Origin of the sequence: Kitasatospora aureofaciens (assembly GCF_001188955.3) — a bacterium.
GTDB lineage: Bacteria > Actinomycetota > Actinomycetes > Streptomycetales > Streptomycetaceae > Kitasatospora > Kitasatospora aureofaciens.
In genome coordinates, this window is record NZ_JPRF03000021.1 from 517286 (window position 1) to 572875 (window position 55590).

The 55590-nt window shown below is 71.2% G+C and carries 56 protein-coding genes and 4 pseudogenes; 39 read left to right on the forward strand and 21 right to left on the reverse strand.

Features of this window, described 5'->3' with window-relative positions; genetic code table 11:
* The first annotated feature begins 722 nt into the window (after positions 1–722).
* From HS99_RS14990 to HS99_RS15000, 3 genes are all read left to right on the forward strand, one after another.
* Positions 723–1325, forward strand: a complete 603-nt coding sequence (locus HS99_RS14990; protein WP_050366214.1) for a ribonuclease FAU-1 family protein — start codon at positions 723–725, stop codon at positions 1323–1325.
* A 479-nt stretch (positions 1326–1804) separates the two neighbouring features.
* Entirely contained in the window at positions 1805–2875 is a 1071-nt protein-coding gene (locus HS99_RS14995) for a serine hydrolase domain-containing protein (RefSeq protein ID WP_078938561.1), read from the forward strand.
* 114 nt (positions 2876–2989) lie between these two features.
* A complete protein-coding gene (locus HS99_RS15000) occupies positions 2990–4171 on the forward strand; it encodes a serine hydrolase domain-containing protein (RefSeq protein WP_370863253.1) in 1182 nt (393 codons plus the stop codon).
* A 125-nt stretch (positions 4172–4296) separates the two neighbouring features.
* Here the strand turns inward: HS99_RS15000 and HS99_RS47800 are convergent.
* Positions 4297–4704: pseudogene (locus HS99_RS47800) on the reverse strand (NUDIX hydrolase); the annotation flags it as partial.
* Between HS99_RS47800 and HS99_RS43325 the strand changes: the two are divergent.
* Entirely contained in the window at positions 4624–4833 is a 210-nt protein-coding gene (locus tag HS99_RS43325) for a hypothetical protein (protein ID WP_046385670.1), read from the forward strand. The pseudogene HS99_RS47800 and the gene HS99_RS43325 sit on opposite strands and share 81 nt — an antisense overlap.
* A 12-nt stretch (positions 4834–4845) precedes the next feature.
* On the opposite strand, the gene HS99_RS41220 is transcribed toward HS99_RS43325, so the two are convergent.
* Positions 4846–5058 (reverse strand): DUF1330 domain-containing protein, encoded by a 213-nt coding sequence (locus HS99_RS41220; RefSeq protein WP_078938562.1) that lies wholly within the window; start codon positions 5056–5058, stop codon positions 4846–4848.
* Here HS99_RS41220 and HS99_RS44075 point away from each other — a divergent pair.
* The 4 genes from HS99_RS44075 to lspA all read left to right on the forward strand — a co-directional run bounded on the left by HS99_RS44075 (position 5009) and on the right by lspA (position 6861).
* Entirely contained in the window at positions 5009–5227 is a 219-nt protein-coding gene (locus HS99_RS44075; RefSeq protein ID WP_141763729.1) for a hypothetical protein, read from the forward strand. The genes HS99_RS41220 and HS99_RS44075 overlap by 50 nt on opposite strands.
* 152 nt (positions 5228–5379) lie before the next feature.
* Positions 5380–5850: an HIT family protein gene (locus HS99_RS15015; RefSeq protein ID WP_030556493.1), complete on the forward strand. Its 471-nt coding sequence runs from the start codon at positions 5380–5382 to the stop codon at positions 5848–5850.
* Between the two features lie 46 nt (positions 5851–5896).
* The gene (locus HS99_RS46660) at positions 5897–6028 is read left to right on the forward strand and encodes a helicase associated domain-containing protein (RefSeq protein WP_232543270.1); all 132 of its coding nucleotides are present in this window, start codon (positions 5897–5899) and stop codon (positions 6026–6028) included.
* Between the two features lie 245 nt (positions 6029–6273).
* Positions 6274–6861: a signal peptidase II gene (gene lspA, locus HS99_RS15020; RefSeq protein ID WP_030556492.1), complete on the forward strand. Its 588-nt coding sequence runs from the start codon at positions 6274–6276 to the stop codon at positions 6859–6861.
* Between the two features lie 615 nt (positions 6862–7476).
* Here lspA and HS99_RS15025 read toward each other — a convergent pair.
* The gene (locus HS99_RS15025) at positions 7477–8262 is read right to left on the reverse strand and encodes a helix-turn-helix domain-containing protein (RefSeq protein WP_030556490.1); all 786 of its coding nucleotides are present in this window, start codon (positions 8260–8262) and stop codon (positions 7477–7479) included.
* Between the two features lie 63 nt (positions 8263–8325).
* Here HS99_RS15025 and HS99_RS15030 point away from each other — a divergent pair, with 63 nt between their 5' ends.
* Positions 8326–9132 (forward strand): SDR family oxidoreductase, encoded by an 807-nt coding sequence (locus HS99_RS15030; protein WP_030556488.1) that lies wholly within the window; start codon positions 8326–8328, stop codon positions 9130–9132.
* Positions 9133–9611: 479 nt separating this feature from the next.
* On the opposite strand, the gene HS99_RS15035 is transcribed toward HS99_RS15030, so the two are convergent.
* Complete coding sequence (locus HS99_RS15035; protein ID WP_030556485.1) at positions 9612–10724, reverse strand: FAD-dependent oxidoreductase; 1113 nt, start codon at positions 10722–10724, stop codon at positions 9612–9614.
* Between the two features lie 193 nt (positions 10725–10917).
* Between HS99_RS15035 and HS99_RS15040 the strand changes: the two genes are divergently transcribed.
* The 4 genes from HS99_RS15040 to HS99_RS15055 all read left to right on the forward strand — a co-directional run bounded on the left by HS99_RS15040 (position 10918) and on the right by HS99_RS15055 (position 13742).
* Positions 10918–11871 carry a GlxA family transcriptional regulator gene (locus tag HS99_RS15040; RefSeq protein WP_030556483.1) on the forward strand — a complete coding sequence of 318 codons (954 nt, stop codon included), beginning with the start codon at positions 10918–10920 and terminating at the stop codon, positions 11869–11871.
* A 206-nt stretch (positions 11872–12077) separates the two neighbouring features.
* A complete protein-coding gene (locus HS99_RS15045) occupies positions 12078–12758 on the forward strand; it encodes a DJ-1/PfpI family protein (protein WP_030556481.1) in 681 nt (226 codons plus the stop codon).
* 46 nt (positions 12759–12804) lie between these two features.
* Positions 12805–13131 carry a hypothetical protein gene (locus tag HS99_RS15050; protein WP_030556478.1) on the forward strand — a complete coding sequence of 109 codons (327 nt, stop codon included), beginning with the start codon at positions 12805–12807 and terminating at the stop codon, positions 13129–13131.
* A gap of 41 nt (positions 13132–13172) precedes the next feature.
* A complete protein-coding gene (locus HS99_RS15055) occupies positions 13173–13742 on the forward strand; it encodes a DUF3159 domain-containing protein (RefSeq protein ID WP_232543269.1) in 570 nt (189 codons plus the stop codon).
* Between the two features lie 277 nt (positions 13743–14019).
* On the opposite strand, the gene HS99_RS15060 is transcribed toward HS99_RS15055, so the two are convergent.
* Positions 14020–14418: a hypothetical protein gene (locus tag HS99_RS15060; protein WP_046385672.1), complete on the reverse strand. Its 399-nt coding sequence runs from the start codon at positions 14416–14418 to the stop codon at positions 14020–14022.
* 546 nt (positions 14419–14964) lie between these two features.
* On the opposite strand from HS99_RS15060, the gene HS99_RS44890 reads away from it, so the two are divergent.
* A complete protein-coding gene (locus HS99_RS44890) occupies positions 14965–15129 on the forward strand; it encodes a hypothetical protein (RefSeq protein WP_157881776.1) in 165 nt (54 codons plus the stop codon).
* A 317-nt stretch (positions 15130–15446) separates the two neighbouring features.
* On the opposite strand, the gene HS99_RS15065 is transcribed toward HS99_RS44890, so the two are convergent.
* From HS99_RS15065 to HS99_RS15080, 3 genes are all read right to left on the reverse strand, one after another.
* On the reverse strand, positions 15447–16685 hold the full coding sequence (locus HS99_RS15065) for a glycosyltransferase (RefSeq protein WP_030556472.1): 1239 nt from the start codon (positions 16683–16685) through the stop codon (positions 15447–15449).
* A complete protein-coding gene (locus HS99_RS15070) occupies positions 16682–17476 on the reverse strand; it encodes a MerR family transcriptional regulator (RefSeq protein ID WP_030556469.1) in 795 nt (264 codons plus the stop codon). The genes HS99_RS15065 and HS99_RS15070 overlap by 4 nt, the downstream gene beginning before the upstream one ends.
* A 535-nt stretch (positions 17477–18011) precedes the next feature.
* Entirely contained in the window at positions 18012–18626 is a 615-nt protein-coding gene (locus tag HS99_RS15080) for a TetR/AcrR family transcriptional regulator (RefSeq protein ID WP_030556461.1), read from the reverse strand.
* 96 nt (positions 18627–18722) lie between these two features.
* Here HS99_RS15080 and HS99_RS15085 point away from each other — a divergent pair, with 96 nt between their 5' ends.
* The 6 genes and pseudogenes from HS99_RS15085 (at position 18723) to HS99_RS15110 (ending at position 25012) form a co-directional block, all read left to right on the forward strand.
* Entirely contained in the window at positions 18723–20213 is a 1491-nt protein-coding gene (locus tag HS99_RS15085) for a carboxylesterase/lipase family protein (RefSeq protein ID WP_030556459.1), read from the forward strand.
* Between the two features lie 83 nt (positions 20214–20296).
* A pseudogene (locus HS99_RS15090) lies at positions 20297–20884 on the forward strand (transposase); the annotation flags it as partial.
* Between the two features lie 259 nt (positions 20885–21143).
* Positions 21144–21584, forward strand: a complete 441-nt coding sequence (locus HS99_RS15095) for a hypothetical protein (protein ID WP_050366186.1) — start codon at positions 21144–21146, stop codon at positions 21582–21584.
* A gap of 13 nt (positions 21585–21597) precedes the next feature.
* Positions 21598–23880, forward strand: a complete 2283-nt coding sequence (locus tag HS99_RS15100; RefSeq protein ID WP_050366185.1) for a hypothetical protein — start codon at positions 21598–21600, stop codon at positions 23878–23880.
* A complete protein-coding gene (locus HS99_RS15105) occupies positions 23877–24488 on the forward strand; it encodes a hypothetical protein (RefSeq protein ID WP_030556453.1) in 612 nt (203 codons plus the stop codon). Before HS99_RS15100 ends, HS99_RS15105 begins: the two co-directional genes overlap by 4 nt.
* Complete coding sequence (locus HS99_RS15110; protein ID WP_030556452.1) at positions 24485–25012, forward strand: hypothetical protein; 528 nt, start codon at positions 24485–24487, stop codon at positions 25010–25012. Before HS99_RS15105 ends, HS99_RS15110 begins: the two co-directional genes overlap by 4 nt.
* Before the next feature lie 71 nt (positions 25013–25083).
* On the opposite strand, the gene HS99_RS15115 is transcribed toward HS99_RS15110, so the two are convergent.
* On the reverse strand, positions 25084–25266 hold the full coding sequence (locus tag HS99_RS15115; RefSeq protein ID WP_030556450.1) for a hypothetical protein: 183 nt from the start codon (positions 25264–25266) through the stop codon (positions 25084–25086).
* A gap of 279 nt (positions 25267–25545) precedes the next feature.
* On the opposite strand from HS99_RS15115, the pseudogene HS99_RS46665 reads away from it, so the two are divergent.
* Positions 25546–25924: pseudogene (locus tag HS99_RS46665) on the forward strand (transposase); the annotation flags it as partial.
* 87 nt (positions 25925–26011) lie between these two features.
* Here HS99_RS46665 and HS99_RS15125 read toward each other — a convergent pair.
* The gene (locus tag HS99_RS15125) at positions 26012–26758 is read right to left on the reverse strand and encodes a phosphotransferase family protein (RefSeq protein WP_030556448.1); all 747 of its coding nucleotides are present in this window, start codon (positions 26756–26758) and stop codon (positions 26012–26014) included.
* A 67-nt stretch (positions 26759–26825) separates the two neighbouring features.
* Here HS99_RS15125 and HS99_RS44900 point away from each other — a divergent pair, with 67 nt between their 5' ends.
* From HS99_RS44900 to HS99_RS15140, 3 genes are all read left to right on the forward strand, one after another.
* Positions 26826–26999, forward strand: a complete 174-nt coding sequence (locus tag HS99_RS44900) for a helicase associated domain-containing protein (RefSeq protein ID WP_157881778.1) — start codon at positions 26826–26828, stop codon at positions 26997–26999.
* A gap of 118 nt (positions 27000–27117) precedes the next feature.
* Positions 27118–27549, forward strand: a complete 432-nt coding sequence (locus HS99_RS15135) for a hypothetical protein (protein WP_141763730.1) — start codon at positions 27118–27120, stop codon at positions 27547–27549.
* A 400-nt stretch (positions 27550–27949) separates the two neighbouring features.
* Positions 27950–28195 carry a hypothetical protein gene (locus HS99_RS15140; RefSeq protein ID WP_305953113.1) on the forward strand — a complete coding sequence of 82 codons (246 nt, stop codon included), beginning with the start codon at positions 27950–27952 and terminating at the stop codon, positions 28193–28195.
* A gap of 535 nt (positions 28196–28730) precedes the next feature.
* Here HS99_RS15140 and HS99_RS15145 read toward each other — a convergent pair.
* On the reverse strand, positions 28731–29525 hold the full coding sequence (locus tag HS99_RS15145; protein ID WP_030556440.1) for an alpha/beta fold hydrolase: 795 nt from the start codon (positions 29523–29525) through the stop codon (positions 28731–28733).
* 62 nt (positions 29526–29587) lie between these two features.
* Here HS99_RS15145 and HS99_RS15150 point away from each other — a divergent pair, with 62 nt between their 5' ends.
* The 4 genes from HS99_RS15150 to HS99_RS15165 all read left to right on the forward strand — a co-directional run bounded on the left by HS99_RS15150 (position 29588) and on the right by HS99_RS15165 (position 33233).
* Complete coding sequence (locus tag HS99_RS15150; RefSeq protein ID WP_030556438.1) at positions 29588–30007, forward strand: MarR family winged helix-turn-helix transcriptional regulator; 420 nt, start codon at positions 29588–29590, stop codon at positions 30005–30007.
* 748 nt (positions 30008–30755) lie between these two features.
* Positions 30756–30953 (forward strand): hypothetical protein, encoded by a 198-nt coding sequence (locus HS99_RS15155; RefSeq protein WP_030556436.1) that lies wholly within the window; start codon positions 30756–30758, stop codon positions 30951–30953.
* A 142-nt stretch (positions 30954–31095) separates the two neighbouring features.
* Entirely contained in the window at positions 31096–31401 is a 306-nt protein-coding gene (locus HS99_RS15160; RefSeq protein WP_030556434.1) for a hypothetical protein, read from the forward strand.
* Between the two features lie 239 nt (positions 31402–31640).
* A complete protein-coding gene (locus HS99_RS15165; protein ID WP_046385673.1) occupies positions 31641–33233 on the forward strand; it encodes an IPT/TIG domain-containing protein in 1593 nt (530 codons plus the stop codon).
* A gap of 665 nt (positions 33234–33898) precedes the next feature.
* Here HS99_RS15165 and HS99_RS15170 read toward each other — a convergent pair.
* A pseudogene (locus HS99_RS15170) lies at positions 33899–34483 on the reverse strand (transposase); the annotation flags it as partial.
* A gap of 461 nt (positions 34484–34944) precedes the next feature.
* On the opposite strand from HS99_RS15170, the gene HS99_RS15175 reads away from it, so the two are divergent.
* The 3 genes from HS99_RS15175 to HS99_RS41225 all read left to right on the forward strand — a co-directional run bounded on the left by HS99_RS15175 (position 34945) and on the right by HS99_RS41225 (position 38239).
* A complete protein-coding gene (locus tag HS99_RS15175) occupies positions 34945–35625 on the forward strand; it encodes a right-handed parallel beta-helix repeat-containing protein (RefSeq protein WP_232543268.1) in 681 nt (226 codons plus the stop codon).
* 128 nt (positions 35626–35753) lie between these two features.
* Positions 35754–36497 (forward strand): IPT/TIG domain-containing protein, encoded by a 744-nt coding sequence (locus tag HS99_RS15180; RefSeq protein ID WP_030556430.1) that lies wholly within the window; start codon positions 35754–35756, stop codon positions 36495–36497.
* Between the two features lie 224 nt (positions 36498–36721).
* Positions 36722–38239, forward strand: a complete 1518-nt coding sequence (locus HS99_RS41225; RefSeq protein ID WP_267885579.1) for an IPT/TIG domain-containing protein — start codon at positions 36722–36724, stop codon at positions 38237–38239.
* 922 nt (positions 38240–39161) lie between these two features.
* Here HS99_RS41225 and HS99_RS41230 read toward each other — a convergent pair.
* Positions 39162–40730: an IPT/TIG domain-containing protein gene (locus HS99_RS41230; RefSeq protein WP_170066666.1), complete on the reverse strand. Its 1569-nt coding sequence runs from the start codon at positions 40728–40730 to the stop codon at positions 39162–39164.
* 1247 nt (positions 40731–41977) lie between these two features.
* Between HS99_RS41230 and HS99_RS15195 the strand changes: the two genes are divergently transcribed.
* Entirely contained in the window at positions 41978–42286 is a 309-nt protein-coding gene (locus HS99_RS15195; protein WP_030556427.1) for a peptidase inhibitor family I36 protein, read from the forward strand.
* Positions 42287–42462: 176 nt separating this feature from the next.
* On the opposite strand, the gene HS99_RS46670 is transcribed toward HS99_RS15195, so the two are convergent.
* On the reverse strand, positions 42463–42723 hold the full coding sequence (locus HS99_RS46670) for a hypothetical protein (RefSeq protein ID WP_232543266.1): 261 nt from the start codon (positions 42721–42723) through the stop codon (positions 42463–42465).
* A gap of 155 nt (positions 42724–42878) precedes the next feature.
* The gene (locus tag HS99_RS15205) at positions 42879–43826 is read right to left on the reverse strand and encodes an ATP-dependent DNA ligase (RefSeq protein ID WP_050366184.1); all 948 of its coding nucleotides are present in this window, start codon (positions 43824–43826) and stop codon (positions 42879–42881) included.
* A 468-nt stretch (positions 43827–44294) separates the two neighbouring features.
* On the opposite strand from HS99_RS15205, the gene HS99_RS45865 reads away from it, so the two are divergent.
* Positions 44295–44711, forward strand: coding sequence for a hypothetical protein (locus tag HS99_RS45865; protein WP_198549607.1), 417 nt, complete (start codon positions 44295–44297; stop codon positions 44709–44711).
* A gap of 479 nt (positions 44712–45190) precedes the next feature.
* Here HS99_RS45865 and HS99_RS45870 read toward each other — a convergent pair whose 3' ends face one another.
* The 3 genes from HS99_RS45870 to HS99_RS15230 all read right to left on the reverse strand — a co-directional run bounded on the left by HS99_RS45870 (position 45191) and on the right by HS99_RS15230 (position 48913).
* On the reverse strand, positions 45191–46204 hold the full coding sequence (locus tag HS99_RS45870) for a hypothetical protein (protein WP_158876575.1): 1014 nt from the start codon (positions 46202–46204) through the stop codon (positions 45191–45193).
* A gap of 1492 nt (positions 46205–47696) precedes the next feature.
* Entirely contained in the window at positions 47697–48635 is a 939-nt protein-coding gene (locus tag HS99_RS15225; protein ID WP_234344554.1) for an ATP-grasp domain-containing protein, read from the reverse strand.
* Between the two features lie 8 nt (positions 48636–48643).
* Positions 48644–48913 (reverse strand): hypothetical protein, encoded by a 270-nt coding sequence (locus HS99_RS15230; RefSeq protein WP_030556414.1) that lies wholly within the window; start codon positions 48911–48913, stop codon positions 48644–48646.
* A gap of 188 nt (positions 48914–49101) precedes the next feature.
* Here HS99_RS15230 and HS99_RS15235 point away from each other — a divergent pair, with 188 nt between their 5' ends.
* Positions 49102–49512: a hypothetical protein gene (locus HS99_RS15235; RefSeq protein ID WP_030556406.1), complete on the forward strand. Its 411-nt coding sequence runs from the start codon at positions 49102–49104 to the stop codon at positions 49510–49512.
* Between the two features lie 353 nt (positions 49513–49865).
* Here HS99_RS15235 and HS99_RS15240 read toward each other — a convergent pair whose 3' ends face one another.
* The 3 genes from HS99_RS15240 to HS99_RS15250 form a co-directional block, all read right to left on the reverse strand.
* Positions 49866–50249 (reverse strand): MarR family transcriptional regulator, encoded by a 384-nt coding sequence (locus tag HS99_RS15240; protein WP_030556403.1) that lies wholly within the window; start codon positions 50247–50249, stop codon positions 49866–49868.
* A 61-nt stretch (positions 50250–50310) separates the two neighbouring features.
* Positions 50311–50730, reverse strand: a complete 420-nt coding sequence (locus HS99_RS15245) for a hypothetical protein (protein WP_030556402.1) — start codon at positions 50728–50730, stop codon at positions 50311–50313.
* A 233-nt stretch (positions 50731–50963) separates the two neighbouring features.
* Positions 50964–51248, reverse strand: coding sequence for a hypothetical protein (locus tag HS99_RS15250; RefSeq protein ID WP_046385941.1), 285 nt, complete (start codon positions 51246–51248; stop codon positions 50964–50966).
* 546 nt (positions 51249–51794) lie between these two features.
* Here HS99_RS15250 and HS99_RS41235 point away from each other — a divergent pair.
* The 5 genes from HS99_RS41235 (at position 51795) to HS99_RS44910 (ending at position 55487) form a co-directional block, all read left to right on the forward strand.
* A complete protein-coding gene (locus HS99_RS41235; protein WP_232543265.1) occupies positions 51795–51956 on the forward strand; it encodes a hypothetical protein in 162 nt (53 codons plus the stop codon).
* Between the two features lie 250 nt (positions 51957–52206).
* Positions 52207–52434, forward strand: coding sequence for a ferredoxin (locus HS99_RS15255; protein WP_030556398.1), 228 nt, complete (start codon positions 52207–52209; stop codon positions 52432–52434).
* Entirely contained in the window at positions 52424–53818 is a 1395-nt protein-coding gene (locus HS99_RS15260) for an NAD(P)/FAD-dependent oxidoreductase (protein WP_030556396.1), read from the forward strand. Before HS99_RS15255 ends, HS99_RS15260 begins: the two co-directional genes overlap by 11 nt.
* Before the next feature lie 39 nt (positions 53819–53857).
* Entirely contained in the window at positions 53858–55066 is a 1209-nt protein-coding gene (locus HS99_RS15265) for a cytochrome P450 (protein WP_030556394.1), read from the forward strand.
* A gap of 115 nt (positions 55067–55181) precedes the next feature.
* Positions 55182–55487 carry an RNA-dependent RNA polymerase family protein gene (locus HS99_RS44910; RefSeq protein WP_030556391.1) on the forward strand — a complete coding sequence of 102 codons (306 nt, stop codon included), beginning with the start codon at positions 55182–55184 and terminating at the stop codon, positions 55485–55487.
* Positions 55488–55590: the final 103 nt, after the last annotated feature.

A 55590-nucleotide genomic window follows, 5' to 3' on the forward strand; every position in this document is an offset into this window, starting at 1 on the left:
CACCACGCCAACTCCGGGTCTTCCATCGGCTCGTGATGCGTTCGCTCGAGGAGCGCCGCGTCCAGGCGCTCGACCTGCACCCGGAGTTCGCTGGCGGCCCTTGGCGGAAGCATGAACAGAGCATCTTGCAGCTTGTCCCGGGCCCAACCCTCCCCGCAGCAGAGGCAGGTGAACTCCGCCTCCCATTGCCTCCACCGGCGCCTCGTGCCGTGGACGCGCACGGACCACACGCTCAGCGCCACCGCAATGATGCCCGGAGACAATCGCTCCCGTTCGAGCACACGGACAGCGGCATTCGCCGCTCCCGACAGACCTGGGACATCGCGATGCCGCAGCCAGGGCCTATCCCCGCCGCGTTCCCGCGGCCGAAGTGAAGCTGGTGTTCTACGAGGCACGGCCCCTTCGGATGCAAGTCATGGACGGCATCCTCCCACAACCCAAGATCGGCCGGACAGACTCTAGCGGCTGGGGGGTCGGTTCGTGGTTCGGCATGGGGGTCGGGGGGGTCGGCTCGTGGTTCGGTTCGGCAGCCCGCCGTCCGTCCCGCTTGTTGCCTGTTTGTGCTGTTCATCGGGGGTGCCGGGCCGAACTCACCACCTCGACTTACCTCCCTGGGCCCCTGGCTGGTGGTGGTGGTTGTGGTGGGTGGGTTGGGGCGTTGGTCGGTGTGTCCGGTCGCTGCGCTGTGCCCCTTTTCTCTGCGTCCGGCTGGTGCCGGCCGCGTGTGGACCGCGATGCCCCAGCGGGTGATCGCCGACACCGGCCACGTGGTGACCCTGGCCTACTGGCCGGGGATCGAGAGCCTCGCCCCGACGACCTGGATCACCGCGACCCGCACCGGCGACGACACCACCCGCAAGCAGGGCCTTCAAGACCTGGCGGCCGGCACCTGGACCCTCGGCCGCTACCGGTGGACCGGCACCGAGCTGCTGAGCCACTTCCTGGCCGGCGAGTGGTTCTCCGTGCACTGCTTCCAGGACGCCACCACCCACGAGCCGCTGCGCTGGTACGTCAACTTCGAGAAGCCCTACCAGCGCCGTCCTGGCGGCATCGACACCCTCGACCTGTGCCTGGACCTCGTCGTCACCCCCGACCAGTCGGGGCACCACTGGAAGGACCGCGACGAGTACAGCCAACTGCGCCGCCTCGGCCTGATCGACGACTACCTCCACCACCAGGTCGAGCAAGCCCAAGGGCGGCCGATCGCCATGCTCGACAACCACACCGGACCGTTCGCCGCCGGCTGGCCCACCTGGGCACCGGATCCGTCCTGGCCGCTGCCGACCCTGCCCGACGACGCCGACGACCCGGCCGCCGGGCGGTGACCGCGCCGATCCCCGTGCGGGTGTGCGCGGTGCTGGTTCACGCCTGTGCGGCCCCGACTTGGAGGATCAGTGAACCGGTATCGGATGATCGAGATCGTCGAGCGCGTCATCGAGTCCTATGTCGAGGAGGTCGACTACGAGGACGTCGACACCAACGTTCTTGCGGAGAACGTCGTCCAGGCGCTGGAGCGGGCGGGGGTGGGCGCCACTGACGAGGGGCTGAGGGGACCCGGCGTAGGAGTACGGCCCTGGCCGGGGCTCGCTCCCGGAGTCTGCTCCCGGGCGCGGTCTCGTCCCGGGTGCGGACGAACTCCCCTGCCCCGGAATGGTCCTCTTGATCGAGGCCGGGAAGCACCGGCTCCATTCATTGAAAGGGTCCTCTCGTGTACGACCATGCACCGCACAGCTGCTTCCCGCTCTCCCGCCGGGGCGGCCTACATCGGGCGGTGGCGGTCGTGACCGCCGTGGCTGCCGTGGTCATGACGGTCGGGGCACTGGCACCGACCGCAGCGTTCGCGGGCGGCAGGCCGGACAGCGTCCAGGCCAGCCTGAACGCGCTGGTGGAGGACGACGGCCTGCCCGCCGCGCTGGCCACCGTCAAGGGCCGTGACGGCCACACCCGCAGCTACACCGCCGGCGTCGGCGACCTCGCCACCGGGGCCAAGGTCCCCGTGGACGGGCAGATCCGGATCGGCAGCAACACCAAGACCTTCACCGCCGTCGTCGTCCTCCAGCTCGTCGCCGAAGGAAAGATCGGCCTCGACGCGTCCGTCGACACCTACCTCCCCGGCCTGCTGCGCGGCGACGGCATCGACGGACGGAACATCACGGTCCGTCAACTGCTTCAGCACACCAGCGGCCTGCCCGAGTATGTTGACACGAGCTCGATACTCGCCAGTCCGAAGCGGTACTACGAGCCGCGTGAACTTCTCGACGCGGCCCTCTCTCAGAAGGCTCACTTCGCCCCGACCGCGCGCTGGGAGTACAGCAACACCAACTACCTGGTGGCGGGTCTGATCATCCAGAAGGTCACCGGGCGGCCGCTCGGTGAGGAGGTCAACCAGCGCATCGTCGACCGCATCGGCCTGCGCCACACCTACTTCCCCACCCCCGGGGACATGAGCATCCACGAGGCCCACCCCGAGGGTTACAACCGGGACGCCGACGGCTCGCTCCGCGACTACACCGAGCTGGATCCGTCCTGGGGCTGGGCGGCGGGCGGCGTCGTCTCCACCAACAGCGACCTCATCCGCTTTTACACGGCACTGCTCGGCGGTCGCCTCCTCCCGGCGGCGCAGCTCGCCGAGATGCGCACCACCGTCCCCGCCGAGCTCTTGGGCCCGGGGGTCCGCTACGGGCTGGGCCTGGTGAGCCGGCCACTGCCGTGCGGTGGCCTGTACTGGGGCCACGGCGGGGCCATTCCGGGCTATGAAACCGCCGGGGGCGCCACCGACGACGGCCGCGCCACCAGCATCGCGGTGACCATGCTCCCGAGCGGTACGGCCGGGCAGCACCTGGAGGCCGCGGTGGGCTCCGCCCTGTGCCGCTGACTCTCCCCGATCCGGCCTGAGCGCCCGCACCGGTACGACCAGCAGGTTCTGCGCACATCTGTGCGCAGAACCCGCGCGCCCTACTGATCCCCCCTGCAGCAGAGGAGTTCCTCCGTGAACGAGCACGTACAGCACAACCGGGCCCACCGACACCGCCGTGGCCGGCGCGGGTTGGCGGTCGCGGTGGCCTCCGTGGCCGCCGTGGCCGCCGGCGTCGTGGCGGCCACGGCGCTGGCACCGACCGCGGCGTTCGCGGGTGGTAGGCCGGACAGCGTCCAGTCGAGCTTGAACGCGCTGGTGAAGGACGACGGCCTGCCCGCCGCGCTGGCCACCGTCAAGGGCCGCGACGGCCACACCCGCAGCTACACCGCCGGCGTCGGCGACCTCGCCACCGGGGCCAAGGTCCCCGTGGACGGGCAGGTACGGATCGGCAGCAACACCAAGACCTTCACCGCCGTCGTCGTCCTCCAGCTCGTCGCCGAAGGAAAGATCGGCCTCGACGCGTCCGTCGACACCTACCTCCCCGGCCTGCTGCGCGGCGACGGCATCGACGGACGCAACATCACCGTCCGTCAACTGCTCCAGCACACCAGTGGCCTGCCCGACTACACGGACGCCCCCGCGCTCTCGGACTTCAGAACGATCCAGCACCGCTACTTCGAGCCCCGCGAGCTCCTCGACGGCGCCCTCGCCCAGAAGGCCCGCTTCGCCCCGGGCGCGCGCTGGGAGTACAGCAACACCAACTACATCGTCGCCGGACTCCTGATTCAGAAGGTCACCGGACGGCCCGTCGGTGAGGAGATCACCAAGCGCGTCATCGACCGCATCGGCCTGCGCCACACCTACTTCCCCACCCCGGGGGACATGACCATCCACGAGGCCCACCCCGAGGGTTACAACCAGGGCGCCGACGGCTCACTCCACGACTTCAGCGAGATGGACCCCTCGATGGCCTGGGCGGCGGGGGCGATCGTCTCCACCAACAGCGACCTCAACTCGTTCTTCACCGCGCTCCTCGGCGGCCGGCTCCTGCCCGCGGCGCAGCTCGCCGAGATGCGCACCACCGTCCCCGCCGAGCTCCTGGGCCCGGGGATCCGCTACGGGCTGGGCCTGCAGAGCAAGCCGCTCTCCTGCGGCGGCCTCCTCTGGGGCCACGGCGGGACCATTCCGGGCTACCGCTCCCGCGGCGGGGTCACCGACGACGGCCGCGCCGCCAGCATCACGGTCACCACCATCCCCGGCGACGCCGGGGCGCAGCACATGGCGGAGGCCCTGGACGCGGCCCTCTGCCACTGAACCACCTCCGGCGCGTTCGGGTTGCCGGACACCGGGCGGACGGCCCCGCAGCTTCCGTTATCGGGAGCCGCGGAGCCGTCCGCGAAGTACTCATGCTCGGTGAGCGTGACCAGTGTGTCGGCGGGCACCGTGACGGTGAAGACGAACTGCCGGGTCCTGCGCTCCCGCGTGTTGGTGAAGTCCAGGTGTCTGGCGTACTCGAGTTGCGCCGGATCGAGGACGATCCCGGTCTCCTCGGCCAGCTCCCGCACCGCGCCGAGCAGGGGGTCCTCGTCGGGGTCCAGTCCGCCGGCCGGGTAGTCCCGGATGCCCGGCAGGACGTCGTCCGGGAGCCGGTGCGTCACCAGCACCACGGCTTTGTCGTTGGCGACGGCAGGTGAGCAGGAGCGCGGCGGAGCGGGGTTCGATGCGCCAGGTGAGGGCGTAGGCGCGGGCGACGACCTGGGGCAGAGGTGACCGTCACCCCGGTGCCCGGCCTCGGCGACGAGGCCATCGACCTGGTGAACGCCCCGAAGGGCCCGTACGCGACCCAGGAGGTGCTGGCCGTCCGGATCGGCGACAAGGTCCTCTTCCTGGATGGCGACAACATCGTGGACCGGCTGCCGCACATCAAGGACCTCGCGGCCCCGATCGCCAAGCACATCAAGGAGGTTGCGCCCTGAGGCTCGTGGGGCTCAGTGCTCCTTGAGGCTGTCCGCGCCCTGGTAGCCGGCCGGCACGCCCTCGGCGGTGATCACGTCGGCGACCATGTGCCGGGTGCGCAGCGGCAGGATCTCCCGGTAGGCGGGCGAGTCGTACCAGGCGCGGGCCCGCTCGTAGTCGGGGAACTCGATCAGGATGAGACCGAGTGGACCCCAACTGGAGCTGCTGGCCGAACACGGACGTATGGGGCCGGTGTGGTGGCGCTACGGCCGCCCCGGTCGGCACTGCCTGCTCAACGCGCTGGAGAACCCGAACAACCTCGCCGCCTACAACCAGCGCCAGAAGGGCCGCCAGGACCACCGAGATTGGATGTGCGTCCTGGCCTGTATCGACTGCGGCAATGCAGCCACGTGATCATTCTGACGGCCCGGCACCGCCCGACATAGCAACTGGGCGACACGGCATGACGGGGCGAACGCGGCACCGGATTCGGTAGTACGACCAATGCTGGCCGAACGAAGTCCGGCACCCGTTCCCTGCTGCCGCAGTGCCATAACCTCTTGTCCGTGGCCAGGACATGGGCGGATTCGTGGGAAGCGGAATGGGCGGGCGAGGGGTGCGCCAAGTGTGCACAGGGTCGCCCGGACGAGGACGAGTGGGGCGTCCGCTGGTACGCCGATTCGTTCGCTGACGCCTACCTGCTGAAGCGGCCCGCGAGCCCGGGGTACAGCGTGGTGGTGTTCCGGGGGCGGCACGTGCCCGATCCCGCACTGTTCACCGATGCGGAGTTCACGGGCTACTGGTCCGCGGTTCGGACTGTCGGCGCTGCGATTCATCGCGTCTACGCGCCCGCGCAGATCAACTACCAGTGCATGAACAACTCCGTGGCCCACGTGCACACCCACGTCCTGCCGCGCTACCTGGACGACTCAGGACCGCGCACCATGCTCCCGGACCAGGCATTCGCTGGCGCCCACTCGCTCGCCCCGGCCGAGCTGCTGGCGCAGCTGGCCCGCCTGAAGGCAGCGCTGCGGTAGGTTCCCGCGAGCCTAGGACGGCCCCGCCACCCGCACCGGCGGCGAAGTGGATCCCGCCTTCCGGCCCGGCGCCTGGCTGCGCAAGCAGGACAAGGCCCGCACCGACGGCAAGCTGACCGACCAGCAAACCGCACTCCTGAACGCGCTCCCCCGGCACGCCGAGACCGTCACCGGCTGACCCGCCCCGCAAGATCCCGCCGTCCCGGCTCCGACATCTCGGAAAGCACGCGATGACCGACACCTGGGTGGCCCTGGTGGAAGGCCGGATCGTCCATCGCGCCAGCTCGGGCGGCCTGCCGGAGCCCGTCTTGCACGCCGAAGCGTGGCAGGCCGGCGCGACTGAAAACTGGAGCCAACCGCCTGCCCGATGTTTTCCCTCGCAGGCTCTTGTAACGTGGCCTCGTCTAGGGCGGCTCGGCATCCATGGAGCGGATCATTACTACCCACAATGCCTCGCAATCCCAGCCCGAGACCGTGACGCGGGCTGTTGGCAAGCGCACACTGGCTCTGACCGCTCTCGTGACGGCGGCCGTTCTCACCTATGCCTTGGATCTCGGCAGCAAGCTTGTGGCTGTCTCGCGGTTGGAAGGCCAAGAGCCCGTTGCCATAACGGGCCACGTGCTGACGCTGCAAGTGTTCCGGAACTCGGGTGCGGCTTTCAGCAGCGGGCAGGCCTTCACTGTTGTGTTCACGGCGATTGCGGTCGCGGTTGTCGTGGTCGTCGCGCGTGCCGCGCGTAGGCTTCAGAGCCTTCCCTGGGCTGTCGCTCTGGGCCTGCTACTTGGGGGCGCGCTCGGCAATCTGACTGACCGGACCTTCCGAGAGCCCGCGGTATTTCGCGGGCACGTCGTCGACTTCATCTCCGTCGAGCACTTCGCGGTGTTCAATCTCGCAGATTCGGGCATTGTCTGCGGCGGTGCCCTGATGGTCCTCATGACGATCCGGGGCACTTCTCTGGACGGCTCAGCCCCCCAGGATCGGCAGAGCCGGAGCATTCTTTTCCCGCGGTGAGATCCGCAGTCCTGTCCCGATGCAGCCGCCAACGGCTCTGTCCCCCATCCGCAGCGTGACCGGGCAAGCAGGCGAGGTGAGAGATACGGGTGGACGAAGGCCAGGCGCTCGGGTGCATCCGGGCCGGACCGAGGAGACCCAGACCAAGCGACCCTTGTTGTCGGTGAGCGCGGCAGGCCGTGGCGTTTGTGCTTACCGGAGTGTGCGCTGTGAGGCGCTTGTTGTTCGAGTGGAGGTGGGTCCAGCGGGCCGTCCTTTCGGCCTGGCGCCCGGTCAGCAGCGGGGCGGCCGCCGCGGGGGGATCCTGCCCCCGGCATCACACCCGCGAACGCGGCGGCACCCCGGCTCCCCTTCAGGGCCGGGGTGCCGCCCGGCGCCCTCAGTGGCCTCCTGGGCCGCTGGTGTGCTCGGGAGTGCGCCACGACCGGCGCTGTCCGTACGGGCCAGAGCCACCGTGCGCGGACTCACCAGTGGTCCCGCTTCCTCGACATGTCCCGCGTCTTCGGGGCAGCCGACGTTCATCCTTGAGGGCCTGCTCGGCGGGCATTGCGGCACCATGCCTGGGTCGGCAGGGCCGGACGAAGGGTCCCTGGCCGGTGGCAGGCGTCTGGTGCGTCACAGGAGACGTGCCAGGGCCGCCTCGGAGGGGCTACCGGCCGTCGCCTGGTACACGATGACCACCTGGTGCTCGGCGCCGCCGACGGTGAGGGCCTGCCTCCGCAGAGCGAGGCTGCCGACGACCGGGTGCGTGAAGCGCTTGAGCTCGTCCCGGGCGGGCCGCGTCTCGTGCCGCGTCCACAGACGACGGAACTCCTCGTCCGTCTCCAGTTCGCCGACCAGGCGGACCGTCCTGGGGTCGCGCGGGTCGGCTTCGGCGCGCAGGGCCGCTGCGGTCTGCGCCGCCACCTGCGCCCAGTCGTGGAAGAGCCGCCGGGACGCCGGGTCGAGGAACACCGCTCGGACCAGGTTGCTGCCGGCCTCGTACATCGGGGCGAGCGCGCGGGCCTGCTTGTTCGCCGCCAGCACGTCGAAGTACCGGTTCCGCACGTACGCGGGGAGGCCGGTCCACGCGTCGAGGAGCCGGTGCACGTCCGGCGAGACCTCGGTCCGTGACGGCGGCTCAGGGGCCGGACCGACGAGGGCGTACAGGTGGGCGGAGGCGTCGGCGTCCAGCTGCAGCGCCCGCGCGAGGGAGCGCAGCACCTGGGGAGACGGATGCCGGTCGACGCCCTGTTCGAGCCGGACCAGGTACGGCTCGCTGATTCCGGCGAGCCGGGCCAGTTCCTCCCGGCGCAGTCCCGCCACCCGGCGGCGTCCGCCGGCGGGCACCGCCACATCCGCCGGAGCGACCCGTGCGCGCCGGGCCTTGAGGAAGTCTCCCAGAAGATTGTCGGCCACCATGCCGTGAGGGTAACCCTGCGGGGGTGCTGGCTGCCGAGGTGCGAACGGCGCAGGCTCGACGTCATGAAGACCTGGTTCATCACCGGCGCGTCCCGCGGCTTCGGCCGCATCTGGGCCGAAGCCGCTCTCGACCGCGGCGACCGCGTCGCCGCTACCGCACGTGACCCCGAAACGCTGCGGCCCCTCCTGGACGCCCACGGGGACGCCGTCCTCCCCCTGAGACTCGACGTGACCGACCGCACCGGCGTCACTGCCGCGGTGCGGTCGGCCGCCGAGACCTTCGGCCGCCTGGACGTGGTCGTCAACAACGCGGGCTACGGCCTGTTCGGCATGGTCGAGGAGACCACCGAGGAACAGGCCCGCGCCCAGCTCGACACCAACCTGTTCGGCCCGTTGTGGGTGACGCAGGCGGCCCTGCCGTACCTGCGGGCCCAGGGCAGCGGTCACATCCTGCAGGTCTCCAGCCTCGGTGGCCTCGCCGCGTTCCCCACGCTCGGGCTGTACAACGCCTCGAAGTGGGCCCTGGAGGGGATGAGCGAGGCCCTGGCCCAGGAGGTCGCCCCCTTCGGGATCCACGTGACCCTGGTCGAACCCGGCCCCTACGGCACCGACTGGTCCGGGGCCTCCGCCGTGCACACCGAGCCGCTCCCCGCCTACGAACCCGTCCGCGCCGCGCGCCGGGCCGGTGCCTCCGCCCGTACGCCCCAGGACGCTCGGGACACGGCCGCCGTCGTCCTCGAACTCGTCGACACCGACGCACCTCCCCTGCGGCTCTTCCTCGGCACCTACCCCTATCCGGTGGTCGAGGCGGCCTATCGGAAGCGGCTCGACACGTGGAACGACTGGCGGCACCTCGCGTCCCGTGCATGACCGGTCCGGGCACGCCAACCGCGGTCGTGCCGTGCCGTCGTGGGCGCGGAGGAAGCCGGCATGGGACGGCGTCTGAGGCGACTGGCGAGTCGCCATCGCCTACCGCCACGCTCGACGGTGCCGCCCTGGAGGCGTTGACCGCAGAGGGGGCGGCGTTGCGTCGCCAGGTCGTCGACTTGGCCGAGCGGCTCGCCGTGGTTCGGTCGGAGCAGCCCCCGGGCGGGTTCGAGGAAGGCCACTGAGCCCTGCCCGCGTGGAGGCCCCGGCAGACTCCCGAACGGCGGTCAGTTGGTCTGCCCGCTGGCGGGCAGGGAACCTCCCCAGTAGCGGACAGTCGATCCCCCCGCCGACCCACCAGCGCAGCCGGGGCCGTCGCCGGGCCGCCGCGGAGAGGGGGAGCGGCCGTCACGCCGGGCGGCGGGAGGACCCCCGGCGGTGGAGTGGCCTTCGTGGTGGCCGCTCAGCTTGGCGCTGCCCGATCAGGCGTCTTGCGGCGGGAGGATGTCCTCCAGTGCCTTCGCGCAGTCCAGGGCGGCCCGGGCGGAGCGGGGATGCACGGTGTGCTCGTAGGCGAGGACGGCTTCCTCGATGCTCGTCTCGGCGACGAGGGCATGGGCCAGGTCGCTGCCGTCGAGCATGGCGAGGTTGGCGCCGAGGCCCACGGGCGGCATCAGGTGCGCGGCGTCGCCCAGCAGGGTGATGCCGGGCACGTGCTCCCAGGTGTGCGGGACGGGCAGGACGAACACGGGCCGGGCGGTGAAGCCGGACTCGCTGTGACGGACGAAGTCGAGCAGGCTCCCGTCCCAGCCGTCGAGCAGGTTCACCACGTGCGCGCGTACGGTCTCGACGTCGTCGAACGACACACCCGCCGCCGCCTGCCAGTCCTGCGGAGCACGGAAGGCGATGTAGACGCGGATGTGGCCTTCGCCGTTGCGCTGGGCCAGCAGGGCCCTGCCGTCGGCGGTCGCCAGCATGGTGCCCTTGCCGACGAGGGCGGCCAGCGCCGGGTGGCGGGTGTCGCAGTCGCTGAATCCGGTCTCGATGAAGGTGACGCCGCTGTAAGCGGGCGTGGCGTCGGACACGGACGGGCGGACGCGCGACCAGGCACCGTCGGCGCCGATCACCAGGTCGGCCTCCTCCGTGCTCCCGTCCTCGAACACCAGCCGCCAGGTGCCGTCTCCGATCGGACGGACGGCGGTCACCGCGCGGCCCCACCGGACGGTGCCCTCGGGAAGGGAGTCCAGGAGGAGGGAGCGCAGCCGGCCCCGGTCGATCTCGGGGCTGTCGTCATCGTGGCTCGGCGGCCCCGGGACGGGCAGGACGGCGGCGGTGGCCGGGTCGAGTATGCGCCACTCCTGGCTCTCCGGGCGGGCCAGAGCACGGAACCCGTCGAGCAGACCCGCCGCCCGCAACGCCACCTGCCCGGTGCCGGAATGGATGTCGAGGCTACCGCCCTGGGGGCGGGCGTCGGCGGAGTTCTCACGTTCGAAGACGGTGACCGACCGGCCGTGACGGTGCAGGACGCGGGCACAGGCGAGGCCGCCGAGGCCGGCGCCGACGACGGCGATGCGGGCGTTGGTGGTGGAGCGCATGGGACTGTCTCTCGGTAGGTCCAGGGGTGCCGGGGATCCGGCGCTCCGCCACGGAAACACAGATCGTCCGCGCGGGGCCAACGATTATCAGTCGCCCCACGGCGCTTGCCCCGCTGATCCTTTGACTCATGCCGTGGTGGACCCGTAGGACAGGAGGAGCCGTCGTGGCCCCGTCCGGAGTTGAGGAGTCGTCGTGCACACCGTCGCGGTCCTGGCGCTCGACCAGGTCATCCCGTTCGACCTCGCCACGCCCCTGGAGGTGTTCACCCGGGTCCGGCTGCCGGACGGGCGCCATCCCTACCGGGTGCGTGTGTGCGGACCCGGGGCCCGGATCCCCGCCGCGGGATTCGTGATCACCGCCCCCTGGGGTCTGGAAGGGCTGGCCGACGCCGACACCGTGATCGTTCCCGGGCGTGCGGAGGCCGCGCCCCCACCGGGTGAGGAGGTGCTGGAGGCGTTGCGCGCGGCGGCGGCCCGGGGCACCAGGATCGCCTCGATCTGCGCCGGTGCCTTCGACCTCGCCCTGACCGGACTGCTCGACGGACTGGCGGCGACCACCCACTGGGCTGCCGCCGCCGAGCTGGCCCGGCGCTTCCCCGCGGTCGAGGTGTGCCCCGACGTCCTCTACGTCGACAACGGGCAACTGCTCACTTCCGCGGGCGCCTCGGCAGGGCTCGACCTGTGCCTGCACATGGTCCGTCGCGACTTCGGCTCCGCGGTGGCCGCCGATGCGGCCCGGCTGGCCGTCACCCCGCTGGAACGCGAAGGGGGCCAGGCGCAGTTCATCGTCCATCCCCAGCCACCGGTTCCGCGGGGCTCCGCACTCGAACCGGTGCTCGCCTGGCTGGAGGAGCACCTCGACGAGGAGCTGACGCTCGACGTGATGGCCCGGCGCAGCGGCATGAGCGGGCGCACCTTCAGCCGACGGTTCCGGGAGCAGACCGGCACCACTCCGCTGCAGTGGCTGCTGCGGGCCCGGATCCGGCGGGCGCAGTTCCTCCTGGAGAACACCGACCACACCATCGAGCGCATAGCCGACCAGGCCGGGTTCGGTTCCCCGACCGCCTTCCGAGAGCGCTTCAAACGGGTCGCCGGCACGACCCCGTACGGCTACCGCGCCGCCTTCCGCAGCCGCGAGCGCAGCTGAGCGGGTTTCGCCGGCCGGAGGACGCCGGATCCGCGTCGACGCGGTGCCCGGACGCGGCCGGCGAGCCGTTCCGGGCAGCGGGGCGCGCTCCTGGCGAGATCCCGTTGGAATGTGTCATTCGAGCCCGTCTCCACTGCGCGCACGCGCTCATAGCATCGAGGCGAAGCCGGTGACCACCGGCTTCCCGCCCGATGAAAGGCGCTCACGTGCACGTCCAGATCGTGCTGTTCGACGGGTTCGACCCGCTCGACGCCATCGCACCGTTCGAAGTCCTCCACGCCGGCGCAACCGCCTCCGGCGGCGCGGTCAGCGTGGAACTGGTCAGTGCCGAGGGTCCGAGGGAGGTGGTCAGCGGCACCGGCGGACTGTCGCTGCGCGCCACCGGCCTGCTCGACCCCCGTCGTCCCGGTGTCGTCCTCGTGCCCGGCGCTTCCGGACGCCTCGGCGATCCCGACGACGGCGCGGACCTCGAGGACGACGGTGGGCAGGAGGACACCGTTGCGGTCCGGCTGGCTCGTGCGCTGGACACCGAGCTGCGGTCGCTGCTCGGGGCCGCCATGGAGGACACGCGGATCACCGTGGCGACGGTCTGTGGCGGCGCGCTCGTCCTGGCCATGGCGGGCCTCCTCCAGGACCGCCACGCGACCACCCACCACCTGGGTCTGGACCTCCTCGACGCGACCGGCGTCCACGCCGTTCGCGCACGCGTCGTCGACGACGGCGACCTGGTCACCGCCGCCGGGGTCACCTCCGGACTCGACCTCGGCCTGTACCTGCTGGAACGCGAGGTGGGCCCGCGGATCGCCCATGCCGTCGAGGAGTTGTTCGCCCACGAGCGCCGCGGCACCACCTGGCGCCCCGGCGGTCTCGCGCCCGCCGCCTTCTGAACGCTCCGCACCACCCCGCACGTCACGAGTGAGGAAACGCCACTTCATGCCCACCCACATCCAAGGTGTCTGGGATCTCACCATCGTCACGCCCATCGGTCGGGTCCGGCCCGTCGTCGAACTGGGTCTCCAGGACGGAAAGTTGGTCGGCACCGCCCGCGGCGCGGGCGAGAACCTGCCGCTCCGGGACATCGTCCTCGACGGTGACCGGCTGACCTGGAAGCAGTCCGTCACCCGGCCCGTGCGACTCGATCTGACCTTCACCGTCACCGTCGAGGGTGACACGCTCACCGGTACCTCCAAGGCCGGTCGCCTGCCGGCCTCGAAAGTCACCGGCCGACGCCGCCGCAGCGACGAAGCCGAGCCGGCGTGACGGCCGCACCACGCGCCAGGTCGGCGGCCACCGCCACTGCTGTGGCAGGCGCCCCAACCCTGGTGTTCCTGGCCGCCAACGGGACGGGCGGCCCACGCGCCGCTTCGGTGGCCGCGACGGTGACCGCCGTGCTCGTCCTCGGGTGGCGGCTGCGCGCCCGGCAGCATGTCCCGCACGCGGTCCTCGGCGCGCTGCTGGCCACCGGGTGCGCGGCCGTGGCCGCCTGGACGGGTCAGGCACGGGGGTTCTTCCTGCTCCCGATGGCCGTCCCGGCCGCGGCGACGGCGGCATGCCTGCTGTCCCTCGCGGCCGACCGCCCCCTGGCCGGTCTGGTCGCGAACAGGGTGGTGGGCGGCCCGCCCGGGTGGCGCTCGAACCGCGTGCTGCACCGCTTCTACACGGTGTCGACCGTGGTGATCGCGCTGGTGAGCTTCGCGAGCCTGGCCGCGCAGGTGGCGCTGTACCGCTGGAGCGACGTCACCTGGCTGGGACTCCTGCACGTCCTCATGGGACCGCTATGGGCCGCCATCACGGCACTGTCCCTCCTGCTCGCCCGCAGAACGGTCACCCGTGAGCGGAACGCCGCCGACGCTGACGGCCGCACTCGCTGAACCGGTGGCCGACTGGATCGCGCCCGCACGGCGGCCTTCGCGCGGCGCGGCCCCGGGCAGGACCGGCTCCGCGCAGCGCGCCGGTCAGCCGCCGTGCCTCGGCCTCGTCGACCGGGACGGCCGACTCCTGGTGCCGCCGCTCGCCCACACCCTTCCCCTGCCCGCCAGCGGCTGCCCGAACCCGGCGCCGGCCTGTGTCATGCCCTGTGAGGGTTGTAGGGGTTGTGTTATTGACCGGCCATTTCCCCAGGTGGGAGCGATTCACAGGCGGGCTGTGTTACCTGTAGGGCACTGTCTGGCCGGCGGTCACGGCGGCGTCCATCGTGGCGACCAGCGCGATCCGCTCGCCCATCACCAGGTCGGGGAGCGCCTGGGCGTACGGGCTGCCGGTGACGACACCGGCGGCCAGGTCGTACGCCAACTCCTCGGCCAGCTGACCGTCGCCGCCCGGGACGACCTCCCGGCCGGCGGCCCGCTCGATCGCGTCGGCGGCCCGCTCCAGCACCGCGCAGTGCCTGCCCTCCGCCTGCCGGGCCGCGAGAGAGCGCACCCACCCGGCCACCACGCGGCCCACCTCGCCCGCCTCGGCGAGCACCTCGTTCACCGCGCGCTGCCGCTCCCGCTGCGCCTGCTCCCCGTCCTCGGCAAGCGGCTCCGCTGCCAGCAGGACGCTCATGTTCCTTATGACCGGTGAACTTCACCACCTTCATCAAGGTCACGCGCACCGGGTGAGTTTCGCCCCGTCAAGGTGCCACTTTCGCCTCGTCAAGGTGTCTGGCCCCTCGGCTGCCGGTGAGTTTCGCCGTGGCCTCTTGTGAGTTCCGTCCCGGAGAAACTCCCCACCGCACCCATGAGGGCCGGGCCTGTCAATTGGCAGGCTGGTTCATCCGGGAAGGTGTGATGGCTTCCCGGGGCGATCTTCTGGGGCTTCCCGACAGCTGTTCGGCCAGGTCGCCGGGTGGGAGAGGTCCAGTTGGAGCGCCCGGAGCCCGCGAGGAACGAGCGGGCGAGGACGAACGAGCTGGACGCCGACGAGCGGCGACCGATGATGGTCCGCCGGGCTGTTCCGAAAGTCGTTGTGGCGACAGCAGGTTGGTGTCCCCTGGGACGTGTGGTCGGTGCGTGGTGTCACATGCACCCATCCGGCGTCCGGTCTCGGCCGGCGCCGGACGCGGTGGCGGCCGCCGTGCGCGCGGTGAGGACGGCGGCCGCGTGACCGTCCATGAACTGGACACCCATCGGCGAGACTGGCTCCGACCTCGCCGTCGACGACCAGACCGTCTACCGGCTCTCCACCGATCACCAAACCATCACCCGATGGACCGGCCACGGCACCGAAAGGACCACCATCGACACCCCCGCCACCGCCCTCACAGCAACCGGATGACCCCCACCAGGCTGAATGCCGCACGTCGCAAATACGTCCTGCTATCAGCCCGTCGAGCGGGCCCGTCACTGGCGCGCAAGAGCGCAGGCCAGAGCGTCTGTCAGGACTCCTGGTACCCGACCGACAACGGCTCCTGCTACCGCTCCCGGCCTGGCGCGATGCCCTCGCAGCCGAGGGCATCGCGCACAATTTTCTATGGGTCGTTGCAACACGTGAATGCGCTCTCCACGACGGCATCACGCTCTCCGCTCGATCGGCTTCTCCCTTGAGTTGTCAAGGTTCTCGACCACCTGATCGGTGCCGTCGTTCCAACCCTGTCAGCCCGATCGCCGCGCCGATAGCGCCGCCACCGACTCCGCGACGCGCGCCGCGCCGTCCTCGCGAGCCATCGCGCGGGCCGCCGCCTCCGCCCGCTCCCGGTACGACCGGTCCTCGACGGCCTGTCGGATGGCCTCGCCCAGCCGGGCTGCGGTCAGGTCGGCGAACGGTATCGGGCCGGTGGCCGCGCCGAGTCGGGTGAGGCGGCCGGCCCAGAACGGCTGATCGGCCGTCACCGGGACGGGCACGCTCGGAACCCCGGCGCGCAGGACGGCGGCCGACGTACCGGCGCCGGCGTGGTGGACCACCGCCGCCATGTGCGGGAACAGGTGGGAGTGTGGTAGTTCGCCAACGGACAGCACGCCGTCGCCGTCCACCGCGATGCCGGCCCAACCGGACTGCACGATCCCCCGCACTCCCGCGCGCCGCAGCGCCTCCACCGCGAGGGCGCCCAGGCGCTCGCCCTGGCCGCCCGCCATACTGCCGAAGCCGATGAACACCGGCGGCGGCCCGGCCCGCAGGAAGTCCTCGACCTCGGCCGGAAGCCGGTAGTCGCCCGCGACGTGCGGCCACCAGTTGCCGACCACCGTCAGCCCCTCGCGCCAATCGGCCGGACGCGGCACGAGCGTGGGGCTGAACCCGTGCAGGACCGGCCAGTTCGCCCGTTCCCCAGCCCGCCGCCGCGCGGTCTGGGAGCGGCCGGGCAGCCCCAGCCGGGCTCGCAGTCGTCGCGCGGACCGCGCGTGCAAGCGGTCCACCACGCGCTGACCGAGCGCGCCCGCCGCCCGGTTGCCCCAGTACCCGAGCGAGCGGCTCGGGCCGACGACCGGCGGGAACTCCCCGGTCGGCAGCGTGGGTTGCAGGTAGACCCCGAGGCTCGGCACCTCCATCGCCTCCGCCAGGTGCCACCCGAGCGGCGCCGTCGTCGTGGCGAGCAGCAGCAGGTCGGCTCCAGGTGCGGCCGCGTCGGCCAGCCCGTCGCCGAGCCGGTCGATGAACGCCGCCGCCCGCGCCAGCAGAGCCGGGCGCCCCTCCGTCACCTCCCTCACCCCCGACGGCGTCCCGCGCGGGTCCACCGGCAACGGCCGGAACCCCAGGCCGCTGCCGCTCACCAGCTCACGGAAGGTCTCCGGCGCGGCGAGCGCGACCTCGTGCCCCTCGTTCCGGAGCCGGACGCCGAGCCCGGTGTACGGCGCCACGTCACCGTACGAACCGGCGGTCATCACCAGGATCCTCATCGTGCCGCCTCCGATCCGGTCGCCGCCCGCTGCTCGGCGTTGGCACCGATGGCGGCACGGAGGTATCCGGCCAGGCCCGGGCGCTGCTCGGCCGGTGGCACCACGAGGGCGAAGGCGCGGGCGTCCGCCTCGTAGTCGTCGGCGATCCGGCAGTGCGTCTCGGGAGGGCAGGGCGTGAACCAGCGGGTGATGTGCTGCCGGTGCTCCTCGGCGAGGTCCAGCGCCTCCTCACCGTCGGCGGGCAGGCCCTGGTCGAAGGCGGCGAGCAACCGCCCGCGCCAGTCGGCGGCCTCGGCCATCAGGCGCCGCCAGTCCTCCTTCGTGTGGTTGGCGGCGCGGGCCAGGGCTTCCTGGTGGCCCTGCTGGTTCCCCCACTTGAGGTGGGCGTCGGCGGCGTAGCTGAGGTCGAAGACGACGTCGCCGAAGACCTCGAACCGTTCCTCGGGGGTGAGTTCGATCCCGGTGCGCTGGACCTCGATCGCCCGCTCGGCGACGTCCACCAGCTTCTGCAGCCGTGCGATCTGCTCGGTGAGCGCGTCGCGCCTGGCGAGCAGGTGGTCGAGCGCGTTGGCGAGTGGATCGGCCAGGATGGTGGCGATCTCCTCGAGCGGGAAGCCGAGTTCCCGGTAGAAGAGGATCTGCTGGAGCCTGGCGAGGTCCGCCGCGTTGTAGAGCCGGTAGCCGGCCGGACTGCGTTCACTGGGCGACAGCAGCCCGGACCGGTCGTAGTGGTGCAGGGTCCGCACCGTGACTCCGGCGAATCCGGAGACCTGTCCGACCGACCAGCTCATGGTTCCCTCCCGACGATCCGTGACGTCCGTACATCCGTGCGCGCCCGCGCATCCGCGTTGTCCGCCAATGTGCCGTGCGCGTGCGTGTTCCGCCGTGCCCCACCGTGCGGCCTGACGTGGGGGGAGGGTCAACACTCGCAGCCTGCCGACCTGCGCCGGGCTGTCGGTCGACGGTGACGGCACGGTGCGCCGCTGCCACTTCGTCCGGGACATCCTGGCCGACCTCGGCGCCGACACCGACGGCGCAGACCGCGAGGGCGCGGAGCAGCTGCCCGCGTCGTGTTCGATGGACGACGAGACGATCTGTGGCGGGCCGGAACCGTCGGAACCCCCGCCCCGGGCGGCTGGCGGCATCTGCGCAGATCAGCGGGCCAACCAAGGTCCCCGGTAATTCCGACAAGGCGGCTGATGCCTATCCGCCTCCCGTAGGGCCGGTCCGCCGCCACGCCGCGCGCTGCGCCGTGCGACAGGCCGTTGGGCTGTTCGGCTGGGGGTCCGGTTCGTGGTTCGGCATGGGCCCTAGCGTGTCACGCCGTCAGCGCGGGTTTCCGGCCCCGGCCGCGAACAGCCGGTCCAGGTACTGGTCCACGGCGGCGAGCACGGCGGCCGGCTCGACCACGTTCAGCTCCAGCAGCGTGGTGAACCCGGTGAGCGCGAGCAGCAGATCCGTCTCCACCACCGGATCGCGGTCAGCCGCGATCATTCCGTCCGCGATCGCCTGCCGGACCACCTGCTCCACCGCGGCCCGCCCATGCAGCAGACTGCCCCGCGCCCGCGCGTGCACCCCCTCGTCGTGCAGCGCCTCGAGCACGTACGCGGCGCTCATCCGGCTGGTCGCCCGCGCGTCGGCGTGCAGGGGCAGCAGCTCGACCAGCATCGCCCGCAGCACCGCGCGCGGGTGCGGCCGCTCGCCCAGTCCCGCCAGCGCCCGGCCGACCCGCAGCGAGCTCTGCTCCCCGGCGAGGTCCATCGCGAAGGCCAGCAGCTCCGCCCGGGAGCCGAAGTAGTGCTGCAACTGCCCGAGCGAGATGCCCGCCTCCTGTGCGACATCACGCAGCGTCAGGTGCGTGGCACCACGCTGCTCCACCACCCGCCACAGCGCGCGCGCGATGGTCTCGCGGCGCTCCTGATGGTCCACCTGCTTGGGCATGGGCTACCGCTCCTCCGATTCGCCAGCTTTCCAATACGCTTGACATAATACATCTGACCTATAAACCTGAGGGCATTCCGAGGGAGGAGAGTCCACATGCTCACACAGCCCGCCGTCCACACCACTGGGGGATCCGTCCGCGGCCTCCTGGACCGGGGACTCGCGGTCTTCCGTGGCATCCCCTATGCCCAGCCGCCGGTCGGACAGCTCCGCTTCGCCGCGCCCCTCCAGCCCGAACCCTGGGACGGCGTCCGCGACGCGTTCGAGTTCGGCCCCGTCGTCCCACAGTCCGGCCCGCTTCCCGCCGAGCCGACCCGGGGCACCGACTGGCTCACGCTCAACGTCTGCACCCCGGATCCGGGTGCGGCCGGGCTGCCGGTGCTGGTCTGGATCCACGGAGGAGGGTTCATCTCGGGCACCTCGGGCGACCCGCTCTACGATCCGGTCGGGCTGGCCCGCGCGGGACTGGTCGTGGTGAGCGTCAACTACCGGGTGGGAGCTGAGGGTTTCGCGCTGTTGGAGGGCGCCCCGGCCAACCGTGCCTTTCTCGACCAGGTCGCGGCCCTTGAGTGGGTGCAGCGCAACATCGCCGGATTCGGCGGCGATCCCGGCCGGGTGACCATAGCCGGCCAGTCGGCCGGTGCCGCGTCGGTCGCCGCGCTGTTGACCATGCGCCGGGCGCGCGGGCTGTTCCGTCGGGCCGTCGCCCACAGCGTCGGGGGCAACCTCAGCACGCCCGCCCTGGCCGCAGAGGTCACCGCCGCCCTGGCGAAGCGCCTCGGCATGGCCTCCACGGCCGCCGCCCTGGCCGAGGGGGACCCCTGGCGCCTGGCCGCGGCGGTCACCGATCTCGGTACCGCGCTGCCGGAGCATCTAGGGCGCTGGGGCCGGCTGGCGCAGACCGGTGTCGCCACCGTCCCCGTGGTCGACGGCGAGGTCCTCTCCGAGGAGCCCTGGGCCGCCCTGGCCGCCGGACGGATCCCCGGGACCGACCTGCTCGTCGGCCACGCCCGCGACGAGTTCCGGCTGTTCAGCGTGCTCGCCGGCCGACACGGCACCTTCACCGACGACGAGGCCCGCACCGCCCTGGAGCTCCTCGCCCCGCACCCGGACGGCCCGGACGCCTACCGCGCCGCCCACCCTGGGGCCACCGCCGAGGACCTGCTCGAAGCCGTCACCTCCGACGCCCTCTTCCGGATGCCCTCGCTCCACCTGGCCGAAGGCAACGCGGCGGCCGGCGGCACCTCGTACGTCTTCGAGCTGACCTACCCGGCCCCCGCCATGGGCGGAGTGCTCGGCGCCTGTCACGCGCTGGACATCCCACTGGCCTTCGGCACCCTGGACACCCCGATGGGCCGGCACTTCCTCGGCGACCCGCCCGGCCCGGAGGCCGTCGAGGTCTCCTGCGAACTGCAGCAGGCCTGGATCCGGTTCGTCTCCACCGGCGACCCCGGCTGGCCCGCCTACGAGCCGACGAGGCAGCTCACCCGGATGTTCGATAGCCGCTCGGAGACCGTCCGGTACCCCGAGCAGTCCTCCCGCGACATCTGGGCGGGGCACACTCCCACCGCCTACGACCTCGGCTAAGGACAGCGGCCGCGGCTGATCGCACGGGAGCGGCCCGGCCGGTCGCCGCCGTCGGACGTGCCAGGCGCCGCTGTGCGGCAGGGGGGGTCGGTGTGGCCGTCCGCTCGGACGAGTCCGCACACCCGCACGACGCGGTGCCCAGCGCCTCGGCCTGGAGCGGGAACGGCCGCAAACCCGCCTCGCGCTACCGGACCAGGCCCGGCTCGCTGCAGGCCCTGGCCATCGACAGTGGACGCAAGGCCTTCCGCCAGTCCACGTGGCGCCACTGTTCGAAAGGCCCGATGCGCTCCCGATTCCGGGTGCTCACGGTGCGGCCGGCGGGTGTCGCGGCCCGCACCCACGCCATGGCCCAGGCCGGCGGGGCGGGCACCTGGGACGGCGTCCTGCCCGAGGCCACACTGCTCTGTGAGTGGCCCACCGGCGAGAAGGCGCCCACCGAGTACTGGCTCACCAGCCTGCCCGCCGACAGTCCGACCCGCCACCTCGTCCGCCTGGCCAAGATGCGCTGGCGCCTCGAGCACGACTACCGCGAGATGAAGCACGGCCTGGGGCTGGACCACTTCGAGGGCCGCACCTGGCGCGGCTGGCACCACCACGTCACCCTCGTCACCGCCGCCCACGCCTTCCTCACCCTCCGCCGACTCGACCCCAAAGTCCAAGCACCGGCCTGACCCTCTACCAGGTCCTCGACCAGCTCCAGGACCTGCTGAGCTGCTGGACCGGTGTCTGCTACACCTGCCAACGCCCGCTTCCCCCAAGAAGATCCACAAACCGCACCCGACAGCCCACCCCAACCTGACGAAGTACTACCAGGGGTTCGGCAAAGGTGTAGCCCAGCTGTACCCTTGTCGAACTCTTGACTTACTTGACGAAATCTTTGCCGACGGGGGTGCCGGAGCAGCGTGCCGGCACGGAGAGGGAGCGAGCGACATGTCTGATCGGGCGACCGCGTTCGACCGGATGATGAATCCTTGGGCCTACGACGCGGACGGGAACCTGACCGCCCAGGCCCGCGCCCAGGAGGCGGCCCGCACCCAGATCAACTCGACCTCGGCGTCGGGCGGCGGAGGCGGGGGCGGGGGCGGCTTCAACGCCGACCCCAACGCGCTCACCACCGCGGGGAACAACTCCGACCAGATCCACGTCCGCCTCAACACCGACGGCCGCGGCGCCGACGAGGCCACCGCCAAGGTCTCCACCGCGCTCGCCAACTGGAGCACCGGCAAGGCCGCCGCGGGCGCCGCCGGCACCTGGGACCAGTGCGTCGCCGCGCTCGGCGGCACCATCGGGCAGACCACCCAGGCGCTGCGCGCCACCGCCACCAACTACCGCCAGAACGAGTCGGCCGTCCAGCACGACCTCGGCGCCTGAGAGGAGAGCTGCGATGGTCGACTTCCACGAGCTCAGCACTGCCGACTTCGGTGTCCTGGACGCCGCCGCCACCGCCTGGACCACCGTGGCCCAGAAGCTCCAGGCGATGGACGGCGACTGGGACACCACGGTGATCGCCCAGGTCAACTCCGCCTGCTGGACCGGCCCCGCCGCCGACCAGGCCCGCCCCGGCCTGCAGCGCACCAACGAGCAGCTGACCGCCGCCGTCACCGAGGCCAACGCCCTCGCCTCCACCTTCAAGGAGGCGTCCACCGAGTTCAAGGCGGCCAGGACCAAGCTGGAGAAGGCGGTCGCGGACGCCCGCACGGCCGGACTGACCGTCACCGACAACGGCACCGTGAGCTGGCCCCCGGCCGACAACGCCACCCGGCACGATTACGAGGCCATGCGGGACTACCAGAAGGAGTGGGGCGACAAGGCCGAGGCCGCCCGCAAGGCGATCGACGCCGCCGTCGCGGAGGCCGCCGCCGCCGACGAGCGGATCGCCTGGGCACTGCGCTCCGACAGCATGACGGACGGGCAGAAGTCCTTCAACAACAAGGCCGTCGGCAGCGGCCCCGAGGCGGACGGCAGGCGCGCCGCCCAGCTCGCGGCCAAGGGCGGGGACATCACCGAGGCCGAACTCACCGAGCTGAACTCGCTGTTGGCCTCGCACGGCAACGACCCGAAGTTCTCCACCAAGTTCTACCAGGACCTCGGCCCGGACGGCCTGATCAAGTCCTGGAACGGCATGGTCGGCGACCCGGCGCACCCCCGCGACGACAAGTCCCCGCGCTGGAAGGCCTACCAGGACCTCCAGAAGAACCTCGGGCTCACCCTCGCCACCGCCACCCGCACCACCAACGAGCCGCACCTGTCGGACGAGTGGTCCGCCGCGCTGCGCAAGGCCGGCTCCCAGCCGGTCTGGGACAAGCCGTACCGGGCCTCCGGTCTGGACTACGTGCCGTACGGCTACCAGGTACTCTCCGGCATCCTGATGAACGGGAACTACGACGCCCACTTCATCAACCCGATCGCCGAGCACGTCACCCAGCTCGACACCCAGGACAAGTACTGGCCGGCCCCGCCGCCCGGCTCCAAGATCCAGGGCTTCAACCTGACCGGCGGCGACGAGGCGGGCTCCGGCTTTCGGCCCACCACGGCCGTGCTGGAGGCACTCGCGCACAGCCCGGAGGCCTCCACCAAGTTCTTCACCGAGAAGCCGACCGCGTACAACGAGGACGGCACGGTCAACCAGGGCGGCAAGCCCAAGCCGGCCGACTACTTCGACTACTACGTACACGACAAGGACTGGATCCCGGACACCACCTCGCGGGACTCCAAGGTCTGGGACGCGAGCAAGCAGGCCGGGCCCGCCGCGCTCGGCCGCGCCCTGGAGGCGGCCACCACCGGCCACCCGTACGACGAGCCGGGCCCCGTCCCGCCGACCAGGCACACCACCGAGCAGGCCGACCTGATGCAGAAGGTCGTGGACACCTTCGGCCGGCACGGTGGCGACGGCGCGCTGGACGACATCAAGGGCGACGGCAAGCTCACCGCGATGCGCGGCAGCCTCGGGCACATGACCGCCGAGTACATCGGGGACGTGCAGAACTCGCTCTCCCACGGGCACGACCTGCCGGTCAACGGTTCCCCGGCCGCGCTCAACGCCTCGTCCGTGGCCGGCCTGCTCGACGCCCTCGGGCGCGACCCGGACGCCTACGGCGCGGTGGCCAACGCCAACCAGGCGTACACCACCGCGCTCATCCGCGGCCACCTGGACAGCGGGCAGTCCGACTTCGCCCGGCTGGAGTCGGACATCAAGCACAACGCGGAGTCCGGCGGAGTCGTCAGCGGCTACCTCAACCAGGCCCGGGTGGACGAGGTGCAGAACCAGCACGCCGTCTCCGACAAGGAGTTCAACGACGCGCTGGAGAAGAACGTCGGCTACGGCAAGGACGCCTTCAACGCCGTCATCGGCACCGTGACCGAGAAGGTCCCGCTCGGCGGCGAGCTCGCCGGCGCGCTGCTCGACGAGATCGCCGACAGCGTGATCGAGGCCAACAAGCACGACACCACCGAGGACGGCCGCCAGGAGAGCCGCGACCACACCGCCGAAGCCGAGGGCCGGGTGGCCCGGGGGGCCGACCAGGCGGTCCGGGACGCCGGCGGCGGCACCGGGATCTCCCGCCAGGACCTCGACCGGCTCGCCAACAGCGCCCGGGACAGCGCGCTCCAGGGCATGTCGCGCGGAACGGCGAACAACGTCAGCACCAACGCGAAGGGCGACGCGTGAGCGGGCTCCCGGCCCGTTGGGCCCGGTCCCTCGCGGACCGGTGGGCCGGGCGCCTGCAGGATCCGCTGCTTCTGCCCGGCGTGCTGGTCGTGGCGGTGGCGGCCGCCGGGTTCGTCGGCTACCGAGACTGGCAGGACCACCGCCCGGCCGAGGCCGTCGGCCGGTCCACCCACCTCTGCCACCTGCCCACCGGCCCCGACACCCCGCTCGGGCGGCTGCTGCCGGACGGCGACCAGGACTCCGAGGACCGGACGAAGTCCGTCGTCGGCGACGACCCGCGGACCTGCGTCATCCGGGTCGACGGGCGCACCGTGCTCACCCTCACGTCCATCGGACGCCGGGGTGAGCTCGCCCTGGCCTCCGAGGCCGCCAAGCGGCCGGACGCGCGCACCTTCGACGCCGGCGGCCTCGGCGCCTCGTGGCCGGGCGGCGCCGCCGCGGCCGCGGGCTGCCTGACCGGGAAGTACGAGCGGTACGACTACTTCGAGCTGGAGATCGTCGCCGGGGAGGCCGTCCGCACCTCCGGCGGCCCCGGCGGCGTCCAGGCCGACCTCGAACAGCTCGCCCGGGCCGCGCTGACGGAGACGAGGAAGGAGCAGTGCTCATGAGGCACCCCCGGGCCCTGATCGCGGGCGGGGCCGCGCTGCTGCTCGGCGCCGGCCTGCTCGGCTGGCACGTGTACCTCGACCAGACGTCCTACCGCCCGCCGGCCGTCACCCTGTCGCACGGCGAGTGCCGGGGCCTGCTCGACGACCCGGGCGTCGCCGAGGTGCTGGGCGGCGCTCCCCGGGTCTCCGTGCGGACGGACTACCGTACGGCGGACGAGACCAACCCGGCCTCCGTACGGTGCTCCGTCAACGGCGAGGACGGACGGCTGCTGACCGCCGAGGCGGCGTTCGGCGCCGTGCTGCCCGGCGGCAACAGTGCCGGGGCGATCGGCTTCGCATGCACGCTGGACGGCAAGCCCACGGGCTACCGGGCTGTCGTCACCCTCACCGGCAAGGACGGAAAGGTCCTCGCGGACGGACCGGGCCGGGCGCGGATGAACGAGCTCGCCCGCGGCTTCGCCGAGCGCGCCGCCGGGAAGCAGCTGGGCTGCGCGGGCGGCGCCGAATCGGTCACCCCAAGGTGAGCCGACCGGCGCCGCTCCCGGCGGTCGCCGACTGCGGGCGCGCCGGCAGCCGGCGCACTGCCGTGGGCCCGTCAGCTGTGCGCGCGCTCCCACAGCTCGGTGACCTTGCCGGAGGCGTCGACCGCCACCTTGTAGTCGCCGGCCGAGCAGGGGTACGAGCCCTTCTCGTTGTACGGGGTGGCGAGGCACTCGTTGATGTGCTTCACCAGGTCGGCCAGGGCGGCAGCGCCTGGCCGCTCATTCCCCGGCGGCATGCCGCACTCGGGCCGCAGACCCGGCCGGATCGCGCCGCTGCACCCAGCCTGCTGCCCATGTACAGCTCGAAGGGATCGCGGTGCCGTAGCCTCCGGCGGGCCGCAAGGCCTCCCCGCCTACCAACCCACCGCGCTGCGTCCACCCCTGCTGACGCCGTAGGCGCCACCCACATCCCCACACAGGGGCCGCCAGGCAGCGGCATCGCCTGCTGTGCAATGACGGCCCGGGAGCGTCGTATACCGTGACCTGCTCGAAGCGTGGGCCGTGGTTTGGCCTTGATCACAGTCTTGTGCGGCAACCGCAACGACGTCACCCAACTGATCCCGCTGATCCAGGCGGTCCCGCCGATCCGCGGCAGCGCGGCCGGCCACTGCGCCGCCCCAAGCACCTGTACGCCGACCGCGGCTATGACCACGAGGTCTACCGGGACAAGGTCCGCCGGTTCCAGATCACCCCCCCCACGTCGCCCGGCGCGGCACCGGGCACGGATCCGGCCTGGGCGTGCACCGCTGGGTCGTGGAAGGAGCGATCGCGCTGCTGCACTGGTTCCGCCGACTGCGCATCCGCTGGGAGATCCGCGACGACATCCACCACGCGTTCGTCACCCTCGGCTGCGCCGTCATCTGCTGGCGACGACTGCGCACCACACGCTGTTGAGCGTAAGTAAGGGCAAGCGATGCGCTCCAGGGGATGGCCTGCTCGATGCGTCAGAACGCATACGTGGCCAGTCCAGCCCCCACAGCCTCACATCCGGGATCTCAGCACGTCGACCTCACAGCCCGGCGCGAAGGGGTCGAAGCCGTGCTCGACCAGCCAGCGAACCCCCAGCAGGCTTCGCAACGACCACCAGGCGTGGATCACGTCGAGGTCGACATCGGTGCCATAACCGGCGATGACGTCGTCGAGGTGCTCCTCGTGTCCGAGCGTCAAGGTGGCGAGGTCGAACAGGGCATCACCCCGGCCCGCCTCGGACCAGTCGATGATGCCCGTGACCTCGTCGCCGTCGACGAAGACGTGATCGATCTGCAGGTCGCCGTGCGTGAACGCCGGAATCCACGGCCGGAGCGCGGCCTCGGCGACCTGGCGGTTGCGGGTGACCAGGTCGGCGGGCAGGACGCCGTTCGTCACCAGCAAGTCGCACTCGCCGTCGAGTTCCGCCACCAACTCGTCGGGACTCCGGCGGCGCCGACCGGCCCAGGGCGGCAACGGTGCTTCGTGCAGCTTCCGGATGGCGGCGCCCGCCGCGGCCCACGCCGCCGGCGACGCGGTTGACGGCTCACCGAGACGGCCGAGCACCGTCCCCGGGAGTGCGGCGATCGCGAGGACGGGCGCCTTGCGCCACAGGACCTCCGGGGTCGGGACCGGCGCGAGGGACATAGCCTCGACCTCGACGTCGATGCGCGCCTGATCGGCGTCCACCTTCAGGAACACGTCGCCGACGCGCAGAGTCGCGCGCTCGGAATGGGCGACGATGACTTTGACCTCATCCATGGGCGACCAGTATCCCGGGGACCGGCCCGCGAAGGAACTCACCCGTTTCTACTCGCTGATCGACCGGATGACGGAGGAGGCCGACCCGGCGAACCGCACCGGCGGCGAAGCGGACCCGACCTTCCGACCCGGCACCTGGCTGCGCAAGCAGGACAAGGCCCGCACCGACGGAAAGCTGACCCAGCAGCAGACCGCCCTCCTGGACGCGCTCCACCGGCACGCCGAGACCGTCGCAGGCTGACCCTGCCCCGTTCAGCGAAACCCGGACGGCACGTCCGCTCCAGCGTGCAATGGCGGGTGGGACGCCATGCGCGGGAGCCCGGGACGCCCCGACTCTGAACGCGTTCAAAATATCTGGCATGATGATCGCGCCGACAAGAGGGGGAACGATGACGGGGCTGGAGAGTGGGTCGGCCTGGCTCCTGCGGGCAGCCGGCCGGTACCTGGTGCTGTTCGTGCTGACCATGCTGGTCCTCCCAGCGGTGCGCCCCGACACCGCCTACACCTACGCCGACGACGTTGTCATGGGAGGCGTTCTGTACGGCCTGCTGGGGGTCCTGCCCTCACTCGGATGGCTGACCGTCATCGCGCCGGTGCGGGCCAGCCGATGGGCGACCGCGACGGCCGCCACCGGCCTCTTCGCGATTGGCGGCTTCCTCGCCCTGTGCTTGCGGATCGTGCACCCGCTATGGCCGGTGGTGGGCATCCTGAGCTTCCAGTTGCTCTATGCGCTGATACTCCTGCCCGCCCCGCTGGTTGACGCACCAGACCGGGAGGACGACCTCGACTGACTCAGCCAGCCACGACCTCGCGCCCCCGCGTAGAGAGGCCGCCACCCCAACCGCCCTCCCGCCGACGCCATGCCTGAGCAGCGGAAATCAAACGATCACGCCCGGATTGATAACGGCTTCTCACGCCAACAGCACCGCCGTCACCCGATCGGTGGCCGCTCTGAAAAGGCTCAGTGCCTGGCGGCGACATCATCTGCGGTCCCCAGGTGCCTCACGTACCTCATCAGCAGACTTCGGGCTGACCAGCGGGGATGGGTTGACAGCACTAGAGAACGTGGGTGGAGGTGAAGAGCCACTACCGGCTCAACGTCACCACCGGCGAGAGGCAGGCCCTGTCCGACATGCTCGACACCTGCGCGCAGTGACCGTCCCGGCGTCCGGAGAACGGTACGAGGCACAGGTGTGCGCCGGCCCGGGCGGGGTGATGACCGTCGAGGTCGGCTGTATCACCGGTGACCTCACGGTCGTGACCACCGGCCTGCCCGACGGCCGGGCGTGGGTCGCTATCCAGTACCGCGGCGCCGACGAGTGGTACACCCTCGACGGCACCCCGCTGTTCCCGCCCGCCGGCCAGAGCCTCGCCGCCTACCACCAGCGGGTCGTCGAAGCGGTCGAGGCCGGAGGCGAGAGCGGCGCACCCGGTTGAGGGCCGACGCCACGGCGGGCCGGCTGCCGCCGGATCACCGTGTCCCGAACCCAAGGCCATGGGCCGCACTATCGGGGGTAGCCGGTGGCCGCGGGCGGATCGGCGGCGCGCGGGTCACCCCCCCTTGGACTCGCGCGCCACCCCGTTCCGCAGCGCATTTTGCGCGTGCTCGATCTCGGCCGAGCGCCGCCCAGTGCCCCGGCCGAACTGCAGACTTCCCGGGCGTCAGCAATTCGGGGTGGGGCCGGCTCGGACCCGGGTGGTACGGGGTCGGCGGCGGTAGCGGCCGGACTCTGGCCGGTCCTGGTCGGTGAGGATCTCGACGACGATCTCGGGGACGACGGGGAGACAGGAGACAGAGGGCTGCCGGGCAGGCCGTCCACGGTGCCGCAGCTCGGCGAGCTGGTCACCGGGAGGTTGCAGGCCGGGGGCGAGATCGCACCGCAGCTCGGATGTGAGGGGTGTCAGCGGCCAGTTGTTGCGATTCCCCACTGGTGGCCGGTTGATGGTGGGGTAACTGGCCGTCAATGGTTACTCACTGTTGATGGGACGGGTCGCTCGTCCGGCGCAGGTGGGCGTCGATCAGAGCGAAGGTGGCTTCCGGTTGTTCGATCTGCGGGAGGTGGCCGGCCTCGGGGATGACCTCGAGTCGGCCGTTGCCGAAGGCGTCGGCGTACGCCGCGCCGTAGGCGGGGGTGACGATGCGGTCGCTCTCACCCCAGAGCAGGAGGGCAGGCGTCTGAACATGTCCGAGCCGACGCAGCAGCTTGGGGTCATGCATGTAGGGGTCGCCGGCGAGGATGCGCATGGTGGCCATGTTGCTTTGTCTGCGCGCGAGTTCTTCGGCCGGGATGTCGGCCGGGTCGAGGTGGTACCGGTCTGAGTCGTGCCAGGAGTACTCCGCAACGCCGCGGGCGTCAAGGGCGAAGAAGTCGGTGATCGGTTCCGTCTCGACCTGCACGCCGACGGCGTCGATCAGGACAAGGCCGGTGATGCTTCCCGCGCTGTCGCGTACGGCCATCTCGGCGGCTATCCAGCCCCCGAGCGAGGAGCCGACGACGAGAACGTCGCGCAGTCGACGTTCGCGCAGGGTGTGCAGGTAGGCGAGGGCGAGGTCGTCGATGCCGGTGAGCCATGCGGGGCGGTGGGTGCCGTCCCAGCCGGGGTGCACAGGCGTGATGGTGTGGGCGATGCGGGAGAGGTGCTGGGCGAGGCCGGCCACTGTGGCGGGGCCTCCGCCGCCGTGCAGGATGAGGACCGGCCTGCCAGCTCCGGCCTCGGACAGAGTGAGGGACAGGCCAGCGGACTCGGCTGATGCGTCTGTGGGCATGCCCACCACCATAACTAAACATCTTTATATAAGCTAGCTTGGTTATGGCGTAGACTCGCTCCATGCATGGTGAGCTGCAAGAACTCGGCAGAGCGGTCAAACAAGCCCAGTATCGACAGCATCGGGCGCTCGACAGCGCGCTCTCGGCCATCGGCACGACGCTGGCCCAGTGGGATGCCCTGCGTGCGATCAGCCGCTCACCCGGGGCGTCGGCCCGCGAGTTGGCCGAGGCGACATTTCAGACCGGGCAGGCCTTCGGAACCCTCGTCGGCCGCCTCGCAGCACAGGGCCTCGTGGAGCGCCGACCGGGACACGGCCGGCGCATCGAGCACCACCTCACGCCCGCCGGCGAGCAAGTCCTGACGGTCGGCCACAAGGTTGCTGACGAGGTGCTCGCCGCCTGCTTCTCCAGCCTGTCCGACGCGGACCGCGCAACCCTGCTCGACCTACTTCAGCGCCTCACCGCAGGACGGGACACGTAGACCCGACCGCCAGACACACCGCCCGCGGGTGTATCCATCCCTCGCTGCCCGTTGAGCGGCCGCTTCGGTGCGGCCCGAAACAGATGGCTGGCGTGCGCCTCGGCCACCCACATGTTCGTCACCGACTGTTACATCGCAACTGGCCGTCCGTGGGGAATCCCAGGTGGCCGCTGCCAGAGGGGCGGGCTCACCCGGACCGGGCGCAGCCGGCCGTGGGCGGTGGGCGGAGAGGACGGCGGCTTGCTGGACGGGGTTGGCGGCCACGTCCGGCCCGGCCCACCCTCGCCTGCCTGCTCCCACCCCCGGGCGCAGGCCGCCAGCTGCGCCGCGGTCTGCTCGTCTCCGGCGCCGGGGCGGTGCCGATCGATGAACGCCCGCAGCCGGCGCCGTTCGTCGCCTTGGCCTGCGGTGTAGGCGAGGTGGGCGGCAGGCCTGTACACCCGCTCTCACCAGTGGGCAGCTCGGGGACCGGAGGAGTTCCGCGACCAGTTTCGATCCCGTCGAGACGCCATCCACGGGCACGGACTGCTCATCGTGGAGCAGCTGGCCCGCAACTGGGGTTGGGGGCCGCACTGGCACGGCAAGACCGTCTGGGCCGACCTCCCCATCCATCCCCGGCACCCAGCACCTCTGACCGCGGATCCCGCCCACCTTGCTGCATGCCGTCCGGCGTGGCATCCCCCGCGTGCTCGGCCAGGGTCAAGCAGCTTGCGCGGCAGATCCGCCAGTAGCCCGAGCACCAAATGACGTGTCCGACGCCGGGGTTCGACCCCTCTACACCGGCCTCGACCGCGCCGGCCTCCACACCCTCACCGACGACGACCACCAAGCCGTCCGCGACCTCACCCACCACTTCGACCCCACCACGCTGCGCCAGGTCATGAGCTGGCTCGAGCGCACCCGCACCGCAGTGCTCGCGTTGGGCCCGTGCGATGTCGCTGCCTAAGGCGCCAGCGCGCAGGAGGGGCCAGGCGGTGGTGATCTTCTGCTGTATCTCGGCGGCCAGGCCGGTGTGGTCGTAGCCCCACCAGGAGGCGAGGAGGAACTCGCCGGGCCAGGGGGCGCGGCGCCAGTCGTGGCTGGCGTCCATGCTGATGAGCGAGGCGAGGAACTGGAAGCGGGCGCTCGCGGCCTCCGGAGGTGGCGGCGACGGCATGGTCTGCCTGACCGCCGCCGCGCTCAAGGATGCGGCGGCGGTGAAGGGGTCGGTGGTCAGCAAGACCCACGCCACCCCCCTCGTGTGCAGCCCCCGCAAGACCGGCAAGACCACCATCAAGACTCTCTACGCGGTGACAAGCCTGGCCGCCGAGACGGCCATCGCGGCCCAGCGAGCGCTCGAATTAGGCCCCGAAAAGGCGGTCATCGGAAAATTGGACATATCGAGCGGATGTTAAAAGCCTTCATGGGGAGGGTACTTGGCACGGCGTGTACTTCGCCGGTCCGGTCTTGGGCCGGTTGCCTGCCTGCTGCCGGCCCATGCGGTGGAGCAGACATTTCCGTGTGCGGGACAAGAGCGCCCCCACCTACCTCAGGGAGTGTCATGTTCACCCTTCCATCGCGTTCGCCGCTGCTGCCTGCCCAGGTGCGTCGCTCCGGGTTGAATGCCGCGTTCGCGGCAGGGACCGCCATTCCCGTGGGTGACACACCGGAGGGAGTCGCCCTCACCCCCGATGCGGCCCGTGCGTATGTGGCCAACCGGGGCTCGAATACGGTGAGCGTGATCGACACCGCCACCGACACCGTCACCGCCACCATCGCCGCGGGGGCCGGTCCCACCTTCGTGGCGATCAGTCCGGACGGCACCCGGGCGTATGTGACCGTCTACGACGACGGTCTCGTCAGCGTGATCGACACCGTCTCCAACGCCATCGTCACGGACATCCCCGTAGGGGCGGGAGCGACGGTCGTAGCGCTCACCCCGGACGGCGCCCGCGCCTACGTGACACGGCAGACCACGAACACGGTGAGCGTGATCGACACCGCCACCAACACCGTCACTGCCACCATCACCGTCGGGGACGGCCCGACCGGCCTGGTCATTACCCAGGACGGGACTCGCGCCTACGTCGCGTGTCTCGCCTCGAATACCGTCAGCGTGATCGACACCGCCACCAACACCGTCACCGCCACGATCACCGTCGGTCCCGTCCCCATCCTGCTGGGGCTTACCCCCGACGGGGCTCACCTCTACGTCACCAATGTCGGCAACTCCACGGTGAGCGTGATCGACACCGCAACGAACACGGTCACTGCCGTCGTCGGTGTCAGCGCCCAGCCGCGCTTCGTGGCAGTGAGCCCGGACGGCTCCCACGCGTACGTGGCGAACTCCGGCCCGGGCACGGTGAGTGTGATCGACACCGCCACCAACACCGTCGTCGAGAACAGCGGCGTGGGAGGCGGCCCCACCGCTATCGCGGTCTTCCCCGACGGTACGCACGCCTACGTGACCAACGCGCCTGCAAATAGCGTCAGCGATATGGCGACGACCGTGATCCCCGGCCACGGGTCCACGGGAGGGCAGACCACCGTGACTCTCACCGGCCACAACCTGGCCAACGCCACCGCCGTGCACTTCGGTACCGCCCAGGCAGTTATCACCGCCAACACAACGACATCGATGACCGTCCTCACCCCCGCCGGATCCGGTGCCGTCCCCGTGACGGTCACCACCCCGGGCGGCACCGGCACCCTCGGATCCTTCTACTACACACCGGTCCCCGCCCTCACCGACATCAGCCCCGTCGCGGGCCCCGTCGCAGGCAGCGACCAGGAGATCGTCATCACTGGCCGCAACCTCGCCGGAGCCATCGACGTGTACTTCGGCCCCACCCGAGCCGTCATCCAAACCGTCTCCGACACCCAGATCACGGTCAGGGCCGCCGGTGCCCCGGCGCCGGGCGGTGTCGCCGTCACCGTGACCACCCCCGGCGGGAGCACCGACGGGCTGTCCTACACCTACGTTGACCCGCCCACCGAAACCGGCGTCAGCCCCAACGCCGGACCGACCGCCGGCGGCACCCAGGTGACCATCACCGGCACCGGCCTCGCATCCACCGACCAGGTCACCTTCAACGGCATCCGGGCACCGTTCGAGGTCGTCTCCGACACCACCCTGACCGCCACCGCCCCGCCCAGCGGAGCCGACGGCACCGTCGACGTCATCATCACGGGCCCCGGCGGCAGCTCTGCCGGAACGTTCACCTATACCGCCGATCCCAACATCTGACCTCACGTCCGTAGGCTCCCGAGCCGCCTCGCCACCGCTCGCAACGCGAGGGCCGGGCACCGTGGCCCGCTGCGAGGTCGAGGCGGGCGGGCCAGGACAGCAGCTCCGCGACACCGTCATAAGCGGTGGTGCCCGTCCGGAAGACGGACTGCTGCGCCCCCGGGCGGCGTCGAACACCGTGATCCGGCAGGCGCTCGGCGATCTCGCGCTGCACGGCCTGGTCGCCTCCGACGGCAACACCCGGGACCGGCATAAGACCTGGCGGCTCGAAGGCTCTGCCGGGCTGGAGGCGGCCGGGCAGGTGCTCGGCCTGCCCCGCCCGGAGATGGGCGGCACGGCTCGGGGCGCCGGCCGTTCTGGTGCCCAGCACGCGATGGCGGTCAACGAGACGATCGCCGCGTTCGTCCTCGGCGGCAGCGCGCCCGGGGCCGCGGGCGGGGTGGGCACCGTGCGGTCCTGGCGGATCTTTTCGGGGGCCGGATGGTGCGCGTCACGGGCAATGGTTTGTGACACGCACCGGTTTGTCCTCCTGTCAGATCGGACGTCGGCGGCTGCCGCCTGGCCGCTCGTCGGTGTCCGGCTCGCCGCCCGTGCTCGCCGCCGTCCGGGCCGTCCAGGGCGTCGTGCTGCTCGCCGCCGTCCCCGTCCGGTGCGGTCGAGGACTGTCCCGCCCGCTGTCCCGCGGCAAACTCCGCGCGGCTGGGCGCCGGCCGGCGCATCACCGGTCCGAGCGGAGTCGGCCGAGGACCTGCACCGGCAGGTCGCCGAGCAGGTGGGCGATGCGCGGGGCGTCGTAGCCGGCGTCCATCACCACCAGGATCTCCGGATCGCCCGCCGTCCACTGTTCTGCCTCCATTAACCGGCCTACGGTGTTGCGGAGTTGGGCGATGGTGACGGCGGCCAGGTCGGCGCTGGGCTCCAGCCGCACCGCATCCAGGACGGCGGTCCAAGAGGTGCGGCCAGTCTCCAGCGCGACGACGAACGAGTACGGCCAGCCAGGGATCATCTGGTGCTTGGCGTCGCCGCGGCCATAGGTGTGGCAGAACGAGCGGTCCGGGCAGGTCCCGGCGCCCGGCCGCAGCCACGGGGAGACGTCCACCGCGAGCACCGGACGCCCGCCGACGGCCCGCGGCAGCGACAGGCCAGCCAGCGCGGTCCAGCAGCCGACTGGTGTCCAGGCGGCCCCGGTTCAGCGCGCCGTATAGAGCACCGTGCCCGCGCCGGTGCTCGGGCGCCAGCGCCAGGTCCACCAGCCACCACCGCGCCGAGCTGCCGGTGGCCGCGCTGTGGAAGGCGGCTGGCCGCGGTGGCCTGGAGCGCGGCTGCATTTTCTACTCAGACCGCGGCGCGGTGCCGCTGCGGTCGGGTTTTTGGGGAGTGTGTGCGGCGTTCTGGGTGCGTGGCCGGTGGTAGGGCTGTGCGTGGCCGGTGGTGCACGCGAGACGCTACGGCCGTCACGTGCTGCTCCATTACGGTGACGTATCGTCAACCTTCTTGTGGCTGGCTCACTCCGACGGCTTACTGGTGGTGTCAATCCGGTGGGCCGCCCATCCTCTCCGGGGAGTGGACGTCGGCCCACCTGTGACGCGACTGTGCTTCCGGGCGGTTGGTGCCCGCTGGGCTCCCCTGGGGAAGGACGTGGTTCGCCATCCGGTGCCGCTGGTCGGCACCGGATGGTGCGGTGGCTCGCGCAACCTCTTGTGGAGGCGTCATGCCAACTGTCCGCACCTGGCGAGCCGTCCTCGGTGTCTGCGTCCTGGGCGTGGGCCTGGCCGCCGTCCCGGCCACCGCGCACGCCCAGACACCCGTCCTGTGCAGCGAGCGCGCTCTGGTGGCGGCGATCACCGCGGCGAACGCCGTCGGCGGGGACACCCTGGCGCTGACGCCGGGCTGCACCTACACGCTCACCAGCGCCCACGGCGGCGGACCCGACGGACCGGTGGGGCTGCCGCCCGTCACCGCCCCGATCACCCTGCTGGGCCTGGGGAACACCATCGCCCGAGACCCGGGCGCGCCGCCCTTCCGGATCCTCCAGGTCGAGGGCGCCTCGAACGTGCCGGACACCCACGGCCAGCTCAGCATGGCGGGGGTCACCATCCGCGGCGGCAGCGCGGTGACGCCCTATCCGGGCGGCGGGATCGCCAACCTGGGCGGCACGCTCTCCCTGGTCGCCAGTTCCGTGACCGGCAACACCGCAGTCGCCGGGGGCGGGATCTACACCGACAACGGCGCGGTGTCGCTGACCACGAGCTCCGTCACCGGCAACAGCGCCACCGACAGCGGCGGTGGCATCTACGTCAACTCCGGCGGCGTGACGACGCTGGTCAGCACGATCAGCGGGAACACCCCGGACAACTGTGCCCCGTCAGGCAGCGTGCCCGGCTGCGGCTGACGGCCCGGCCGACGCCCTCGGCCGCAGGCCCCCTCACGCGACATCCGTCGCCACCAGCGGCCAACACGACCATGCGGTCGCGGTTCGCCATGCCCTCGCAACACCCATCCAACCAAGGAGGCAGCGCCATGCCCATCTCTCCCAACCAGGGATCGACCGGAGGCGGAACCACCGTCACCATCACCGGCACCAACCTCAGCGGTGCCACCGCCGTGCACTTCGGCTCCAAGCTCGGCACCATCACCGCCAACACGGCCACCTCGGTCACCGTCATCTCCCCGTCCGGCAACGGCACGGTTCCGGTGACCGTGACCACCCCGGGCGGCACCAGCAACCCGCTGTCGTTCTACTACATCGGCGCGCCGTTCAAGGCCGGCATCAGCCCCACCTCCGGCGTGACGGCGGGCGGCAACACCGTCACCATCACCGGCACCGGGCTGTCCACCGCCACCGCCGTGCACTTCGGCAGCGCCTCCGCGACCCCGACCGTGGTCAGCGACGGCCAGCTGACCGTCACCGTGCCGGCGGGCACGGCGGCCGGGTCGGTTGGCGTCAGCGTCACCACCGCGGGCGGCACCAACAACGGCCTGTCCTACACCTACGTCGACGGGCCCACCATCGGGACCCCGGTCCCCGCGGCGGGGCCGACCTCCGGCGGCACCGCGGTGACCATCCCCGGCAGCGGGTTCACCACCACCCAGTCGGTCACTTTCGGCGGCGCCCCGGCACCGTTCGATGTCGTCTCCGACACCGAGATCGCCGCGGTCACCCCGCCCGGAACCGCCGGCGCCGCCGACATCGTGGTCACCACCACCGGCGGCAGCGCCACCGGCACCGGCGCCTTCACCTACGTCGCCGGCCCCGGCATCTGACCGGGCGACCGGGCCGCTGACGTCCGGTCACCACAACGGCCCGTGAACCGCCGACCCGGTGGGGGGTGCTCCTTCCCCCGACCGGGTCGGCGTCCACCCGCGCCCACCCCCACCAGCCCCGGCCCGCAACCCGGGTCGGGCCAAGGCTCCGGCCGCTGCCGAAGGAGCACCTGTTGAACCACCCCGCCCCATCGCGCGCCTCGTCCGGCGCGCGGCCCCTGTCCGTGGCCACCCCCGTCGTCACTTCCGTCTCGCCGGCTTCGGGGCCCGCTGCGGGCGGCACCCGTGTCACGGTGACCGGCACTGCCTTCACCGGTGCGACCGCCGTGCGATTCGGCGCCATCACGGCGTCCTTCACCGTCGTCTCCGACACCCAGATCACCGCCACCGCACCCCCGGGGACCGGCACGGTGCAGGTGACCGTCACCACCCCCAGCGGCATCAGCACCCAGTTCGTCACCTACACCTACAGCACCACCTCCGGACCGACCCTCGCCTCCGTCGCCCCGAGTTCGGGTCCGGCGGCCGGGGGTACGACGGTCACCCTTACCGGCACCGGGTTCACGGGCGCGACCGCCGTGTTGTTCGGTACGACCGCGGCGGCCTCCTTCACCGTCGTCTCCGGCACGCAGATCACCGCGACGACACCCCCGGGGACGGGGACGGTCCAGGTCACGGTGGTCACCGGGAGCGGTACCAGCAACGGCGTCCCCTTCACCTACACCACCGCCCCGCTCCCCACTCTCGCGTCGGTGGCCCCGAGTTCGGGTCCGGCGGCCGGGGGTACGACGGTCACCCTTACCGGCACCGGGTTCGCCACCGCCACCGCCGTGCGCTTCGGCGCGCTGCCCGCGACCTCGTTCACCGTCGTCTCCGACAGCCACATCACCGCGGTGGCCCCCGCCGGGACCGGCACCGTGCAGGTCACCGTCACCACGGCGGGCGGCACCAGCAACGGGATCCCCTACGCCTACTCCGCGGCCCCCGTCCTGAGCGGTGTCAGCCCCAACCAGGGGCCCACATCCGGCGGGAACACCGTCACCCTCACCGGCACCGGGTTCACCGGAGCCACCGCGGTCGCCTTCGGCGCCGCGGCGGCCGCCTCTTTCACCGTCGTGTCCCCGACCCAGATCACCGCCGTGGCCCCCGCCGGATCCGCCGGTCCGGTCGGCGTCACCGTCACCACCCCGGGCGGCGCGAGCACCCTCGCCAGCGCCTACTTCTACGTCGCCGCCCCGGTGCTCACCGGTGTCACCCCGGCCGCGGGCCCGCTGGTGGGCGGGAACACCGTCACCCTCACCGGCACCCACCTCGTCGAGGCCACCGCGGTGCGCTTCGCGTCCACCCCCGCCGGGGCGTTCACCGTGGTCTCGGACACCCAGATCACCGCGGTGGTCCCCGCCGGGTCCGCCGGTCCGGTCGGTGTCACCGTCACCACCGTCGGCGGCACCAGCGCCGCGGTCACCTACACCTACCTGGCCGCGCCCACCGTCACCGCGCTCAGCCCGAGCCAAGGTCCCGTCTCCGGCGGGAACAGCGTCACCCTCACCGGCACCGGCCTTGCTCAGACGAGCCAGGTGCTCTTCGGCGCGGTGCCCGCGGCGTTCACTGTCGTCTCCGACACCCACCTCGTCGCCGACGCCCCGCCCGGCCCCGCCGGTCCGGTCGGCGTCACCGTCACCACCCCCGGCGGCCCCAGCGCCGCGAACCCCTACACCCGACTCCCCGCGCCCGGTATCTGACACCAGCCCCCTGCACCGGCAGCCCCCGGATGGCCGACCTACCGTCACCGCGCCCGGCGGGCCGGCCACTCACACCAGGAGCTTGTCCACGCCTGTCTCCCCGGACCAGGGTTCCACCGCCGCCGACACCGCGGCCCCACGGGCGCGCTACCTCTCACCGTCACTACCGGCGGCGGCCTCACCACCGGCACGGTCTCCTACATCTACCTCGACCCACCGGTCCTCAGCGGCCTGAGCACCACCACCGGCTCCGTCTTCGGCAAGAACACAATGTCACCGGCCCGCACCTGGCCACCACGACCACTGCCGCCGTAGGCGGCATCCTCACCCGGTTCAGCGTCGGATCCGACACCACCGTGGCCATCGACATCCCCGCCCCACCACGGGCCCCGCCGACGTCACCATCACTACCGCCGCCGGCACCGCGACCCTCCCCGGCGCCTACACCTACACCTGACCGCGAGCAGGGGGACGGCACTGCTCCCCTGCGCCTGACTGAGACCAACCGCAGACCGGGCCGGGCCCCTCACCACAGGGAGCCCGGCCCCCGCGCGCCCTGGTGGTGGGGGCGGTGGCCCAGCAGATCGTGGACACCTGGCGCCGGCGTCGTCACGTCAGCCGGCGCAGCGCAGGCGGTCCAGCCCGGAGGAGTGGCGGCCTGCCCAACGGTCGGGGCCGAGAGAACGAGATCCGGCCCTCCGGGGGAATCTCGGCCGTCGCGCCGTCGCGCCGTCGCGCCGCCCCGCCGCCCCGCCGACGCCGGCGACCCAGCGAAGAACCGGCGCTGCCCATTCCTGCCACGCTCCTGCGGCCGGGACTGGCAGCCCGCCGATTCCGATACAGCCCACCGCGCTGGACGCTTCGACGGGTCAGGGCCCCGGCGATTCCCAGCCGCTGCCCCCGGGCCGTTGCGCCGGGGTCCTCAGGTGTAGATGTAGGGCTCGGGTGCGGTGGCGCTGCCTCCGGGGGTGGCGACGGTCACCTCGACGGCGCCCGCCGTGTGCGCGGGGGCGGTGGCGTTGATCAGGGTGTCGGAGACGACGACGAAGGCGGCGGAGGTGGTGCCGAAGGCCACGTTGGTCGCGGTGGCCAGGCCGGTGCCTGTGAGGGTGACGGTGGTGCCTCCGGCCGCGGGGCCGGTGACCGGGCTGATGGCGGTGGCGGACGGGGGAGCGAGGTAGGTGTAGGTGGCGTCATCGGCGACGCCGCCTACGGTGGTGACGACGACAGGGACGGTGCCGGGCGCCGCGGGTGTGGTGGTGACGGTGATTTGACTGTCGGAGAGCACGGTCGGGACCAGGGTGGCGGTTCCGAAGGTCACCGTGGTGACCGTTTGCAGGTTGCGGCCCTCGATGGTGACGGTGGTGCCGCCCGCCACCGGTCCGGCGCTGGGATGGAGCGCGGTGATACGGGGCGGGGGGATGTAGTAGAACGGGACGGGGAAGCTGGTGCCGCCGGGGGTGGTGACGGTGACGTTGACGACGCCCTGGCCGGCCGGGGTGACGCAGGTGATCTCGTTGTCGTCGACGACCACGACGTGGGTGGCGAGCCGGTTGCCGAAGTGGACGGCGGTGGTCCCGGTCAGGTGGGTCCCGATGATCGTGACGGGTGTCCCGCCGCCGGTGGGCCCCTGGTCCGGGAACAGGCCGGTGAGCCCGGGGAGCACGCTGACGGTGCTGGCGCCGTTGTTGACGACGTAGATCTGCAGGTCGTCCGGGGTCACGGCGAGGAAGTAGGGGGTGTTCAGTCCGCCGTAGGTGCGCACGATGGTGTGGGTGGCGGTGTCGATGGCGCTGACGGTGCCGTTGCCGCTGTCGGAGACGTAGGCGAGCGTGCCGTCCCTGGTGATCGCGACCATGAAGGGAAGGCTGAAGCCCGGGATGGCGGCGATGATGGTGCCGGTCGCCAGGTCGATGACGTCCACGATGTTGCCGCCGTAGTTGGGGACGTACAGGTACCGTCCGTCCGGGGTGACGGCGCAGACCCGGGGGAAGAGGAAGCCGGTCAGGCGGGCGGTGACGGTGCCGGTGGCGGTGTCGATGACGCTGATCGCGTTGTCGCCCTCCTCGCTCACGTAGACGTGCCGCCCGTCGGGGGAGACCGTGACGTTCCGCGGCCCGGTGCCGACGGCGATCTCCCCGAGGACCGTCAGGGTCGCGGTGCCGATCACGCGCACCCTGTTCAGGCCCTGGCAGGCCACGTACACGCGGCTGCCGTCCGGGGTGGCGGCCAGCCCAACCGGGTTGGCCATGCCGGTGACGGCGCCGCTGACCGTGTTGGTGGCCGTGTCGATCACTTGGACGGTATTCGCGGCGTAGTTCGCCACGTACACCTGCCGCCCGTCCGGAGTGGCCGTGAGACCCCAGGGACCGGAGCCCACGTCGATCGAGGCGGTGACCGCCCTGGTCGACGTGCTGATCACCTTGACGGTGCCGTCACCGAAGTCGCTGACGTACGCCCACCGGCCGTTGGGGGTGATGACCACCCCCACCGGACCCGCACCCACCGGCACGGTAGCCACCGGAGCGGTGGCCGCCGGCGCCGCCGAGCGGTCCAGGGCCGACGACGCCCCGGTCACTATCGGGGAGGGCCAGCGCCCACGTCCCGGTTCTGGTCCAGCGTTCACGCCGTCCTCCCTCCGGCCGCGCCCGCAGGCACGGCAGCACAGGCGGCCCAGCCCGGAGCAGTCCCCGCGGCACGCCTGACAGACCGGACTGAGAGAACGAGATCCCTCCCCGCGGGAATCTCGGCTGCCGCCCCGCGACGCCGACGCCCCAGCGAAAGACCGGCGCGGCCCATCCCTGCCACGTTCCTCCGGGGGATGGGCAACCCGCCGATTCCAATACAGCAAACCGTGCAGGACGCTCACACAGTCAGCAAGAGCCCTCGACGCAGCATCACCCGAACGGCGCAGCACACGAGTCAGCCTTCGCCCCCCCCGAGGAACCAACCCGCCGGCCGGTGGGCTCCGCAAGCCTGGGTCTGTACGGTGACCGGTTCTGTCCCGCAATCGGTGGTAAGCAGAGGTGACCGGCATCTTTGGCGTGGTGTGCGAGATTCAATGGGCTTGTGGACGTGGTGTTTTCGGGGTTGTCGGCGCTGGCGGTCGAGGGCGTGACGGGCGAGTGTGGTGTGATTTGGGTGACCGCGCGCACCCGGGAGGATCCAATGCCGTCTCCCGCGTGCGGTACGCCGGTGGGGCGGGTGCACGGCTTCCACCATCGAAACGGTGGCGGACGTGCCGGTGGACGGTCGGCCGGCTCGTTGCCCCGTTCGCCGCAGCCCTCCTCGAACTCGTCCAGGCCCAGGCCGACGACACCAGCCGCTTCGTCGGCCTGCCGACCTGGATGCAGATCCTCGACCGGCACTTCCCACGACCCCAGTGACCACCGGCCCGACGTTCTGATGACAGTTCAAGAGCTATCCGGCAGGCACCGATGGCGTCGACCAGCACCAGACAGTCGACGCCATCGCGTTCAACGACCCCGCCCGCTACGCCGCCGCTTCCCCGGCCGGCTCGTCGTCGATGTGCTTGAGCCGGCTGCGGGCGTGATGCTGTTGTCGTCTGGGCCCGGGGGCGCATGTCGCAGAACCTGTCGCGCAGGGCGTGGTGCGAGAATCCTAGGACGGCCGGAATTCATCCGTGGCACGTTTTCATCGTTGTCGGCTCAGATCGTCGGCTGATTGGTTCCAGACGCGAAACCGCCAGTGCCGTCTCAGATGACCTAGGAGGATAGTGTGGGTGTCCATATCGAGCAGGGAGCGGGAAAAGAGGCATGCAGGCCCGAGTGCCTCGGCCTCTACGACAACTACGGCTTCAACACGCGTGACATGGGGAAGGTCTTGTCGACCGACGAAGACATCCCCGACTTGCGTGACTACGATTTCAACGACGCGGCCAGTTCCTTCTACAACAACACCGAGCGCGTGGTCACGGTGTATAAGGACGTCAAGTACGGCGGCGAGAGTCTCGAAATCCAACCCCGAGAGGCGGAAGACGTTCCCGCTGGCTGGAACGACACGATCTCGTCGGTCAGGTTCGCGTAGCCTTCGCTTCCACATCGCGCCGTTGGGCGGGAGACATCGGCGTGAGCATGCCTGACGTCTCCCGCCCAGCGGCGTCTGGCTGGCTCACCCCAGTGGCCCGCACGTCGAGCAAAACGGTTGTCGGCCGGGGCCTTCCGGCCTTGGTGCATCGGTACAGCGGTTGGCGCTGAGAACGATCATGGTCCGGTCAGTGCGAGGGTGCTGACGAGGTTCTCGTACTCGCGGCGGGCCTTGCGCTGGGCCGGAACCGCCGGAGCGCCAGGGCCGCCGTCGAGCGACTGGCAGCGGGCGAGGAGTCCGAGGTGCACGGCAGGGACGGCGCTAACGCGCAGGGTGTAGCCCTGCCCACGTCGTATGGTCACCCCCTGGTCGAGCGCGTCCCGCTCGGCGGGGTCCAGTTCGGTGCTGCGGAGGAAGTCGGCGACCTTGGCCGGCATGTCGAGGGTGACCGGCAGCCGGGGAGTCCTCCTCGATGGCGGCCTGGTCGGGCAGGAGGTCGGCGACGGCCGTCCGGATCGCGCCGCGGCTGACGCCGTGGTCGCGGGCGAGGGCGGCGATGGACCGGCCTTCCAGATACGCGGCGCGCACGGCCTCAGCAATTCGGTGTGGGGCCGGCTCGGACACGGACGATCTGGGGCCGGTGACGGTAACGGCCGAATTCGGGGCGGTCCTGGTCGACAAGGATTTCGACGACGATCTCGGGGACGACGGGCAGGTAGGAGACGGGTGGGCTGCCGGGTAGTCCGCCGACGGTGCCGGGCAGCTCGGCGAGCTGGTCGTCGGCGGCGGGGTGCAGCTGTGGTGCGAGTTCGCGCCGCAGCTCGGGTGTGAGGGGAAGGCTCACGCCGACGGCGCGCAGCCGGCCGTCGGTGTCGGGGCGGGAGAGGACGGCGGCCTGCTGGTTGGGGTTGGCGGCCGCGGTGATGCCGGTGATGACGGCGTCTGCGGTGTGGCGTCGGCGCCATTTGGTCCAGGCGGAGCCGTAACGCGGTAGGTCGGGGCGGCCGAGGGGTTTGGCGACGACACCCTCGATGGCACCGCCCAGCGAGCCGACCCAGGCCAGCGCCCCGTGGTCGTCGCCGGTGGCGGGGGTGGGCCTGATCCCGGCGGGGGCACCGTCGAGCAGGGCGAGCATCCGCTCCCGGCGCTCCCGGTACGCCTGGCCGCGAAGGTCGGTGGTGTCGTTGCCGGTGGCGAGGAGGTCGAACGCCACGAACACCACGCTGAACCCGGCGCCGGGCTTCGGCCCTTTGCCCGCGCTGGTCTGCAGGAGGGTGAAGGACACCGTGCCGTCGTCGGTGACGGCCAGGAGCTCGCCGTCGTAGACGGCCTCGGGCAGCCGTCGGGCGGTGTGGGCGACGTCGGCCATCGCGCGGGTGAGATCCGTGCCGTGCCAGCTGAACACCCTGGAATCGGGACCGGTGCGCAGCAGCGCCCGCCAACCGTCCCATTTCGGCTCCAGGCTGAGGCCGCCACCGGAGGGGAAGTCGGTGACGGGGCGGCCGAGCGCGACGTCGACCGGCAGGTCGAAGGGCAGCATGGCGGCCTACCCGTCCTCGTCCGTGGAGGTACCCGGAGGAATCGCGAGGAAGTAGGCGAGCGCCTCCGGGGCAGCGTCGATCATGTCATGCTGTTCCTCTGCGGTGGGGCGTGGCTGGTCGAAGCACGCGAGGGAGCAGGCCCCCCGAGGGTTCCAGGGAGCGGTGCGTCCGCAGGCGTCGCAGGTCATCGTTGCGCTCGGGGCCATGTCCACCTCAGCGGTCTCTTCAGTCCACGGTAGGCCCGTGTCGGCAGCGGCCGGAGCTGACGTTTAATCACTCGAACCATGTATCGAACAATTGTTCCTATGAGTGTCGATGTGCCGTTCTCCCGTCCCGCGCACCCCGCACCGGTGGCTGTCCTGTGCCACCGATCCTTGACCGATTGCCACTCAAGTTGGACCACTGGGCGGTTCGTGCCATCGAACCTTGACCGCCCTGGTCAGGGCTCACCGAGCGGTGTCAGCCCCTTGCTGGATGATCTGGCCATGCTGATTGCGACCAACGAGCGCGGCCACGTGGTGAAACGCCCGTCCAAGCCGGCTATCGGGACGATGCTGGCCAACCTGCGGCGCGGTAACGCCCACATGGTCCTGGAGCGGGTGGACGAGAGGCAGCCCGGAAGTTGGTACATCCAGGTCCGGCTCCGCGAGAACAACACCTTCCAGCTCGAATACAGGGACGGCGTGGCTGAGCTGCACTATCAGACACTGACGATCTCCCAGGAGAAGGTCCTCGGGGCGCTGCTCGGCTGGGCTGGCGCGAAGCCGGGCTGGCGGGACGGCTTCATGTGGAACAACATCGGTGAGCAGTTCGGACCCAGCGACTGCGAATCCCCGGAGCCGTCCGGCGGCACGAAGCCGTCGACTGATCCGGAACCGGTCTGACCAGGGCGGTCAAGGTTCGATGGCACGAACCGCCCAGTGGTCCAACTTCAGTGGCAATCGGTCAAGGATCGGTGGCACAGGACAGTGGCCGGGGATGCCGAGCGCGCTCCCCGGGAGCTGGTGACGCTGCCCTAATTCGGGAGCCAGTTAGGCAACGGAATCGAGAGCCACCTGCGGTCCTGGACCATCGACACTGGTTGAGTACTGGGGTAGATGGTGCGGGCGAGCCTCGGCTACGCCACTTGGCCGAGCTGTGGTGCCGCAGAGTGCTCCAGGGCGGGCAACGCGAACCTGTCGCGCAAGCATGGTCTTCTGGCTGTGGGGTCGGACCGGTCTAGCGGGGCCTGGCAGGGTGCCGATCCGGCGGGAGACCCGCCCGGGTCACACCATCTCTGTCTGCGTCGGCAGGTCGGGCGTGATGTACCGGGCCTGCCCGCCCGGGCCGACTGGTCAGCCGGCCCGGGCGGGGGCCCGTGCTCTCAGTAGGTCAGTACGAGGCAGCCACTCTGGCCGGCCTTACCATCCTCACCCGGCTTGGGGTAGAAGTTGTCATAGTTCCGGTTCCAGTCCCCCGCGTCCCCGCCGCGGCCTCCGTCGCCGCCCTTCCCGCGCGCGTTCTCGGGGCAGGCCGCCATGCTCGGCAGTGGGACAATCGCGCCCCAGGGCGTCGTCACACCGGCGGCTCCGCCGCGTCCGCCGTCACCTCCGCGGCCGTCTCCCCGGTCGTGATTGCCGTCCTCCCCGTTCCGACCGGAATCTCCGAACTTGCCCCCTCTGGCCAGCGCATCGTTGGCGCATTTGGGGCCGCGAGTGTCCCAGGTCCCGCCACCGACCCTCTCGTTGGACGGGCCGCCCTTGCCGCCCTTACCGCTCAGATCGCGGGTGGTTTGCGAGCTCCCCTTCGCCGACTCTCCTCCCCCTCCGCCCCACGCCCCCAGGCCGCCCCTGGCCCTGATGGAGTTGTTCGTCGTCTTGTCCCACACCCACGAATCGTCGCCGTAGTCGCCGCCGTAGCCGCCCTCGCCGTTGTAGCGGTTCTCGGGGTCCCAGCTGTGGCTGCCGCGGCCGCCGGGGTAGCCCTTCCCCACGGCGAGGTGGATGACCTGTCCGGGCTTGACCGGGAAGACGCACTCGACAGCCCCGCCGCCGTTGCCGCCGGCGCCTCCACCGCCGCCGCCACCGAACTGGAACTGGTTCCCGTTGCCGCCGGAGCCTCCACCGCCTCCGCTGCCACCGGCGCCGACCGCCGTGGCCGTCAGCTGAGTGACGCCCTTCGGGACGGTGAATTCGTACGTGCCCGGTGTCGCGTACACCTTCGTCACCGGTGCCGCCGCAGCGGCATCACGGGCAGATGCCTGCGCCCGCGCCTGCGCGGGCATCGCCGAACCGCTCAGCACCGCCGCGACCACCAGCACGGCTGCCTGCCCGGCCCGGCCGCTGCTGCGGCCCTTGCCCAGAATCCCACCGATATACAGACCAGACCGTCCGGCCACGCCGTTGTCCTCTCGCTCGCATCTGGACCAGGCCTCAGAACGCCGAAGCGTCCAGGCCCGGGGAAGACGGAAGCCGCGCCGCACACCACGGCGCACCGGGCCACCACGACCGGGGCGCCGCACAACTCGGCTGTCCAATCTGCTTCAACGACCCGGGTACACGCCGGTCACCGCCCGGACACCCCCCGGAACACTTGGCTGATTCGGCGGCAGCCGGATGGCCGGGCCGGTTTCTCCAGGCCGCTGCAGTACCGGGCGACGTGCGCCTTCAGGACGGTCCGTCTGATCGGGCCCCGCCCCGAGCCGGCCTGACACGGCGTCGCTCGAACGAGGTGCCGACAGTGTGAGCGGCCAGCCTCGATCACTCCGATACAGAAGCCGTTCACGAGTTCACAAGTGGCTCTCGAACTCGTTGCCCAGGTGGCTCCCGTTCTAGGCTCTGGCCCAACTTCTGTGGTGCCGGCCCGAGCCCGGGCATGCCGGAGTCTCGGAAGGCGAAACCCGCAGGTCAGGGACCGCTTCCGTCGGAGCGCGCACGGCGTAGCTCCACAGAAGTTGAGCCAGAGCCCCGTTCTACCTGTCGAAAACACAGCTCCCGATGCGGCTCCCGATGTGGCTCCTGATGCGAGCACCCCCGTCCCGGGCGCGGGGTGGCATCTGTGCAGCTCACAGGGCCCACCAAGGTGGCCGGAAAAGCCGACATCCCTCTCTGCGTGCCCTTGTCCTCCTGGTGGTGGGGGTGGGGTGGTGGTGCGTTGTCGGGTCGGGGTGGCCTGCGGCGCTGGCTGGCGGGACTTGCCCGGCGGCCTGGCGGCCTTCGTGGTCCCCGGCTGGGCCGTCGGGGACGGCCCGGTGTTCGGCGGGGTGGTGCGTCGTGGAACCCGGGCATCGCCGGCCCGGCCCACCGGACGCCACCGCCGGACGTGACGCCGGTCTATCCCGTCGACTGGTTGCCCGCGCACGGGGGCCCGGGCTGTTCGGCCGGGGGTGCGGCTCGTGGTTCGGTACGGGGTGCGGCTGGGGGTTCGGTCCGCGGTTCGGTTCGGCCACCGGCCTCCGTCTTCGCTTGCCGCCTGTTTGCGCTGCTCATCGGGGGTGACGGGCCGAACTCACCACCTCGACTTACCTTCCTGGCTGGCTGGCGGGCGGAGATGGAGACCACCCGCCTGGCCTTGCCCAAAGTCGCGTTCGAACTCGGTCGGCGGAATGTAGTCGAGGGCGGAGTGAAGCCGCTCCTGCTCTAGCTCCCCTGGCTCTGGGGCACGCACAGGAAACCACCCGGCCCCCACCTCATCGGCCGCATCCCACATCGCGCCACAGTCTCCGGCGTCGGGCGCTCGGCGCCGACTCCTCGCAGGTCGGCGGGCGGGTCCGGGAACCGGCGCCCCGCGGGGGGCCCGCACGCCGCCGCCGACGGGACGGGGTCGGTGGGAGCCCTGCGGCCGACGTCAAAGGATCGTCGCGGGTGCCCGGAGGAGATGCGGCGGATGGATCACCGGTCGTGTCCGCCAGCCTCCACGCAGGAGAGCAGGAAGTCGAGGAAGTGGTCGTCGAGCGGTTCCCCCAGCAGGGGCTGCAGGAAGAGGAACTGCCCCTGCGGGTTGACCTCCAGCCAGACGGGCTCACCGTCCGGGGTCAACTTGATGTCGATGGCGCCCATGCGCAGCCCGAGTCGCTCCAGCACCTCCGCCACCCCGCGGCCCACATCGGGCGGCACGTCCCACCTGGAGATGGGCACGTTGAGGTCGGGCCGCCAGTCGAGCCGGTCGGTCTCGATGAGGGCCGCGTACATGCGCTCGCCGAAGCAGTTGAGCCGGACGTGCCTGCGGCCGGGGATGTACTCCTGGTAGACGGCCGGGCAGACGCTGAAGGACTCCTCGGGGATGGCCCGCGGATCGTCGATGTACTGGGTGAACATGAGCGGGCCGGTCGCGCCCACCACGGGTTTGACGATCACGCGGTCCACGGTGCGGGCGAACTCCAGCACCTCGTCGCGGGATTGGGTGACGAGCGTGCGCGGCACCCGGAAGCCCGCCTCCCGCGCTACGGAGAGCTGGTACAACTTGTCCGCGGCGCGGTCGGTCGCTTCGGGGGTGGAGATCCACTGGCCCCGGAAGCACGCCGCGAGGATGCCGCCGAGAGCGCCGCGGCTGTCGTTGTCGACCAGGCGCCACTGGTGGTCGGTCGACGCGCGGGCGGAGGCCTGCTGGTTCGCCCGCATCCGCCGCCACCACAGCACCGACACCGCGTCGAGGGGGATGATGCGCCCCTCCGAGGTCAGGACGGTGCTAGGTGCGTCCCCATGCGAACTCCACGTCAGGCCGGGACGTCCGCTGATCCGGTCGCACTCCAGGACGTGGAAGTCGCGGAAGCCGCGACGGACGGCGGCATCCCGGATGACGTGGGTGTGGAAATCGTCCTCGACGGACACCGTGAGGATCATTGGGCGGGGCAGTCCACGCAGCAGTCGTCGGAGCAGCCGCACGAGCACGACTCCGAAGCCGAGCCTCCCATGCGGGAGGCGTCGATGCGCATCCCGGTGGTGGCACGGACAGCCTCCTCCCAGTCCCGGAGCTCTTCCGGCGTGTTCAGGCGTACGAACGAGTCGGGCTGCGCCCTGAGGATGACGGGAGGAGCCAGTTCGGTCGAGATTCTGGACCGGGCCTGCACGTCCTCGGCCACGGGGTCTCCGAGCTTGAACGATGCCATGGTGAGTCACCTCCACGGAGGGGTTGGTGAGGTGTGGTCTTTCCACCAGCACAGCACCGTTGAGGCGTTGCCGCATATCGAAGAACTTGACGACTCAACAAACCGGGCGCATCAAGCCGCCGGCCCGACCCCGCGCCGCGTCAGGCGGTCGGGTGGCCGGAACGGTGTGGTCCTTCTGAGGGGCCGGGTTGCTCGACCACATCGTCACCGGCCGCCTGGACGACGTTGCGCCCGAGCCCGCCGACGAGGACGTCCTGGACCAGCTCACCCGCACGACCGACAACGCCCACGTCTACCTCGAGGCCTGGCTCACCGCTGCCTACCTCGACGGCACCGGCTGCTACGCCGACCCGGCGGTCCGAGCAGCCTCCCAGCTGCCCGAACTGCTCCTCGGACACGCCAACCGCCGCCACTCCTGCCCGCCCGGCTGCCCCGGCACGAGCGCGCAGTGCGATGGCTGCGCGCAGGCCTGCGGCGGCGACGCGCACCGCCGCCAGGCACTCATGTCGCGGCTGTTCGCCCACATCCTCGCCGACCGGCAGCAGGAAGCCAGGCGGCTCCTGGTGGTACCCGTCGCCGGTCCGGACGCTCCCGCCTGATGAAACGTCAGGCCGCCGGCCTACAACACGACCGGACCGCGTTGCGCCCCTGACCTGGGCATATGGACCACGCAAGAAGAGCTCGTGCGGGGTGCAACACGGCGTTGCACCCCGCACGAGCTCTTCGAGTTTGTTCTGCCCGACCAGAACGAAGCGGTATCACCAGTGCTACCGACGGCCGACATCACACCGCCCAGAGCAGCGGCTTTCCCCTCGGGGAGAACGATGTACGCGCCAGCCGCGGCTTCGTTCTGCAGGAGCAGAACGGGGCGGTACCACCAGTGGTACCGCCCCGCACCATCACACGGCTCTGACCAGCATCGTTCCCCTCCAGGGGAACGATGTACGCGGAATCAGCCCCGCGGCCGCAGCTGGTGGACCTTCGCCAGCTGTCCGTCCTCGCCGGCCACCTCGTCTTTCTCGTCCGTCTCGATGCCCAGGGCCGCCCGGCCCAGGACGTAGAAGCGGCTGCCAACGGCGGAGTGCGAGAGCTCCAGCCAGCCCGCCGCCGCCAGCCGGCCGATGCTCCGCGAGGCGCTGGTGGTGCTCAGGCCGAGCTCGCGGCCGATGTCGGTGGTCGTCTTGGTGACCGCCTCACCGATCGGCACCGCGGTCGCGTAGTACATCAGCATCCGCAGATCCGCACCGGGCAGCGAGCCGGCCCGGAGCAGCAGCGCGTTGATCTCGTCCGCCTCCAGGAAGCGGACAGCGAACTCGACAGCGGCCGGGGAGCTCATGCGGTCTCCTTCTTCTTCCGAGGAGCGGTCTTGGGAGCAGGAAGTTTGACCGGTGCTGAATCTAGTCCGCGGTACAGCCCCAGTAGGCGATCTCGGCTGGTTCGCCATCTTGGTACAGCACCGTGCACCGGCCCATTCCTCGGCCGACAGGGTTCAGGAGTTGCGGTAGCGCGGCCTCCCACTGTTCGCGCGTGGGCCGGCCGTTGGGAGCCCAGCTTCGGACTTCGCTCCCGGTCAGTGGGCGCATCATGGCGACGTCGTCGCCGCCTTCGGCGTCGATCAGCGCGTAGAAGTCGAGCACTGTGCCGGTGCCTCCCGTCAGGATGTACTCCTGCCAGTCCTCGTCCCGCCACAGCTCACTGATGCTCTGCCCCGGAAAACCGTGATCGTCCTTCGCCAGCTCCCGCGCCTGAGCCTGACGGAATGCCGCTCCCAGATCCTCCTGGTAGGGCCCGGTTTCCGCCCATCCACTGCCACCCACGCAAAACCCTCCCTGGTCACCCGTCCTGGCTGCGCCGCACGCTAGCGGTCGCCGCTGATCGGCGGCGGGCAGCGGCTCGCGAGGGCCGCGCCGGGGCGCGGTCTGCTGGACGGGCCGGGTCGGACGCGGCGGCCTGCGCGACCACTGGCCCACGATCGTCGGCCCCGACGCCGCCGCCCACTGGCACCTGCGTGGCGGCCGCCGGAACCGGCGACCGCCGAGGGCGCCGGAGATCAGAAGTGGTGGGTGGTGTCCCGCTCGGCCGCTTCGATCTGGTTGATCCGACGCTGCAGCGCGTCGGCCTGGGCACGGGTCTTGCGCGCCGCGTCGTGCTGGCCCGCGCGGTCCAGTCGGTCGGCCTTCTGACGCAGTTCGGCGACCTGCTGGCGCATCTTGTTGAGGTCGACCTTGATCGAGGCGGCAGCCGCCGGCTGGGCGGAGGCGACCTGGGCAACCGTCGCCAGGGCGCCGCCAGCCAAGGCTGCGGTCAGGACGAGGGCGGTCATGCGTCGACGCATGGGTGACTCCTTACGGTATTACACGGATCACTGACTGGACATCATCGGATTACCAGTCAGTAACCATGATGGCACGATCCTGTGCCGCCTCCTGCGCCCGAACCGTCCTACCCTGCGCACCGCTACAACCCGCTCCCCGGACCACTACAACCCACCCTTCCCCCCTCCACATCGCTCCGCTCCGGCACCCGTGAGGGCCTGGCCGCCCCGGCCCGTGTGCGGGAGGAGCCGTGCTGCCGGGTGCGCACCGAACGGTTCGTCAGCCTCGGCGGCACGGTCTTCGTGATCCACCGCCATCAGCCCGCCTGCCCGCGCTGGACCAATTCCCGCCACAACCTGAATCCCCGGGCCTCGCGGCCGGTCACTCAGCCGGCTGGGAGGTGCCCGCACGGGCGGCCCGCTTCAGTTCCATCTCGGTTTCAGCACCGCCACACAGCAGGCCCGCAACCGGGCCGCCCAGACCTCGGCGCCGCCCAGCGGGTGTCGCAGCTCTGGGCCCCTGTCTGGTGGGTGTGGTGGGTGGGTTGGGGCGTTGGGCAGTGCCACGTGCACAAGTACATGAAGCCATTGCTGGGCCTGATCGAGCAGGGCAAGATCGCTCCCACCTGGGTGATCACCCACCGGCTGCCCCTGACCGAGGCACCGACCGGCTACGACCTGTTCAAGAACAAGAAGGACCACTGCGAGAAGGTCGTCCTCAAGCCATGAGAGCCGCGATGGATGCGGCACCATGCCTCGCTAACGCCGACAAGCCGAGCCGGTTCTGCAGAACGTGCGCGAACATCCGCTGCGATCGAGAGGTGCCATAGGCGCCTGACCTGCCCAGCACTGTCCTTGCCTTGCGGGGGCTCTGCGGAGGGCTGAACCTGAAAGTGAGGCATGCCTACTGACCACATGGACCGAGCGCGGACGGCTGCGGGGCTCGGACACCGCGGCCCGCGCAGGGAGCGGGTTCCCCATGAGGCTTGTCGTCGATCTCAACCGGTGCCAGGGATACGCGCAGTGCGTCTTTCTCGCCCCGGACGTCTTCGCCCTGCATGGCGATGAGGCACTGCTGTTCTCCCCTCGCTTCGACGAGGCGCAGCGCGACCGGGTGGAAGAGGCTGCTGCCGCCTGCCCGGTCCAGGCCATCCTTGTCGACTACTCCGACGAGCCGACGAGGGGGGCGGAGCCCCATGTCGGCTGACGCGGACGTCGAGGTCCTGCGGCGGGAGGGCCGCATCGTCGTCGTCGGTGCTTCGCTGGCCGGTCTGCGCGCGGCGGAGACCCTGCGGGACAAGGGCTTCACCGGGTCCCTGACCATGATCGGTGATGAGCCGTACGAGCCCTACGACCGGCCGCCGCTGTCCAAACAGGCGCTGCTCGGGCGAGCGCGGGCCGAGGACACCGCGCTGCCGCGACGGCGCGAGATCGATGCCGAATGGCGTCTGGGCGTCGCCGCCGAGGGCCTGGACCGGCAGGCCAAGCGGGTACGCCTGGCGAACCGCGACACCGTCCCCTACGACCGCCTGCTGATCACCACCGGGACCAGAGCGCGACCCTGGATCCACCCGGACGAGGCCGCGCTGGACGGGGTATTCGTGCTGCGTACCCGCGACGACTCCGTACGCCTGGACCGGAAGCTGGCCGGCAGCCCGTCCCGGGTGCTGGTGATCGGCGCCGGTTTCACGGGCTCCGAGGTCGCCTCCGCCTGCCGGGAGCGGGGCCTTGAGGTCACGGTCGCCGAACGCGGTCCTGCACCGCTGGTGGGCGCACTGGGCGGGGTGATCGGCGCGGTCGCGGACCGGCTGCAGCGCAGGAAGGGAGTCAATCTGCGCTGCGGCATCAGCGTCACCGCTCTGGAAGGCGACTACGCCGGACGACTCAGGCGCGCCCATCTGTCGGACGGCTCGGCGATCGAGGCGGAGGTGGCGGTCGTCTCGCTCGGAGCCATCAGGAACACCGATTGGCTCGCCGGCTCCGGGCTGGCCGCGGGCCCCCGGGGGATCGCGTGTGACGCCGGGTGCCGGGTCTTCGACGTCAACGGCATCGTCACCGACGACATCTACGCCGCCGGCGACGTCGCACGCAGCCCGCACCCACTGTTCGACTACCAGTTCCTGTCGCTGGAGCACTGGGGCAACGCGGTCGAACAGGCCGAGATCGCCGCCCACAACATGATCTGTGCGGGTCCCGATCGCCGTCCGCACCTGTGGCTGCCGATGTTCTGGTCCTCCCAGTTCGGCGTCAACATCAAGTCCGTGGGCGTGCCCTCGCTGGGCGACCAACTGGTTGTTGCCCAGGGAACGCTCGCCGAGGAGCGGTTCGTCGCGGTGTACGGGTACCACGGCCGCGTCATCGCCGCGGCGTCCTTCGACGGAGCCAAGTGGCTGGGGTTCTACCAGCAGCAGATCGAGGCCGCCGCGCCGTTCCCGCCGGAGTACGGCACGGTCGACCGTCGCACCGAAACGCTGGAGCCGGTCGACCCGGCCTTCCCCGACCCCCACCTGCCCACCCACGGGCCCACCGTCACGCTGACGGGTCACTCACCGAGCGAGCGGCGTGTCGAGTTCGTTCCGTCGCATGCCTGATCACCGGCCCTGTGCCGCCCGGAGCCCTCAGGAGAGACCATGACGCCCGGCACCATCACCGCGCAGATCACCGACTACGCCAACCGAGCCGATCCGTACCCGCTCTACGCGGAACTGCGCGAGCAACCGGTCAGGCGGGAGGACGACGGCACCTACCTGGTCAGCACCTACTATGAGGTGCGGAACCTTGCCAACGACCCGCGGCTGAGCAACGACACACGCAACCGCCCGCCCGGCTACGCCCGCGTCGGGCACCCGGCGGAGGAGACCGGTCTGCCGCCGAGCTTCATCTTCACCGACCCGCCCGTGCACGACCGGCTGCGCGACACCATCAACCGGCCGTTCGGTCCCCCGCACAGCCCCAGATTCCTCGACGGCCTGCGCGCAGACCTGGCCACGGTCGTCACCGAGCTGCTCGACGCCTTCGAAGGCAAGGACCAGGTCGACATCGTCGAGGACTTCTCCTACCCCCTACCCGTCACCGCCATCTGCAAGGTCCTCGGCGTGCCGCGTGAGGACGAACCGCGCTTCCACATCTGGGCCGATGCCCTGGCGTCGTCACTCGATCCCCGCCCCGGCGGCGACGACGGCCAGGAAAAGGCACAGCGGGCACGCCAGGACATGGGCGCCTACCTGTCCGACCTGATCGAGACCAAACGCCGCCACCCCGGCCCCGGCATACTCAGTGCCCTCGCCCCCGACATGACACCGGCAGACCTGGAGGCCACCGCAGTGCTGCTCCTGGTCGCCGGCCACGAGACCACCGTCAACGCGATCACCAATACGACCCTCACTCTGCTGCGCCACCCCGACGTCCTTGAGCGGTTCCAGAAGGACCCGGACCTGGCCGTCCCGCTCATCGAGGAAGTGCTGCGGTTCGAGCCCCCGGTCCAGTTCGTCCCGTGGACCACCGCCCTGGCCGACATCGACGTCGCCGGCACCACGATCCCCAAGGGCTCGCCGGTCTGGCTCATGCTGGCCGCGGCCAATCGTGACCCCAAACGCTTCGAGGACCCCGACCGGTTCGATCCCGACCGCAAGGACAACGAGCACCTGGGTTTCTACACCGGCATCCACTACTGCTTCGGCGCCCCGCTCGCCCGCATAGAACTACATGCGGCCGTGCCCGAACTGTTCCGCCGGGTCAAGTTCTCCGGGCTGCTCGAGGACCCGCCGCCGTACCGCACCAACGCCGTACTGCGCGGCCCACGCCATCTTCCCGTGGCGATCGAGGGCCTGACGGCTTGAGCACCACGGAACGAGGGCCGAGCGACATCTGCCGTTTCGATGATGGACGGTCACCTGCCGCAGTAGACCGTCTCGTGGTCCTGTCGCCGAACAGGCGCGGGAGCTGGCGGCGGAGGTGCTGGGCGGGCTGGGGATGCAGCTGCATCCGGAGAAGTCCGGCATCGTCTGCCTCACCCGGGGCGGACAGGGCTTCGAGTTTCCCGGCTTCCACCATCGCAAGGTGGAGTCGTGGAAATGGCGGGGCAGGTTCTACCTGCAACGCTGGCCCTCGCAACGAGCGTTGGGGGTGCTGCGGGACAAGATCCGCGCAGCCGCCTCCCGCTCGAAGACCGAACGGCCGGTGGCCGCCGTCGTGGCCGAGTTCAACCCCGTGTCGAGTCTCGGCGCCGGGGCGAGTTCACCGACAAGGTCCTCTCTGTGATGCGCAGCGAATTCGGCGGCCACGCCGAGAAGAAGGCGTAGGCACGACGCCTTCGCAGTCAGCGGTGGGCATACCCCGTGGGCGATGTCCCGCGCTACTCGGT

What these genes read in the sequence shown, in the direction of transcription:
- HS99_RS14995 (WP_078938561.1), top strand. Translation starts at nt 1,805, where the DNA reads ATGACGGTCGGGGCACTGGCACCGACCGCAGCGTTCGCGGGCGGCAGG.
- HS99_RS44075 (WP_141763729.1), top strand. Translation starts at nt 5,009, where the DNA reads ATGAGACCGAGTGGACCCCAACTGGAGCTGCTGGCCGAACACGGACGT.
- lspA (WP_030556492.1), top strand. Translation starts at nt 6,274, where the DNA reads ATGGAGCGGATCATTACTACCCACAATGCCTCGCAATCCCAGCCCGAG.
- HS99_RS15025 (WP_030556490.1), bottom strand. Translation starts at nt 8,262, where the DNA reads ATGGTGGCCGACAATCTTCTGGGAGACTTCCTCAAGGCCCGGCGCGCA.
- HS99_RS15030 (WP_030556488.1), top strand. Translation starts at nt 8,326, where the DNA reads ATGAAGACCTGGTTCATCACCGGCGCGTCCCGCGGCTTCGGCCGCATC.
- HS99_RS15035 (WP_030556485.1), bottom strand. Translation starts at nt 10,724, where the DNA reads ATGCGCTCCACCACCAACGCCCGCATCGCCGTCGTCGGCGCCGGCCTC.
- HS99_RS15050 (WP_030556478.1), top strand. Translation starts at nt 12,805, where the DNA reads ATGCCCACCCACATCCAAGGTGTCTGGGATCTCACCATCGTCACGCCC.
- HS99_RS15060 (WP_046385672.1), bottom strand. Translation starts at nt 14,418, where the DNA reads ATGAGCGTCCTGCTGGCAGCGGAGCCGCTTGCCGAGGACGGGGAGCAG.
- HS99_RS44890 (WP_157881776.1), top strand. Translation starts at nt 14,965, where the DNA reads ATGAACTGGACACCCATCGGCGAGACTGGCTCCGACCTCGCCGTCGAC.
- HS99_RS15065 (WP_030556472.1), bottom strand. Translation starts at nt 16,685, where the DNA reads ATGAGGATCCTGGTGATGACCGCCGGTTCGTACGGTGACGTGGCGCCG.
- HS99_RS15070 (WP_030556469.1), bottom strand. Translation starts at nt 17,476, where the DNA reads ATGAGCTGGTCGGTCGGACAGGTCTCCGGATTCGCCGGAGTCACGGTG.
- HS99_RS15080 (WP_030556461.1), bottom strand. Translation starts at nt 18,626, where the DNA reads ATGCCCAAGCAGGTGGACCATCAGGAGCGCCGCGAGACCATCGCGCGC.
- HS99_RS15085 (WP_030556459.1), top strand. Translation starts at nt 18,723, where the DNA reads ATGCTCACACAGCCCGCCGTCCACACCACTGGGGGATCCGTCCGCGGC.
- HS99_RS15095 (WP_050366186.1), top strand. Translation starts at nt 21,144, where the DNA reads ATGTCTGATCGGGCGACCGCGTTCGACCGGATGATGAATCCTTGGGCC.
- HS99_RS15100 (WP_050366185.1), top strand. Translation starts at nt 21,598, where the DNA reads ATGGTCGACTTCCACGAGCTCAGCACTGCCGACTTCGGTGTCCTGGAC.
- HS99_RS15110 (WP_030556452.1), top strand. Translation starts at nt 24,485, where the DNA reads ATGAGGCACCCCCGGGCCCTGATCGCGGGCGGGGCCGCGCTGCTGCTC.
- HS99_RS15115 (WP_030556450.1), bottom strand. Translation starts at nt 25,266, where the DNA reads ATGCCGCCGGGGAATGAGCGGCCAGGCGCTGCCGCCCTGGCCGACCTG.
- HS99_RS15125 (WP_030556448.1), bottom strand. Translation starts at nt 26,758, where the DNA reads ATGGATGAGGTCAAAGTCATCGTCGCCCATTCCGAGCGCGCGACTCTG.
- HS99_RS44900 (WP_157881778.1), top strand. Translation starts at nt 26,826, where the DNA reads ATGACGGAGGAGGCCGACCCGGCGAACCGCACCGGCGGCGAAGCGGAC.
- HS99_RS15135 (WP_141763730.1), top strand. Translation starts at nt 27,118, where the DNA reads ATGATGATCGCGCCGACAAGAGGGGGAACGATGACGGGGCTGGAGAGT.
- HS99_RS15145 (WP_030556440.1), bottom strand. Translation starts at nt 29,525, where the DNA reads ATGCCCACAGACGCATCAGCCGAGTCCGCTGGCCTGTCCCTCACTCTG.
- HS99_RS15150 (WP_030556438.1), top strand. Translation starts at nt 29,588, where the DNA reads ATGCATGGTGAGCTGCAAGAACTCGGCAGAGCGGTCAAACAAGCCCAG.
- HS99_RS15160 (WP_030556434.1), top strand. Translation starts at nt 31,096, where the DNA reads ATGCTGATGAGCGAGGCGAGGAACTGGAAGCGGGCGCTCGCGGCCTCC.
- HS99_RS15175 (WP_232543268.1), top strand. Translation starts at nt 34,945, where the DNA reads ATGCCAACTGTCCGCACCTGGCGAGCCGTCCTCGGTGTCTGCGTCCTG.
- HS99_RS15180 (WP_030556430.1), top strand. Translation starts at nt 35,754, where the DNA reads ATGCCCATCTCTCCCAACCAGGGATCGACCGGAGGCGGAACCACCGTC.
- HS99_RS46670 (WP_232543266.1), bottom strand. Translation starts at nt 42,723, where the DNA reads ATGCCGGCCAAGGTCGCCGACTTCCTCCGCAGCACCGAACTGGACCCC.
- HS99_RS15205 (WP_050366184.1), bottom strand. Translation starts at nt 43,826, where the DNA reads ATGCTGCCCTTCGACCTGCCGGTCGACGTCGCGCTCGGCCGCCCCGTC.
- HS99_RS15230 (WP_030556414.1), bottom strand. Translation starts at nt 48,913, where the DNA reads ATGGCATCGTTCAAGCTCGGAGACCCCGTGGCCGAGGACGTGCAGGCC.
- HS99_RS15240 (WP_030556403.1), bottom strand. Translation starts at nt 50,249, where the DNA reads ATGAGCTCCCCGGCCGCTGTCGAGTTCGCTGTCCGCTTCCTGGAGGCG.
- HS99_RS15250 (WP_046385941.1), bottom strand. Translation starts at nt 51,248, where the DNA reads ATGCGTCGACGCATGACCGCCCTCGTCCTGACCGCAGCCTTGGCTGGC.
- HS99_RS15255 (WP_030556398.1), top strand. Translation starts at nt 52,207, where the DNA reads ATGAGGCTTGTCGTCGATCTCAACCGGTGCCAGGGATACGCGCAGTGC.
- HS99_RS15260 (WP_030556396.1), top strand. Translation starts at nt 52,424, where the DNA reads ATGTCGGCTGACGCGGACGTCGAGGTCCTGCGGCGGGAGGGCCGCATC.
- HS99_RS15265 (WP_030556394.1), top strand. Translation starts at nt 53,858, where the DNA reads ATGACGCCCGGCACCATCACCGCGCAGATCACCGACTACGCCAACCGA.